The organism is Paenibacillus sp. FSL R5-0517, from assembly GCF_037974355.1.
Taxonomy (GTDB): Bacteria; Bacillota; Bacilli; order Paenibacillales; family Paenibacillaceae; genus Paenibacillus.
Map to the genome: position 1 here is coordinate 6343722 of NZ_CP150235.1, position 57671 is coordinate 6401392.

The 57671-nt window shown below is 49.6% G+C and carries 45 protein-coding genes and 1 riboswitch (2 of these 46 cut by a window edge); of the genes, 6 read left to right on the forward strand and 39 right to left on the reverse strand.

What is annotated here, in order from left to right; genetic code table 11:
- From MKX40_RS28345 to MKX40_RS28375, 7 genes are all read right to left on the reverse strand, one after another.
- Positions 1–1925, reverse strand: the 5' portion of a protein-coding gene (locus MKX40_RS28345; protein ID WP_339238339.1) for a hypothetical protein. It extends 1339 nt beyond the left edge of the window; 1925 of the gene's 3264 nt are visible here — the first part of the coding sequence; it begins with the start codon at positions 1923–1925; its stop codon lies beyond the left edge, outside the window.
- Positions 1922–3181 carry a hypothetical protein gene (locus MKX40_RS28350; protein ID WP_339238341.1) on the reverse strand — a complete coding sequence of 420 codons (1260 nt, stop codon included), beginning with the start codon at positions 3179–3181 and terminating at the stop codon, positions 1922–1924. Before MKX40_RS28350 ends, MKX40_RS28345 begins: the two co-directional genes overlap by 4 nt.
- A gap of 90 nt (positions 3182–3271) precedes the next feature.
- Complete coding sequence (locus MKX40_RS28355) at positions 3272–3919, reverse strand: beta-mannanase (protein ID WP_339238343.1); 648 nt, start codon at positions 3917–3919, stop codon at positions 3272–3274.
- 19 nt (positions 3920–3938) lie between these two features.
- Positions 3939–5222 (reverse strand): vWA domain-containing protein, encoded by a 1284-nt coding sequence (locus tag MKX40_RS28360; RefSeq protein WP_339238345.1) that lies wholly within the window; start codon positions 5220–5222, stop codon positions 3939–3941.
- Between the two features lie 86 nt (positions 5223–5308).
- Complete coding sequence (locus MKX40_RS28365; RefSeq protein ID WP_339238347.1) at positions 5309–7744, reverse strand: transcription initiation factor TFIID; 2436 nt, start codon at positions 7742–7744, stop codon at positions 5309–5311.
- Between the two features lie 14 nt (positions 7745–7758).
- The gene (locus MKX40_RS28370) at positions 7759–11148 is read right to left on the reverse strand and encodes a tubulin-like doman-containing protein (RefSeq protein WP_339238349.1); all 3390 of its coding nucleotides are present in this window, start codon (positions 11146–11148) and stop codon (positions 7759–7761) included.
- Between the two features lie 258 nt (positions 11149–11406).
- On the reverse strand, positions 11407–13200 hold the full coding sequence (locus tag MKX40_RS28375) for a vWA domain-containing protein (protein WP_339238351.1): 1794 nt from the start codon (positions 13198–13200) through the stop codon (positions 11407–11409).
- 262 nt (positions 13201–13462) lie between these two features.
- On the opposite strand from MKX40_RS28375, the gene MKX40_RS28380 reads away from it, so the two are divergent.
- Together MKX40_RS28380 and MKX40_RS28385 are read left to right on the forward strand one after the other, a co-directional pair.
- Positions 13463–13606 (forward strand): hypothetical protein, encoded by a 144-nt coding sequence (locus tag MKX40_RS28380; protein ID WP_165980303.1) that lies wholly within the window; start codon positions 13463–13465, stop codon positions 13604–13606.
- Between the two features lie 2 nt (positions 13607–13608).
- Positions 13609–14541 carry a hypothetical protein gene (locus MKX40_RS28385; protein ID WP_339238355.1) on the forward strand — a complete coding sequence of 311 codons (933 nt, stop codon included), beginning with the start codon at positions 13609–13611 and terminating at the stop codon, positions 14539–14541.
- Positions 14542–15034: 493 nt separating this feature from the next.
- Here the strand turns inward: MKX40_RS28385 and MKX40_RS28390 are convergent, their stop codons facing one another.
- From MKX40_RS28390 to MKX40_RS28530, 29 genes are all read right to left on the reverse strand, one after another.
- Complete coding sequence (locus MKX40_RS28390; RefSeq protein WP_339238357.1) at positions 15035–16621, reverse strand: DEAD/DEAH box helicase; 1587 nt, start codon at positions 16619–16621, stop codon at positions 15035–15037.
- Positions 16622–17071: 450 nt separating this feature from the next.
- Positions 17072–18523: a SulP family inorganic anion transporter gene (locus MKX40_RS28395; RefSeq protein WP_339238358.1), complete on the reverse strand. Its 1452-nt coding sequence runs from the start codon at positions 18521–18523 to the stop codon at positions 17072–17074.
- A gap of 531 nt (positions 18524–19054) precedes the next feature.
- A complete protein-coding gene (locus MKX40_RS28400) occupies positions 19055–20725 on the reverse strand; it encodes an AarF/ABC1/UbiB kinase family protein (RefSeq protein ID WP_339238360.1) in 1671 nt (556 codons plus the stop codon).
- Positions 20726–21106 (reverse strand): phasin family protein, encoded by a 381-nt coding sequence (locus tag MKX40_RS28405; protein WP_253441470.1) that lies wholly within the window; start codon positions 21104–21106, stop codon positions 20726–20728.
- A 72-nt stretch (positions 21107–21178) separates the two neighbouring features.
- Positions 21179–21817: a ThuA domain-containing protein gene (locus MKX40_RS28410; RefSeq protein WP_339238365.1), complete on the reverse strand. Its 639-nt coding sequence runs from the start codon at positions 21815–21817 to the stop codon at positions 21179–21181.
- 44 nt (positions 21818–21861) lie between these two features.
- The gene (locus MKX40_RS28415; protein WP_339238367.1) at positions 21862–22581 is read right to left on the reverse strand and encodes an SDR family oxidoreductase; all 720 of its coding nucleotides are present in this window, start codon (positions 22579–22581) and stop codon (positions 21862–21864) included.
- Between the two features lie 183 nt (positions 22582–22764).
- Positions 22765–24264 carry a cobyrinate a,c-diamide synthase gene (locus tag MKX40_RS28420; protein WP_339238369.1) on the reverse strand — a complete coding sequence of 500 codons (1500 nt, stop codon included), beginning with the start codon at positions 24262–24264 and terminating at the stop codon, positions 22765–22767.
- 356 nt (positions 24265–24620) lie between these two features.
- On the reverse strand, positions 24621–25706 hold the full coding sequence (locus MKX40_RS28425) for a cobalamin biosynthesis protein (protein WP_339238370.1): 1086 nt from the start codon (positions 25704–25706) through the stop codon (positions 24621–24623).
- The gene (gene cobM, locus MKX40_RS28430) at positions 25699–26496 is read right to left on the reverse strand and encodes a precorrin-4 C(11)-methyltransferase (RefSeq protein ID WP_339238371.1); all 798 of its coding nucleotides are present in this window, start codon (positions 26494–26496) and stop codon (positions 25699–25701) included. The genes MKX40_RS28425 and cobM overlap by 8 nt, the downstream gene beginning before the upstream one ends.
- Entirely contained in the window at positions 26493–27308 is an 816-nt protein-coding gene (cobI, locus tag MKX40_RS28435) for a precorrin-2 C(20)-methyltransferase (RefSeq protein ID WP_339238373.1), read from the reverse strand. The genes cobM and cobI overlap by 4 nt, the downstream gene beginning before the upstream one ends.
- 11 nt (positions 27309–27319) lie before the next feature.
- The gene (gene cbiE, locus MKX40_RS28440; RefSeq protein ID WP_339238375.1) at positions 27320–28603 is read right to left on the reverse strand and encodes a precorrin-6y C5,15-methyltransferase (decarboxylating) subunit CbiE; all 1284 of its coding nucleotides are present in this window, start codon (positions 28601–28603) and stop codon (positions 27320–27322) included.
- Complete coding sequence (locus MKX40_RS28445) at positions 28566–29702, reverse strand: cobalt-precorrin-5B (C(1))-methyltransferase (RefSeq protein WP_339238377.1); 1137 nt, start codon at positions 29700–29702, stop codon at positions 28566–28568. Before MKX40_RS28445 ends, cbiE begins: the two co-directional genes overlap by 38 nt.
- Before the next feature lie 1110 nt (positions 29703–30812).
- Entirely contained in the window at positions 30813–31460 is a 648-nt protein-coding gene (locus MKX40_RS28450; RefSeq protein ID WP_339238378.1) for a precorrin-8X methylmutase, read from the reverse strand.
- Between the two features lie 71 nt (positions 31461–31531).
- The gene (cobK, locus tag MKX40_RS28455; RefSeq protein WP_339238380.1) at positions 31532–32302 is read right to left on the reverse strand and encodes a precorrin-6A reductase; all 771 of its coding nucleotides are present in this window, start codon (positions 32300–32302) and stop codon (positions 31532–31534) included.
- Positions 32299–33606: a sirohydrochlorin chelatase gene (locus MKX40_RS28460; RefSeq protein WP_339238382.1), complete on the reverse strand. Its 1308-nt coding sequence runs from the start codon at positions 33604–33606 to the stop codon at positions 32299–32301. The genes cobK and MKX40_RS28460 overlap by 4 nt, the downstream gene beginning before the upstream one ends.
- Positions 33607–33900: 294 nt before the next feature.
- Positions 33901–35826, reverse strand: a complete 1926-nt coding sequence (cobJ, locus tag MKX40_RS28465) for a precorrin-3B C(17)-methyltransferase (RefSeq protein WP_339238383.1) — start codon at positions 35824–35826, stop codon at positions 33901–33903.
- 402 nt (positions 35827–36228) lie between these two features.
- Positions 36229–36419, reverse strand: a riboswitch (cobalamin riboswitch).
- Positions 36420–36618: 199 nt separating this feature from the next.
- On the reverse strand, positions 36619–37455 hold the full coding sequence (locus MKX40_RS28470; protein WP_339238385.1) for a uroporphyrinogen-III synthase: 837 nt from the start codon (positions 37453–37455) through the stop codon (positions 36619–36621).
- Positions 37456–37585: 130 nt separating this feature from the next.
- Positions 37586–38788 (reverse strand): endospore germination permease, encoded by a 1203-nt coding sequence (locus MKX40_RS28475; RefSeq protein WP_339238387.1) that lies wholly within the window; start codon positions 38786–38788, stop codon positions 37586–37588.
- A gap of 54 nt (positions 38789–38842) precedes the next feature.
- Positions 38843–39064, reverse strand: coding sequence for a hypothetical protein (locus MKX40_RS28480; RefSeq protein ID WP_339238389.1), 222 nt, complete (start codon positions 39062–39064; stop codon positions 38843–38845).
- On the reverse strand, positions 39057–40256 hold the full coding sequence (locus MKX40_RS28485; protein ID WP_339238391.1) for a Ger(x)C family spore germination protein: 1200 nt from the start codon (positions 40254–40256) through the stop codon (positions 39057–39059). The genes MKX40_RS28480 and MKX40_RS28485 overlap by 8 nt, the downstream gene beginning before the upstream one ends.
- A 4-nt stretch (positions 40257–40260) precedes the next feature.
- Positions 40261–41856 (reverse strand): spore germination protein, encoded by a 1596-nt coding sequence (locus MKX40_RS28490; RefSeq protein WP_339238393.1) that lies wholly within the window; start codon positions 41854–41856, stop codon positions 40261–40263.
- A 177-nt stretch (positions 41857–42033) separates the two neighbouring features.
- Positions 42034–42369 (reverse strand): hypothetical protein, encoded by a 336-nt coding sequence (locus MKX40_RS28495; RefSeq protein WP_339238395.1) that lies wholly within the window; start codon positions 42367–42369, stop codon positions 42034–42036.
- A gap of 44 nt (positions 42370–42413) precedes the next feature.
- A complete protein-coding gene (locus tag MKX40_RS28500; RefSeq protein ID WP_339238397.1) occupies positions 42414–43115 on the reverse strand; it encodes a pirin family protein in 702 nt (233 codons plus the stop codon).
- Positions 43116–43316: 201 nt separating this feature from the next.
- Positions 43317–43730, reverse strand: coding sequence for a DoxX family protein (locus MKX40_RS28505; protein WP_253441511.1), 414 nt, complete (start codon positions 43728–43730; stop codon positions 43317–43319).
- A 59-nt stretch (positions 43731–43789) separates the two neighbouring features.
- Positions 43790–44650, reverse strand: a complete 861-nt coding sequence (locus tag MKX40_RS28510) for a M56 family metallopeptidase (RefSeq protein ID WP_339238399.1) — start codon at positions 44648–44650, stop codon at positions 43790–43792.
- Position 44651: 1 nt separating this feature from the next.
- Positions 44652–45068 carry a BlaI/MecI/CopY family transcriptional regulator gene (locus MKX40_RS28515; protein ID WP_339238401.1) on the reverse strand — a complete coding sequence of 139 codons (417 nt, stop codon included), beginning with the start codon at positions 45066–45068 and terminating at the stop codon, positions 44652–44654.
- A gap of 210 nt (positions 45069–45278) precedes the next feature.
- Positions 45279–46742: a catalase gene (locus tag MKX40_RS28520; protein WP_339238403.1), complete on the reverse strand. Its 1464-nt coding sequence runs from the start codon at positions 46740–46742 to the stop codon at positions 45279–45281.
- Between the two features lie 249 nt (positions 46743–46991).
- Positions 46992–47798 (reverse strand): winged-helix domain-containing protein, encoded by an 807-nt coding sequence (locus tag MKX40_RS28525; protein WP_253441518.1) that lies wholly within the window; start codon positions 47796–47798, stop codon positions 46992–46994.
- On the reverse strand, positions 47774–48169 hold the full coding sequence (locus tag MKX40_RS28530; protein WP_036612807.1) for a transcriptional repressor: 396 nt from the start codon (positions 48167–48169) through the stop codon (positions 47774–47776). The genes MKX40_RS28525 and MKX40_RS28530 overlap by 25 nt, the downstream gene beginning before the upstream one ends.
- Positions 48170–48442: 273 nt before the next feature.
- Here MKX40_RS28530 and MKX40_RS28535 point away from each other — a divergent pair, with 273 nt between their 5' ends.
- Positions 48443–49561: a diguanylate cyclase gene (locus tag MKX40_RS28535; protein ID WP_339238405.1), complete on the forward strand. Its 1119-nt coding sequence runs from the start codon at positions 48443–48445 to the stop codon at positions 49559–49561.
- 107 nt (positions 49562–49668) lie between these two features.
- On the opposite strand, the gene MKX40_RS28540 is transcribed toward MKX40_RS28535, so the two are convergent.
- Both MKX40_RS28540 and MKX40_RS28545 read right to left on the reverse strand, forming a co-directional pair.
- Complete coding sequence (locus tag MKX40_RS28540) at positions 49669–50607, reverse strand: aldo/keto reductase family protein (protein WP_339238407.1); 939 nt, start codon at positions 50605–50607, stop codon at positions 49669–49671.
- 177 nt (positions 50608–50784) lie between these two features.
- Positions 50785–52422 carry a histidine kinase dimerization/phospho-acceptor domain-containing protein gene (locus tag MKX40_RS28545; RefSeq protein WP_339238409.1) on the reverse strand — a complete coding sequence of 546 codons (1638 nt, stop codon included), beginning with the start codon at positions 52420–52422 and terminating at the stop codon, positions 50785–50787.
- A gap of 482 nt (positions 52423–52904) precedes the next feature.
- Here MKX40_RS28545 and MKX40_RS28550 point away from each other — a divergent pair, with 482 nt between their 5' ends.
- The 3 genes from MKX40_RS28550 to MKX40_RS28560 all read left to right on the forward strand — a co-directional run bounded on the left by MKX40_RS28550 (position 52905) and on the right by MKX40_RS28560 (position 56433).
- On the forward strand, positions 52905–54866 hold the full coding sequence (locus MKX40_RS28550) for an anaerobic ribonucleoside triphosphate reductase (RefSeq protein WP_339238411.1): 1962 nt from the start codon (positions 52905–52907) through the stop codon (positions 54864–54866).
- Positions 54863–55372, forward strand: a complete 510-nt coding sequence (gene nrdG, locus MKX40_RS28555; RefSeq protein ID WP_339238413.1) for an anaerobic ribonucleoside-triphosphate reductase activating protein — start codon at positions 54863–54865, stop codon at positions 55370–55372. The genes MKX40_RS28550 and nrdG overlap by 4 nt, the downstream gene beginning before the upstream one ends.
- A gap of 221 nt (positions 55373–55593) precedes the next feature.
- Complete coding sequence (locus MKX40_RS28560) at positions 55594–56433, forward strand: methyl-accepting chemotaxis protein (protein WP_339238416.1); 840 nt, start codon at positions 55594–55596, stop codon at positions 56431–56433.
- A 63-nt stretch (positions 56434–56496) separates the two neighbouring features.
- On the opposite strand, the gene MKX40_RS28565 is transcribed toward MKX40_RS28560, so the two are convergent.
- Positions 56497–57671, reverse strand: the final stretch of a protein-coding gene (locus tag MKX40_RS28565; protein ID WP_339238418.1) for a glycoside hydrolase family 3 C-terminal domain-containing protein. Its footprint extends 1648 nt past the window's final position; only the last 1175 of its 2823 coding nucleotides appear in the window; the start codon falls outside the window, past its right edge — the gene reads right to left on this strand; it ends in the stop codon at positions 56497–56499.

Below are 57671 nucleotides of genomic sequence, written 5' to 3' on the forward strand. Positions count from 1 at the left end.
GCTGCCCAATCCCGAACCTCATTGCCATGTTGCAATATATCAATGCTGAGTAGCTGCTCACGGTTAACCCGTTCCAGATCCAGATCCTGAATCATAAACAGGTTAATGACATAAGCAAGCTTGTCTGCCAGGCGGGTTAACTCCTCCTGATATGCCGGATCTTGACTGACAGACAGAGGTGCTCCTTTTCGATTAGGGCGGGCTGTAGATTCAGACTGACCAATCCGTGCCGTAATACCTTTATCATACATACCTTCAGCTGGTACCTGATCCAGTATGCTAACGCGCTGGAGTGCTTCATTCGCGGATTGCACCGGACTCGGTGCAGAACATAACCGTTCACGCAGCTCACTGGTTGTCCGCTCCAGCAAGTAGCTGTAATGAATCGCAGATGGATGAGCTGTAACCCATCTTCGGATCACTTCCACGACATTCCCTGCCGATTCGGTACGTTTCAGCTGATTGTCCAGATAAGGATCGAACAATAACTTGGTGAGCGATTCATTGGCCAGCACTTTATCAAAGAAAGCCCGATTCAGCTGGGTATCCCGATCCAACACAGCATACAATTCCTGCACCGCACGCATACGCTTCTGGGCTCGGGCATTATTGACACCGTATATGAAATAGTCCACTATCCAGGATTGCACCACAGGCGCGGCAACACGGAAGTATTCTCCAATGCGAGCAGCAACCGCTTCTTCGGGTACGTTCTCACGCTTCACGCTGTCCAGTTCCCGGCTGAGCAAGGTCAGGAACAGCTCGTTCAGACGGGAACGCTGCCGTGTTCCACCTTCCGGCTTCAGATAGGTCAACAAACCACTCAGAACATGACTTTTGTTATCCAAGTACAGATCTTCCCTGCCTTGTTCAAGACTATAGAACACCGCGAGTTCGCCATAGGCTTCGATGGAAAGCTCCCGTCCAGGTTCCATGCCAGACAACATCTCGTCTGCAAATGTATAGAACGCATCCGCAGCACCCGGTTGCTGCAATAAGGCCCAGGCGAATTCCGCATAAGGTAACTTCGCCACAGATGCATCCGCATGCGTCACTCTGCCGGATACCATATCAAAGGTGAAGTCCTTCTCCGTATTTCGGTCTTTCGGACGTAACGTCCCCCGCTCTACAAATTGGATATGGATGCCCTTCTTGGCCTGCGGCTCCTTGGCAAACGTCATGAATCCCAACTGCCGCCGGAATGCGTATGGTAACGCTGTGTACAGCAAACGCAGCAATCCTTTGGCCCCTGCGGTGACTTCTTCTGCGGGAAGGTCCAGTGCAATGTATACTTTTCTGCGTGTCGCTACAGACTGCATTACCGCGTAAAGCAGTCGCTTGAACAGCACTTCGTTCATCTTCAAGGCGTTCAGCATCTGGTTTGGCGATGAATCTGCACTCAGACTGGCACCAGGCTGAGCCCATCCTTCTTGTCCAGCAGCTGCATCTCTTGCCGCGCCCTGTCCACTTCCAAGTGATGTAGGCAATTCAGCAAGCGTAGGCAGTACTGTACCTTGTTCGATGTCATAGGACGTGGCGAACATGGCATCCAGCCAGCCGCCTTGCTTCATCTGCTCTTCCGAGCGCTCAGGAGACAAGACGTAGTTATGAGCAAAAAAGGCACTGCGCAGCCCCGTGAAATCCGCAGACTGGTACACATTTTGCCCAAGGATCGTCTCTCCACTTTCCAGATGAAGCAGGTGAATGGAAGCCGGAAACTTTGTCTCGTCCTTCTCGCTACGGCCTGTTAGCTCCGCCGGAGCGTCATAGACACAGTAGGGGTGAAGCACTTTTTTGATAAAAGAAGGGTCCAGTCCCGGCGATGCCGCAACCGTATCAAACCCCTCTGTTGTGCGAAACACCCCGCGCCGCTCTCGGGTATACAACTGTTGTTCAATGGGCGGGGTTACGGAAGAACGCATCATCCCACTCTCCCCTCAATGTACTTCAGCTTGTACAACAGCCACAGGAAGGGTTCATCCACGCGGATCGGGCTAACCACACCCTGCAATTTCATATCCACCGGATTGCTGCCCAGCGCAGATACGGCGAAATAGGCTGTATCCTTGAAGTACACATCCATCGTGCCCTTGAACGGACGATCCACCTTCTCGATAAAACGGCGGATCTCTCCGTCGATATTCTCGAACTCAGTTAAGTCGAAATAATCGCGGTGCACCATGTTGCGAAAGACGTTACTGTTCGATTTGATATAATCCCCCTCTTCATCCTTGAGGGAATGCAGCATGTCGCTTTTCGTGAGTACCACGGCTGTTGGAATATTCGTCTTGGCTTTGTCCTGATACGCGATAAAATCTCCAAACATCGTGAGCACCACGTCGCGCGGCTCATCGTATCGCGGTGTCCACTCACCCGGCTCGTTGCCGAGATTAATGCGGATTTTGTCCCGAATCGAACGAATCTGAAGCGGGTCCACCATAAACAGGATACCTGCCGAGTTTTTGATGTGCTGCCCGTGAAGTCCAAGATAATCCTGCTCCACCATACCTTCACCCGCAACGTCAAAGAACACCAGTGTTAGCGGCGCTTTATCTTCGTCCTTGAACACAAACTGGAAGATAAACGGCTCCTGCAGCTTTTCCTTCTGTGTGGAATCCAGCAGATCGCCCCGTTCGAACAACGGTTCTTCATAATCCGCACGGAACCGGCGGCTGATCTCCGCATTCAGAGGCATGCAAGCCGCGTCAAAATGATCCGCTGTATAATGCTGCAATGTATGAATTAATGAAGTCATGTAGACGGATTTGCCCACTTGGGATGCACCGATAATGGAAATGATATTGCTGGGTGCTTTACCTGCCGTAACAGGTAGCTCGTTATGACATTGCGGGCACAAACGGCGACGTGTAACGACCCCGTACCGATCGTTCAGACCCATCACGATATTATCGGAATAAATCCGATGTTCCTCCGGTACATCATGCGGTGCCAATACCGCCTCCATATCAAATACCGTATCGAGTCCGAATCGTTCGCGATACCGATTCAACTTTGCATCTTCCCCGAGTGCGTAGTCCTCATCATCATCGCGGTGATGGGCGGCGCGGAACACCACCTCTTCCGGTGAAAACTTGCTGAAACAATAAGGACAGACAATATCGTAAAACAGCGGGCGTTCCTCCGGCTGTTGTCTCTTCAAAAACCGACTAAAAAAGCTCATAGCCACTCCCCTCCCCTAATCAGTCAGACTAAGATGATTTACAATCGCACTACGATGACAGATTAATCTTCCAATCGCTAGTCCAACGATCTAGTCTGATATAAGCCGATAGGCGGCTCCATATTTCGGTCCGTCCGTGAAGAATAATCGCACATAATCATCCTTGGCGACTTCAACGGGCGGCATCTCATTTCTTCCGGGAGCAAAATCACTCACAAAAGGATACACCGTACCATCTTCCTTATTCAGCGGCACCCCGCCCTGCTTGCGAACATAACAGAGGGCTTCCTTCGGAACAGGCACCTCCGCTGTGACGGTGATCAATACACTTTTTCGTTTCTGAAAAAAACCGCTCTTGTAGCGAATGGAGAAGCGGATGTCCGCCTTCCCAGCGCTTGCAATCACCATATTGTCTTCATCTCGTTGACGGATCAGCACAGGCCCATCTTCCTGCATCTGACACACATACACCGTGTACTTGATGGCACCAAAACCCGTGATCCGATCCGTGTAACCGTTGCTCGCCTTATATTCCTCTCTTGTGTACAGCTTCAGCTTGCCCTGTGCAGACTCTTCCCCGGTACGATCATCGCTCATCATATCCAGCTCCAGCCGTTCCACATACACAGCTTCAACCCGTTCCGGCCAGAGCCAGCGAAGTGTACAACGCCCTTCGTCCACCGCAAGTGTCAGTTTTCGAATCAAGGGTGTCGAAGGGTCAGCATCCGTAAATCGCATTTCCATTGACCTCCCGACGTTAGAATCCTTTGCTGCGTGAATCTCTTGCTCTCTGACCGAATCCTTCAGCTGAAGAAGTTCCGCCCCCAGCTTCACGGCGTCCCCTGCTCTTCCGCGGCGTGTTCTCCTTGATCGGAACAATCCAGGAGAAGAGGGTCAATACGCCAGATAAGATGAGCATCGCACCAAGTCGTACGAAGGTATCCCCCACGTTTGAACCGTCGAGGCCCCATTCCAGCAGAAGCCCTGCCAGTAGACCCGACACCGCACCACCAATACCAAAGCTGAGCGCGAGATGACGGTTATCGAATACGAGTCCAAGGGATACACCCAATGCTACTCCAATCAGTAACACTGCTGCTACACGGAAAATCGCCAGATAAACGCTATGCTCCATCATACCAGTGCGCTCCGTCACCAGCGTCCGTTCATCAATCGTATCGTAGATCTGCTGGAATGCCAGATTCAGACCGCCGGAATCCGGTACATCATAGTACATGCCACCCGTTTGCTGGGCAATATTACGCAGCAGATCCGTACCCGATGGGTCCACCAGGCTTAGGCCGACTGTATTAATAGAAATCTGTTCATTGGTATACTGGGACAAAATATCGGCCGTATCCGCTTCACTGAAGCCATCGGATAACAAGATGACGACCGTACCGCGTTTCGGGTCCTGTTTGCCCTGAATCTGTTCCATACCTTCCCGCAGCACGGCATCAAAATTGGTGCCGCCTGAAGTCGTGACAATGCCATCAATTTTGCCATAAACCTCGTTCTTGGCCGCTTCACTATCCAGCGCAATAAACGGCTGTAACAACTGTGGCTGGTCATCAAACGTAATCACAGCTACCTGTTTGTCACTCTCCATTTGACTGATCAGTGTCTTGGCTGCTTCAAAGCGTCCGTTATCCGGATCTGTCTCGCTCATGCTGCCCGAGTTATCGATCATCAGTACGATGTCCTTCACTTGCTTCACACCGCCCGGATTGATCTGGTACAGCAATTGCAGCGCGAGTCCAACAACAAACAACAGAGCGAGTGTTGCCGGAACAAGCAATTTCCACGACAGTCCCAGATATCGGAGCTTCCATGAAGCACCATTCAGCTTGGGTGAGATCATCTCTGCGATCAAACAGAACAATCCAACACTAAGCGCCAGTACGCCAAAGTACAAGCCCATCAGCAACAGACGTGGCATCTCCCCAAGCCATTGACGCAGCATGATTTCTCCTGCCGCAAAGCCCACTGCTCCGCCAATCAGGCTGAACAGGACCAGGAGAAGATTGATTTTTCGCTGCATGTCCACATGCATCCTTTCCATACCAGCCTTAAGCAGGCTGAGTTAATACAAGATTGTAGCAGGGTGTCATGACACAGCCAGACGCCTTAACGAATGGGTGACAACTTTTCCACCAGACCTGCGGGGTGAAGTTCATAGCCATTCTCCGTGTACGAGTCATAATATACCTTGCCGTTCCGATACACCATGAGATCCTCCAGATGGAAACCGCCCATCAGATTCAGCTTCTCCACACCACTGCTGCGTTCTTCGTACACCACACCCAGCTTGTAGATGCGTGATGTCTCTTCGGCATGTGCCGCGTAGTCCATGAAAGCACTATGATGGTCACCAAAGAAATACTTCTCTTCATACCGATGTTCCTGCGTATAATCAAATACCCGTACCCGAACGACCGCCTGATCCTCCAGCGTGTGGTACAACCTGCGGAACAGGTCATCCCGGGTCAATACGTCTTTATCTCCGTAAGCAATCGTAACGTTGGCCCGCTGCAACAGCTCTTCTTCAAATGGTAACCGCAACGGCTCGGCTGTAAGCAGCAACGAGTGACATACCTCCATCAGACGTTTGAGCAGACGGTCATCGCCTTCTGTCGCAAGCCGGTTCATATCTCCCATGTAACGATCCTCGAACCATACATCCCGTCCGCGCTTGGCTTCCAGGTCGATGATTAGCTCTTCCGTCACTTTGCCGTAGTACTCCATCACGTTCTGACCGATGTATTCATCCGCAGCGGCGATACTTTGGGCAGCTGTCTCTCGCAGTGTACGTTCCAGCGCTTCAAGTGCCGCTGTGACGTGGCGACTGAATTGGTGAAGCTCTTCCATCTCCGTATCGTAGATGCGCAGCAGTTGTAATTCATTTTCCAGTCGCAGCAATTCTACCTTCGGTACGTACACTCGTTCCAGCATACAGTCAATCAGATTGCGTACATTCTGTTTATCACGGAACAACGCTCGTTTGAACGACTGATCTTCCACCCGCTCTTGCTGACGTTGCTCTAACAGTGCACGTGCCGATTCAAGCTGCATCGATTTATCCCGAATCAGTCCGAGCAGCGCTTCACGTACACTGCCAGGCTCATTATCACTCCAGGCTGCCCACTGGAAGTACCCAACCTCTGGATGCTCCGCGCGGGATTGTTCGGCCTGACGGCGAAGAGAGCCGCCAGAACTGCGCTCGCGCACACGCTCTTCAACAAGTCGGACGACGTTATCACGGAAGTACGCTTCAGCGCCTTGTCCGAACAGCGCTCTCTCCGCTTCACGAAGCGAGAGCGGCTTCAGATCGGAGAAACTGACGTTATGCGTCATGATGCCACTCATGCCACTAACCAGATCTTCACCCGGCAACAGACCTTCAACTTTGCGTTCCACCGAGGCCGCGTCCAGTCCGAAGAAAGCAAGCTTGTCCTTGATGCTCCAATCCGGCTCCTGCCGCATGCGTGCGAGCAGGTACCGATACATGTGATATAAAACCGCCAGTGCTATCGGCTTGTTTGGCCGCCTGATCTCGGCAAAACCCGCACTTGCATAACCATGCTGATCAGAGGTGGTGCGAATATTGTTTTTGAAGGATGTATTGTTGTACGTGTTCGCTCCCGTGCTTGAAACGGTACCCGAGTGATTTACATCCTGCTTCCTGTTCTTCAACAGGCAGATCCGGCAGATGATCTCGGCATTTTCAATCCAGCCACCGGGAACGCCGGTTCCACGCTCATTTTTGTCGGACAACAGATATACGAGATCATACAACGGTGATGCGTGATGTGTAACGGGAATGGAGATCCCATCCTCCGTCACCAACAGATTACCGCTGAACGTGTAGTCCAGCGACTGCATATAATCCAGCTCCCGTAGGAAAGCAAGGCCTGCTGCGCTGGCATATCCAAAGGAATCCACCTGTTCCATCTCACTGACCAATACATGCAGGTCCGTTTGCACCGACTTGAAGGCTTGGGACAAAATGATTTCTGTCAGCTTGGTGAGCTCTGGCAACAATACATTCAATGGATCATCGGCTCTGGTTACCACCGTAACGTAAATCCGATCAAATGACGAGTACAGCCGTCCATATTCGGCAATCCGGTTACTGACCCGCCGAAGGGTACGATTCAGGTCAAAGAGCGCCTGATCCGATTCGTGGAAACTCCGATGCACATCCTTACGCCGTGTTTTGGACGGTCGCCCCGTCTGACCAGCGGACAGAGGCAAGCGGTGACGAGTCACCTGACCATCATCAGACGAGCCACTATTCCTCGTTTCACCCGAATCCGCTTCCTGATCTTCTGTCCCGATCTGAATGTAAACCACACCGTCTCCGTTATCCCATTTCAGCCGATTAATCTCCTGCACGGCAGTCACCGCAGGTGCAACCAGATCACCCACAAACAGGAACAGCGCCGGGTAATGGATACTGCTACGTCCATCACCCAGGCTGCCTTGACGCTCCTGCTCTATTGCATACTGCGCTGCATACTTCTCCAGATCACGCTTCAGGGTATTGTTCGAATGGAACTCCATCCCGGCCGCCACCCTTACTTCAGCCTTCTGCGAATGTCGTTCAGCTTGGACGACATCGTTCTGTAGAACTGATAGATGTCTTCACCGTTAGCCAGTTCTACCCGCTCGTATTCGAGACGATCACGCGATTCCATGAACAGTGCAGCCAGATCATCCAGCTTTGTCAGCAGTGGGGTGATATCCTCAGAAGCTGTAAGATCGTTATCGCGGCGGGACGCTTTGCGCAGCAATGTACTGCGATCCTTCTCCGCCAGACCGCGGAAGTTGCCAAACACTTCATACTCGGCAAAGTTACGGCTCTTCATCAGGTTCGCGAACGGCTCCCATGCGTCTTCTTCCGGGTCACGGTCGTAGACGTAGAGTGCACCTTTTTTGACGATGGTGTCAGTATATAACGCTTCGATGAAGCGGTCATACCATTGCTCCTCGTCCTGGTACTGGGCAAGAATGCCTTCGAGTTCGGCGACTTTGGCCGAGATGGCATTCATCTTCGCCAGTTCCTCACGTACGCGCGCGATCAGCTGCGGGGAGCGTACCAGGTTTTCTTTGGCCATATCTTCATTAATACTTCCGAAAATATCCTTAACGCCTACACGCGGCAACCCTTCGGATTGCAGACGTTTCAGCTCAATTACGGCCCGCTTCACTTCGCCGAGGTTCGGCGTGGTGGACGTCAGACGCATGTCGTAGGCTCCCAGTTTGGCAGACAAGTCAAACGCTTCTGTCGTCACAATCGCATACCGGTTGCTTGTATTCTCATCAATGGATTTGGCTGTCACAATGTTGTATCCGAGCGCCTGCTCGAATTCACTGCGCACACGGGCGTTATACTGCTTCACGCGGGCGTTCTCGTACACATCTCCCCATGATTTCTCCGGAATCGGAGACGGCAGATAGGTCCAGTTGTTTTTCTCCGTTTGCACCAAGTGACGACCAATGCCTTCTTTGTCCAAAATGGTACGTTCATAACTTTCCTCATATACCTTGAGCGGTGTATACACAAAGAGTGGTACGCCGTTGCGGGTATTCAGCCAGAAGATCCGGTTGCGCACTTCACTTTCCTTGACGGTAAAATGAGATTTGCCTACAGCATTGTTCTGATAATTGCGAATCCCTTTCAGAATGCCCGGCGCCTGTGCCGGTACGGATACAAATCCCCATGAAGGGAAATGCAGACTGCCTGTACTGTTGCTCAGATTGAACACCGGAACGGCCTCATCATCCAGCTTACCAGCAATGAAACGTTCCACGAATTTCTCAACCGACTCATCCTGACCGTATTTGATCACGAGGAAATCTTCCATGGAACGGGTAATCAGATCACCGAATTTCTCACTCAGGAAGTCGGAGATGGAGCTGACGATATCAATCTCGTTCTCTTTCACCCACTGGCTGGAGTTTTCCAGCAATTCACGAGAGAAGTCGCGGATCAGATCATCTGTATCACGCTTATCCAACAGCCCGTCCACCACACTGACGATATCCGGTACACTTACGACGTTCCAGTAGTATGTCTTGTTGCCTTTGTGATCGGATTGTTCCTCGCCGCGTGTCAGCAGGTCGCCATTCTTCGCGAATATCGAGCTAAGGGCGTTCAACGTCTCGGTAAATACGTTATAAATGCGGCTGTTTTCCTGATTCAGCAACTCATACAGATCTTCATAGAACTCGATCATCTGATCGTTGCGTTCCACGTCGGCGTGAAGCCAGTACTCATGAATTTTTGCTTCAATATAAGCATTCTTTTTCTTCTCTTTGGAGACAAAAGCGCTCTTCGCATCGCCCAGCTTCTCTTCGGACTGCTCCTGAGCTGCTTCAATATCACGCGGAATGCGGAAGGCATTCTCACGCAGGGTTTCGATGTACGACTGAATCATTTTCAGTACACAGAACCCTTTTTCCGTATAAATGAGACGAGATACATAGAACGGACCTTGTTCGGGATGCAAAAACATTCGACGGATCTGTTCGGTAAACTGACCAGCAATCTCACCCGGCAGTTGTTTCTTCGCCTTGATATATTCTTCACGGGCACGTGCCAGGAAGTTCTGTTCCAGTTCGGTGTCCATATTCACAACCTGGGATTTCACCACGTTGCCATAGGATAGGCGTTCGCTGTTCTGATAACCAGGCAGCGGCTCTGGCACACGCGCTTCGAAGGACTTGACCACACTTTCGAGATCAATGCCCAGCTTGCGGGCAAACTTCTCGGTATCCTCCTGGTTCGGCGCTTTGGAGAACATGGTATTCATTTTGTCGAACATGCGATACGCCAGATACGTGGTCATCTCTTCAATCGGCAGTACAGCCGAAGAGGCACCAATGATGTTGTAATCATAGTTGGCCGGGTACACCTTGTTCATCTGTGCAATGTTGGTTCGAATATTGCTGATATAGTCATGGATGGCGAACTCCTCACCCGACTGCTTCTCCTCACTTGCCATGAAGTTGGTAATGTTCTCGGCCGTGACGTTCATGCAGTAATCGTAGGCGTTCTCCAGCAGTTTGCCTTCGGTATTCGTTGCAGAGATCAAATGACACAGGTTAAATGGAGGCAGTGGTGAGTTGACGGTTAAAATATTGCCGTACTTCTGTGTAAACCGCTCACCGCGGCTGTCCACGTTCATCCAATAATCCAGCTCTTTGAGTGCCGCATATCCGTTCTTGCGAATGTATTCGCGTGTGTGTTCGCTCAAGCTTTTGTTGGACAGGTTCACGTCTGGCGTGAACAGGTAGCCCAGCGTATTCACGCGGTCAATCCCCGCAGAGCCGTGATCCCGTTCGATAATGCCGCGCACGATATAGGAAATATCGAGGAAACAGCCGCTGCCTGTACCGCCGGACAGACCTGTCAGCAGGAACACCATCAGTTTTTTGTTGGTGCCTACGGATAAAGTTTTTATCTTTTTGTCGATGGCCTGAACAACCTGATTAATCTTGGTGAACAAGAGTAGACGTCCAGCCTGACGCACACCTGCAGCGCCATTCATGCCGTCCGTGATGCTCAGTTCGGGAGACAGCCAGTCCGTAATATACGGTTCCAGCACGCTGCGGTTCTGTAGCAGTCCGCCAATCTCGGCATTGGATAGCAAGACGAATTCATTGATCGGATCAAGTCCGATTCCTTTATACTTTTTGGCGCGATCCTGTTCGTTTGTCTCAAAAGCCAAAAATTCCACATTGTCCGGCTTGTCCATTTTTTTCTTGGATACCGGGTCCTGCGGCAGCTTGAAACGACGGTTGATCTGATATTTCAGTCGCAGCAGTGCATCAATTCCCGTTCCTCCCAGACCAATAATCAGAATGGGGTTATCAATGGTATCAACTCTGATCTTCTCACTGACAATGCCTCCGCCAAGTGATACATCCAGTTGCTGAATATGTTCTCTAACAATCGGTTTCATTCCATGTCCTCCTTTGATTAACAAAGTTGGAACTACAACTTCATTACACATGCCACTCCGATGACAGAATAACCTTCCGATCGCTGTTATCCCCAGATTTTTTCGATTCACTTTTACAAAGTGAAAATCCGGGGATAAAGGCGAACGCTTCCGCTTCTTCACGTTATTTCTGTCCTCTGCGTTCTCGTGTAAACAGTTGGTCCCAAATTTTATTGGCATTCCTTTTAAACCAACAATCAATTTAAATCAAATAATCCTTCACACCAGATACTCAATTAAAATGGTCTTGTCCGCCTGTTGCAGCGGGATGCTCAGTCGGTCACCGTTCTTCAGTTCAACGCCTGAGCTTGCATCGACTGCACGACCGGATTTCTCCAACGTACCGCCTGCGGTGTTACGAATGATAATTCGATCGCCATTGCTGGGCGTAAATACATATTTTTCGGTTTCCTTCAGCTCAGGGTCCAGTTGCAACAATTGATGCAGATGGAATCGGCCCCGGAAGGATACCAGCTTTTTATATTGTGGATATGACTTGTCGCCCGTGTTCTCATCACGAATCTCAACGATCATCTGACCGACAAAGCCCCGGTTTTTGCGTTTCAGCCAACCCATCAGGAACCAGATACCAACACCAACCACAATCAGGGCTACAATACCCAGAATGACAGGTAACCAAGGGAACGGCTTGTCCTGTTCACCGCCTGGCGTGGTCGGTTGAGCACCGCTTCCGGTTGCTCCGCCTGCGTTAATCGTGATTGGCGCACTTTCACGGTAGAAGCTGTCTTCTTCCGCACGGATGACCAATTCATAGTTATGATTGTCCGGTACTTCAAATGTTCCAGCAAAACCAGATCCTGTGTTTTCCAGCGGTTGTTCTTCACTCTTGCCTGTATCCACATCTTTCACGACCAACGTGGCCTTCATATCTGCATACAGATCATTATCCTGAAGTGGCTGACCGCCATTCTCCAGTTTGGCAGCAAGATCAACCTTGTCCCCTTTGGTATAGGACTTGGTCTTAATCGGGTCCACAACGAGCTGAAGATCATAGTTGAACAGCAGATTGATATCGATGCTGTCTTTCGGAGCCCCTTTTACCCGAAGTTTCCAGTCTCCCTCTTGGGGTTTCAACAGCTTCACGAGCGAATAACTCTTCGATGTCGAGAGCTTGGCTGCATCCGAGTTCAGGTCCACGGCTTGTCCGGAAGGGTCCATCAATTGCACTTCCACCGGCTTCGAGGACATAATCGAGATGTTTGCTTCCAGCACACTGTCATTTGGCACGTTCACGGTAACTTCCTGATAACTGCCGTTTCCTGTCACAGAGGGCAGCTTCACCACATTGAGTTTGGCATGATCGGCGAAGATCTCACTCAGAATCTGTGGCAGATCATCCGGCGTATCGGTAATGAATGACTTGCCTCCGGTCTGCTTCGCGAGGTCTGCGAGTGCATCCTTGTTCAACTTGCCATCCGCGTTCAGTCCTATTGTATACACCGGAATACCTTGATCCTGTGCTTCCTTCACGGATTTCGCCAGATCAGCGTCGGATTGTGCCTGTGTACGGCCTTTGGTTTTGTTAAAGTCATTGTTGCCATCCGCCAGCAGCACGATCATTGGCGAGTGAGATGGGTCTGCACCATGATTCAGTATGTTCATGGCTTCGGCGACACCAACTGAGACATCGGTGTATGGCCCCCGGCCGAGCTGATCAATAAAGTCCTTCAGGCTGCTCTTGTCCGCATCGGACTGAATCGTAAGCATTGCCTTTTCCCGCTCCACCTGATCGGTATAAGCGACAATCCCTACCTTGTCCCCTTGGACGGGCAGCATATCAATAAACATTTTCATGGCTTCATTACTGATCTTGTCACGGTCACTTGTATTCATTGAATTACTTACATCGGCTACAAGTACCGCATCGATTCCGCTCGTCTGTGCCTGAGCCGCTGCAGCGTGTGGCAGCAACGCCTGAGGTAGCAGTAGCGTTAGAATGGCCAGCAGAACCATCGTTCCGCTCAGCCAGCGTATTTTGCGTGTCCGCAGCATTGGGTGTACTCCTTCACGTTTGAGATTAAAATGGGAATAGTTTATTATAGGCGTCAAGCCTTAAGGAAATCTTAACAGTCTACTAATAAATTCTGAAAAGCACCCCTATCTTGAGTTACAGTTTTGTAATGACTGACAAAAATCGACGATTTCATGCCTTGAACTGGCACAAAAGTACCAACTATGGAAATATGATATAGTTATTGCCAGCAAACTGCAATATAACAGCGCTTGTTTACCAAGCCATAGAAGGGAACGGATTATGGTTACATACGGATGCCTCGCCATATTGTTTCTTTTTGTCATTATAAAGGTAATTGCACTCCAGCTTCATCGGCGGAAACCGGTCTCCCGCGAAGACACGGATCGTACCCTCTACACTATTCTGAATGGTGAGCGTGATTGAGCATGAGTACTAAACTAGTCGTATCCATAAGACCATTTCATCGAACGACCTATGCCTATGAAAAGTTGCAAGTCTGCACACGTTGCGGACAGTATACCTGCCTATGGGAAGATGAGTGCACAGCCTGTGGCAGGGGTACCCTGATTTCCGTTCAGGCGAAAGCGACTTCCCGTGTGAAACGTCGAATTGCACGCGACCTGTTCATTACCCTATTGTTCGGTGCAGCGGCCACCTATTTTGGTGAAACCATAGATCAGACCATGGCGGCAGCCAGCGTTTCCCTGTTGCTTCTGGCATTGCTGATCTTCATGCAGAATCGTTCGTTCGAAGTAGAGCAGCAGCGCGAGTTGAAGCGCATGTTGCAACAGGATGAGGAGCTCATCCGTCAGGGCATCAACCGCAACTGGGCTCTGGTCGCCGAAGCCCGCAAGCAGGATGAAGCACTGGCCTATGAGATGCTTCGCGAGATCGGCTCACTCGTCTTCAATGACCGGATTCGACTGCAACAGGTTGCGCTATTACAATCCTTTGTCCTGCGCAGTGATATGGACTTGCAGCTCAAGCCCTTGCTGCTACGCAGCTTCGAGCGGCTGCTGGCTGAATATATCGGTGAGATTGCACGGCTTAAGCCGGAATTGATCCGGGAAGACGCGATTCGTTATATCGCAACCTATGAAGTGAACATTTTACAGCTCCACAATGGAATTCAGATTCTTACAGCCGTAGCTGCTGCTGCCGTGCGCAAGAGTAAATATATTGAGTTATTCCCTAGTCTTATTACCCGCTACGCTCGCTTTATGCCCAAAGATCGATTCATGAGACTTTATCACACGATTGAACGCTATCCGAGCAAAGCACGCGGAGGACTGGCGGAGTCGGTGGGCCGAGTGTATAACGAGAAATATCGGGATCAGTACGCAGATATTCACATGTAGGGATGACATACTGGAACTGAAAAAACGTAGTTTAGTGCAAACTCACTCCGTGTATATAGACGATTGCAATTTCATCCATCCCTGCATGCCCATCAACACCACGAATCAAAGGTTATGCTTCTAATGATATAAGAATTCAGCCAAAAACACCCCATCCTTAGGTCTAGGATGAGGTGTTTTGAATTTTATGGAAGTTTGCCGAGTGTTGTCCGCAGTACACGGTCAAAAGAAAAACTAGATGGCCAATATCTAAATGGCATCTTCCATGGATCAAGCAGGCGTGCCAACAGGCACTCGCAGATGACAAAAAGAATAAGCGGAAAGAATCATCTGTCCTGTTGAAAAAGGGCCGCGACGTGGTTCCGCCCGCGACCCTTGATCTTGAGGGTTCGGCACGCCTGTACCCGAACCCTCTCATATATGCCATGCCAAACGCTGTGGCATGGCATAGTGCCTGCGCAACTGCGGCTATATCGCCGCTTGCGCCAAGGCTTTACCGTCCGCGACGAGAATCGCGACGGTCGCCCTTCGCCGGTCCGCGTCCTGCGGATTCCGGACGGCGAGAGCCTTCGCTGCTGCGCCCGGAGGTGCGCTTGTCAGCACTACGGCCAGCCCAGCCGCTGCTGCGCTCATCGCCACTGCGACCTGCACTGCGTCCGCCTTGGCTCGCACCGCGGCTACTGCTGCGGCCACCTTGGCTTGCTGCGCCTCGACTGCTGTCGCTGCTACGCGCAGAGCCACGGCCTGCACTGCGCTCGTCGCCACTGCGGCCACCGCTACGACCACCACTGCGTCCACCTTCGCCACCGCGGGAACCACGACCCCCACGTCCGCCATCTCTGCGATCGTTACGGCCTGCACCGCGACGTGCGCTGCCTGTTCCGGAAGAGCGTCCGCCTCGTTCGTCATCCCCCTGACTGTTGATGGAACGTCTAGCTGCTCCTGTTGATGCAATTGGACCTTCGCTCGTCCACTGAATACGGGACAGCTTCTGGTCGATCCCTTGTTCAATACGTGCAAGTTCAGGTCTGTCGTGCTCTGTTGCAAACGTTACAGCAAGACCTGTACCGCCTGCACGGCCCGTACGACCAATCCGGTGGATATAACTTTCCGCATCATGCGGCATATCGTAGTTAAAGACATGCGTTACACCTTCAACATCAAGTCCACGTGCAGCTACGTCTGTAGCAACCAGCACTTGCAGTTTGGCATCGCGGAACGCTTTCATGACGTTCTCACGCTTGGATTGGGACAGATCTCCATGAAGTTCATCACTTGCATAACCTGCTTCACGCAGATCTTGGTTCAGCTTGGATGCACGACGCTTGGTCCGGCAGAAAATTATCGCCAAGTATGGGCGATACGTATCAATCATGCCGCGAAGTGCTTCAAGCTTGCCGCGATCCGTACATTCCAGCACCTGCTGGCGAATTTGTTTGATCGGGATTACCGATTGCGAGGATACTTTTACATCTTCCGGATCTTTCATATAGGTCTTCGCAAGGTGGCGAATACCCTTCGGCATCGTTGCGGAGAACAGCATCGTTTGGCGTTTGTGTGGCAGCTCGCTAAGAATCGTCTCCACATCGTCCAGGAAGCCCATGTGCAGCATTTGGTCGGCTTCATCCAGCACCAGTTTTTTGACATTATTCAGCTTCAACGTGCCCCGGCGCAAGTGATCCAGGAGACGACCCGGTGTACCGATAACGATCTGGGTGCCGTTCTGCAATTTACGCAGTTGCTTGTCCACATCCTGCCCGCCGTATACGGCAAGCACGTGCAGTTTATCGTCGTTTGCCGTGAGCTTCTTCGCTTCTTCCGTAATTTGCAGCGCAAGCTCACGCGTAGGCGCGATAATCAACGCTTGCGGCGAACGGTCAGATACATTAATTTTCTGAATAATCGGCAGCAAAAAAGCCAGCGTTTTCCCTGTACCTGTCTGTGCCTCGGCGATAATATCGCGTCCACCCAGCAGTACCGGAATCGAACGCTCCTGTACCGGAGTCGGCACGGCGATGCCCTGATGTTTCAGGATCTCGCACCATTCCGGGCGAATGCCCAGTTGTTCAAAGTTTGCCAATCGTTACACCTCTGTATATTCATTTAGATAAGTCCATTTCATAATGACTTCAGTATCAGTATCTGCCATTAAGACTAGTTTTCCTTCGTTCAATCATGATTATGAAATGAATTTTTTAAAAAGCAATCCACTCGTTGCTCTTCTTCTCCATACCCTGTAGTTTACACGTTAGTCAAGCAAAACAAAAGGGGATACAGCGTTACACCCCCAAGTTGTAGCACAAAACCCCAAGATCAGCTTAACTTGTATCGACCAAGTGAGTTTGAGTCGGTTAATAAGAGACTCTAAGTCTGCCTTCAGGTTGCTGATCTGTGGATATGACCGACCTAGCATGCCTCAGGCTCAAAAAAAACAGCGATGCCCTCTCCCCGATTTCCGGAAAAAGTGCGCCGCTGATTATAAATCATCTTTTTATGTTATCTATTCGCTGTTTACTTCGTTCCAACCAAATTATGAACCATGCCCGCCAGCTGTGGCAAATCCACTCCGTTCAAGAATTCGAGTGCTCTCTTCATTCAAGCCACGCAGGTGCACGGTTTTGCCCAGCTTCGCGTATTTAAACTTCACTTTGCCAATGGCCACAACCGCGGTATTATCCCAGATATGTGACCCTCCGAAATCAATCGTGATCTCCTTCGGATCAGCTTCTGCATCGAATTCATCCACGAAGCGGGACGAAGATCCAAAGAAGAACGGTCCGTGAACCCGGTACACCTTCTGCCCTTGTTCCTGGCTCGCCTGTACGCGAATCTTGGTCTGTTTCCAGCCAAAATGCAGCACACTTAGCACAACGCCGACCATGACCCCAATCGACAGATCGTGGGTATAGACCACAATCGCCACGGTCACGATCATGACAAAGGCTTCCGCCCGTGGCACGCGAGCAATATTTTTGATGGAACTCCAGTCGAATGTTCCGATACACACCATAAACATTACACCGACGAGCGCACCCATCGGTACCTGCTTCACCACACCGCTGAACAGCAGCAACAGGATTGCGAGAAATGCACCCGCAGTAAACGTGGATAATCTCCCACGTCCACCAGACTTCACATTAATGACCGACTGCCCAATCATCGCACAGCCGCCCATGCCGCCGAACAAACCGTTCACAAAGTTCGCAATACCCTGACCACGCACCTCACGGTTCTTGCTGCTCTTGGTCTCGGTCATCTCATCCACGATGGTTGCGGTCAGCAGGGATTCCAGCAGCCCAACCAGTGCCATGGTAAATGAATAAGGCAGCAGAATCATCAGCGTATCCCAAGTCCATGCAATATTCGGCAAGTGGAACATCGGCAGGGTACTTGTGAGATTTCCCATGTCCCCTACTTTACTTACATCCAGATGAAATACCACCGTAATAATCGTCATCACGATGATTGCAATCAATGGAGATGGAGCAGCTTTGAAAAAACGTGGCAAAATATAAATGATCGCCAGCGTGCCCGCCACCATCGCATACATAATCCAGTTCGCTCCCGTGAAGTGAGTTAACTGCGCCATAAAGATCAGGATCGCCAGTGCGTTCACGAATCCGGTCAATACCGAATGAGGGACAAACGTAATAAATCGCCCAACCTTAAATATGCCTAGTAGAAACTGGATAACACCCGTCAGTATCGTAGCTGCAAAAAGATATTCCACACCATAATCCTTGACGAGTCCAACCATCAGTACCGCCATTGCACCCGTTGCAGCCGAGATCATACCGGGTCTTCCACCTGCAATCGAGATCACAATCGCAATGGTAATCGAAGCGTACAGCCCGACCATGGGATCGACTCCTGCAATGATGGAGAAAGCAATGGCTTCCGGAATGAGCGCCAGCGCTACCGTAATGCCTGCCAGCACATCTCCGCGAATGTTGCCAAACCATTGTTGTTTTAAAGTATTCATATATTCTCTACCGTTCCTCCTACATGTCATTACTCAAATTGGAAGATGACCCTGAAGCGTAACGGAAGCATTCATCACTGATCAATACACTCAGCAATTAATAACAGTGTGTGAGACAGCACAAAATAGCGGAATCTTCTCCGCACAATTGCCTATGCATCTAAGTTACATGCTCATTCACCACCCCTATCGTATGGATAGTTGGGTGAATCATCATGTCTGTTTTCCGTTCCAGTGTTTTGCTTCTGTTCCGTTACAACGATCAGTTATCTTCTTTGTGTGACATCCTGGTCTGCTCCAGATGCCCATGGGTTTCCCTCTCTCAGAAAAACCGGGTCCGTTATTCTACTGACCTATTATTATAGTCACTGGGATGAATATGTACTAATACAGTTAAGCCCTAAAAATAAAACCTTATCTCCTATTATCTTAATATTTCTGTGATATACTCATCCATCCTCTATTCACGAAAAATAACCCGCAAAGATCCTTTGAAGAAGGTCTCTTTACGGGTATTCTCGCGATACTATGTTAGAATCTTCCTGATTTGAATATCGAATATAGCAGGAAAGCCACCATCAGAATTGCCACCAGGAAACCAATCTCAATGACCGGAATATCCCATAGCATCGTGGACTGATGACTGATCGACGAACCGATAATCAAGCCGACCATAATGATACAGAAGGCAAGTAACACGATACTAAAGGACAGCCGATTACTAATCTGGTCCATTCTGCGCATGAGTGCATCCAGTTCAGGGACACTGATCTCCAGCCTCAGCTTGCCTTTGCTAATAATGGATGATAACTGTCTTAACTGCCCTGGCAGACCAATGACACTCTCGGCCATATCAGCCGCACTGCGGAACAACCGATTCTTGATTCTTCCGGCGCTAAAACGTTCCTTGATCAGCTTCCGCCCAAAGGGCTCGGCCATATCAACAATGCTCAAGGAAGGATCGAGATGTTCAATCACACCTTCCATCGTCAGCAACGATTTACCAAGCAGGAGAATATCGGCAGGCATCACCACCCGATGCCTCTGGGCTACGCCGAACAGATCATTCAACGCCTGACCCACACTAATCTTGGAAAAGGGAATATCGTAATATTTGGTACGCAACTTGTCCAAATCCACATGAAGCCCACGCAGATCCATATCATCCGGCATCATGCCGAGCTTCTCAATGGCCCGGATCATGCTGTCCGTATCTTTGCGCATTAACCCAATAATAAGGGAAGCAAGCTGCTGTTTCATCTCATCGCTAAGGCTTCCAACCATACCGAAGTCTATAAAGGCAAGACGTCCATCCTTCAATACCATCAGGTTGCCCGGATGTGGGTCAGCGTGGAAGAATCCATGAATAAAGATCTGATTCAATAATGAGTCCACCAACCGCTCAGCAATATTGTTCAGATCATGGCCGCGTCTGACCAATTCATCACGATCATTGAGCTTGATCCCTTCGATATACTCCATAGTCAGCACACGTGAAGACGTCTGATCCCAGTAAATTGTCGGGATTTTCACCTTGTTGTCCTGTTGGTATTGCTGTGCAATCTTTTCCGTATTCCGGCCTTCGACCGTATAATCCAACTCAGCCATCAATGCTTGAGCGTATTCTTCTACCATCTGCGGAATCTGATATTGCTTCACCCAATCCCAGCGCTTCTCGGCCATGGCTGTCAGCTCACGCAAAATATCCAGGTCACGCTGCACAATACGCGATATACCGGGCCGCTGAATCTTGATGGCTACCGATTCACCGCTTCGAAGTTTGCCCAGATGCACCTGTCCAATGCTGGCCGCAGCTACAGGGGTATCCTCGAACCGGGAAAAGATCTCCTCCAGCGGTGTATCCAATTCCTGTTCCAAAATACCCCGTGCCGTCTCGGAAGAGAACGGCGGGACCTGATCCTGCAACTTCACCAGCTCGCGAATGACAGACTCAGGCAATAGATCTGCCCTTGTGCTTGCGAGTTGCCCCAGCTTGACGAAAGCCGGCCCCAGCTCCTGCAGCACAAGCCTGATGCGTTCACTCAGCGTTTTGGTGGTATGTGCTTCACGCGACATCCACCGTCTGGGCAGAGCCAGCAACTGGAACAGCCCCAGCTCCTCGACCATATAACCGAAGCCATGACGCACCAGCGCCATGGCAATTTCACGGTATCTGCCGACATGTTTGATTCGCACGGCCATCTACTCGATCTCGTTTCCTTTGAGAGGAGGAGGAACTTCAAGTGGAGCCGGGGATTCATCAGGTTGAAGCTGTGGTGAGTGGCCCAGTTCGGCAAGTTTTTTCTCCAGAACGGCAACTCGCTGTTCCAGACTGGTTACATCGCTTTCGGATGCCACACCCGCTTCCTGAAGCACGCGCTTGACCTGTTCCTGAATCACTCTCTTGAACTGGCCTTGTTCTTCATCGCCCCGTTCCATCAGGCGTTCAACCAAAGCTTTGGATTCACCGGGCGCAAGTTCCCCGCGCTTGACCAAATCATCCACGGTTTTCTCAATTTTTTCTTTGCTTACGACAGTAAGTCCAAGCCCTAACGAGATCGCCTTTTTGAACAAATCGCTCATTTTTGTCATCCTCCTCTTCGTTGATCTCTATATTATACTCCTTCTACTCCGCATGCAAAAATGTCCATCCGATCAGACGTAACGCGCAGCCCATTTGCCTGCTTGCAGAAGTAATTTACGGTACGTTTCGTGTGCAAAAGACGGTACATGGTGACCTGGCATAAGATAAACAATACGTCCAACACCATATCGATGAGCCCAAACCGCAGGCTTCGGTCCATCTTCGGATTGATATTCCAGCAATATTTTCGTTTCGGCAAAAGAACCAAACTCGAACTGATACGGCTCTTCTTCCATTGTGAAATTCGAGATACCCTCCGTCACGGGATGGCTTTCTCCCGTTACAGTGAATTCAAGTGGTGCATAAGCCGGATGATGCAGGAACTTGGCACCGATCATCTGTTTGAGTTCATAACGATTTTGGAGCGAAATGCCGTTATGTATAATGACCAGTCCACCCCCATTACTCACATAGGACAACAAACCTGCTGTCTGCTGTGGAGAGACTTTCCCCTTCCAATCGTCCATGTAGGAGATGCACACATCAAATCCGGTTATATTTTCTTGCAGCAACATATTTCGATTCTCACTGCATTGTACAGTCATCGTATCATGGAAAATCCGGCTGATCTCCGCATCCACACCCTGAAGCGGGTGCCAGTCCGGATGTGTATAATCGCCTAGTAGCAATGCTTTTTTACGTTGATCCATTCAATCAATCTCCTTTCTTGTTCACCTCACTGTATAAAAACCAACTACCAGGGGAGTTTCTCTCCCTTGTAGTCCACATATGCGGGCTGATCTCCTTTAAATTGTTCATGGCGGTCGATAAGTACAGCGATATGCTGTGCAGATTGCTCGGGCGTGAGATCCGCAGAAGCATCCAGTTCACCCCGCATATAACTCTGTACCCAACCAGGATGTACAAGCATCACTTGTCCGCCTTCATCCTTCAGACCATTGTGCACAAGACGGGCCTGCATGTTCAAAGCAGCTTTGGACATACAATAGGCAAACCATCCATCCCGACTGCATTGCTCTATGCTTCCAGCCTCGGAAGAGATATCAACAATCAGTTTGACCTGTCCTTGAAGAAGGAGGGGTAACAGGGAATGAGTCACGCGCAGTGTACCTAAGGTATTCACATTAAATACTTCAGCCATCTCCGCCATATTCATCGGCCCGCGGATATGATCCGTAATACTTCCTAGTATAGCCGCATTGTTGATCAGCATATCCAAATGATTCGTATCCAGCTTCAATGTCTCCGTGAACAGAGCCACCGACAGGTCGTCCGCAATATCCAATTCGATGGCGCGCAGATGGTCAGGATATCCTTCTGCAAGCATGCGAATTCCCTCGGAATCTTCCACGTCCAGACCGGCCGCATACACGAGATATCCTCTCTTCAGCATCTGTGCCGTCAAAGCGAGCCCCAATCCCCGAGCAGCTCCGGTTACACATACAGTTCTCATCCTGATGTCCCTCCCTCGCATAATGATTCTGTCTTTAACTCATTCCACATATTCATCTGAAAACCTTTAATTCGGAAATGGGATCGCCAACTTCACGACCAAAGACTCATGAGATAAAAATCAGATTAGAGCCATTTTGCTTATTGAATTCAGCCATCGTTTTGAACTGTCTAACCGTTGCTTTCACTCCTGAATATATCGCTCCTTCCGATAAGCCTGACAATGCTCCACCCATCTTCGTGCGGCTGCCGGGTAAGAGCCCAGATGAACGTGCGTATACCCCGCCACGATGTTGCCTGTCGCATATCCTTCTTGCTTCAAGCCACGTAACCCTTTGGTCTCATACGCATAAGGGATCGTCTCTTCGTCACGATAGCTCATCGTGGAATAATGAAATTCATGACCCCGAAGCACCTCACCCTTTTTCAGCAAAAAGGAATCCTGAACGCTGCTCACTTCACGGTATCCAAGCGCAGCTCGCTTCTTCTGCATCTGCACCTGTGCGGGGATAATACCCGCCATGTGGAAGGTGGCACCCTCACGGTTGGTCAACGTTTCCCCAAGCACCATGTAGCCCCCACACTCGGCAAATAAAGGCATGTTGGTCTGTGCCGCCTGTCGAAGTCCATCCAGGAATCCTTGGTTACCAGCAATCTCTGCTGCAAATTCCTCAGGAAATCCACCACCCAAATAGATGCCGTCCACATCCGTTGGAATACCTTCACCAGCGAGTGGACTGAAATATTGTAATCGAACCCCGGCTGCTTCGAGCAATTCCAGATTGTCGGGATAATAGAAATTAAATGCCGCATCGCGCGCAACGGCAATAACAGGCTGTAGTGCATATGATACTTGTCGATTATTAACATTGGTCATTGAATCGGAATGTGAATCGGAATTTGAGATTGATTCAGCATGATCTGAATCCGTGTGGACAGCGGTTGAAGGGCTCATGTCTTCTGCATTGAGCGGTGGAGCACTTGCCGCCAGTTCAAGCAGAAGATCCAGATCAGTGCCTTCCATCAGCACATCGGCAGCACGTTGGAATAACGGTTCCAGTTCACCACGCTCAATGGCTGGCACCAGTCCCAGATGTCTCTCCGGGATGGACATGTCTTCGTCCCGCTTCAGCCAACCAACCACCGGAATGCCGCACATCTGCTCGATGGCTTTTTTCACAATGGTATAATGACCTGCACTTCCACAACGGTTGACGATCACGCCGGCAATATTTAATGCAGGTTCCAACTGTTGAAAACCCAGTACAATCGCGGCCGCACTGCGAGCCATGCTGCGTACGTCCACAACCAGGATCACAGGGGTCTGCGTGACCAGAGCAATCTCTGCAGTTGAACCTGTATTACTGAGCGGATCTTTGCCATCGTAGAGGCCCATAACGCCCTCGATAATGGAAATATCATGTCCGGCTGATGCCTGCTGGAACGTATCTCTCACATACTCAGGTGATGTCATCCATGCATCCAGATTACGTGACGGTCTGCCCGTAACGGCAGTATGATAGGTCGGATCAATATAGTCCGGGCCGCATTTGAACCCTTGTACACTCAAACCACGCCGGGCGAGTGCTCTCATCAGCCCCAAGGTTACTGTCGTTTTTCCTGCACCACTTCCGGTGCCTGCAATGATCAGTCGGGGTCTGGCGTTACGATCTGCAATGGTCATTGTCATTTCCACCTTTTCTTGCGATATCGAATATCGAATCCTTCAGCTCCGCTGAGAACGTATAAATTCTATAATCCAAACAAAACCGCATCACATAGCGATGCGGTCAAGATTATTGCACTCTCTTTATTCATAAAATGAATGTTACACAATAATGGAGAGGACAGAAATAACCTGAAGAAGCGACGTTAGAAGTTTTCTGAAAGAAAGCTGCTTCGTAACATACAACTGACCTTTATCACCAGATTTTATCCTTTAAAAAGGGAATCAAAAATCCATGGATAACAGCGATTGAAATAGTATTCTGTCATCGCAGTGCTATTGTGTAAAGTAGATTCATTTCATGCATATCTCTACTAAAATAAAACGCGTGCAACGGAGATCGTCAGATTGCCGCTCTTTTTCTTCTCCAACAGCCAATGATCCGCTCCGGAGGAAAGCAACGCCGCAGGTTCACTTACGCCATATGCTCCCGTATATTTGAATACCGTCTCGGATGGATTCGCAAGCTTCACTGTATTCAGTTCCTCAGGGGTGTAGGTTACGAGTTCCCAGCCATATTTGGCGCAGAGGGCCAACAGGCCTTCTTCATCTTTTTTCAGATCAATTGTGGCAATGTTGCGCACACTCTTCACGGAAAGGGATAACTCTTCCAAGGTAGCAAGGACTTCCTGCTCCAATTCCTCGACAGATGTGCCGCGATTACAGCCCATGCCGAGCACGAGGCTTTTCGGACGATACAATACACCATTGGTAAGAAAACGTTGCTCTTCTTCTGCCGAAAGCAGACGGTCACTAACGACCAGCGCAGCATTGAACGGGAAGGATTCCGTTTCCTCCAGACTGCTGAAGACACGGATATGATCCGGCACGGGTTTGTTATATCTCCACCAGTTCCGCTCCCCCGTCTCCTGAATGAGAGCCACAGGTTCTTCATTCACAACAGCCGCACTGACAGGGGTTGCCTTGTCGAAGCTGTCTACGATCCAGCCCAACTCCCGCCCAAACATGTCCACCGGAATGGTGCCTTGCACGTCTGAAGCTGTCGTGATAACAGCACGTGCGCCGAGTACCTCCGCAACCTGACGAGTTAACTCATTTGCACCGCCAAGGTGACCAGACAGCACGCTGATGACATTTTCGCCGCGGTCATCAATGACCAGGACGGCAGGATCGACTTTTTTGTCCACCAGAATTGGAGCGATCATACGCACAACTGCCCCCAGGGAGATAAACAGAATGATGCCATTATATCGTTTGAACAAATCAGGCAAAATCAGCTTCACCGAGCCTTCGAACAACTCAAAACCCAACTGTTCCTCATCGCCACGAGCAAACTTGCTCATATAATACACGTCTGTACCCTGGAACTGCCCTGCCAGATTACGCACCATCTCCACACCATGCTTCGTGATGGCAACAGCTGCAAACGGATTACTCACCGGACTTCACTCCCTTACGGTAGCCATGGGTGAAGGATTTATCATACAGCTTGGAACGGTGGGCATCGCGGTTCACGAGATCCGGGTCAAGCGCCCAGCCTGCCAAGATCATCGCATGCATTGTAATGCCGGCGGCACGCAGATCCGCTGCCAGATTGGCAAGCGTGGTCCGTACAATCTTCTGATCAGGCCATGTTGCCCGCTGCACAACTGCCACAGGAGTATCTTCACTCCAGCCTGCGGCGAGGAATTCAACCACGACTTTTTTCGCCAAAGTCGCACTCAGGAAGAGCGCCACCGTACAGTGATGGGATGCCAGATCACGCAGCTTCTCCCGTTCAGGCACAGGGGTACGACCTTCTGCACGTGTCAGAATAACGGTCTGCGTCAGTTCTGGTACGGTCAATTCCGCCCCTAGTGCAGCTGCTGAAGCAAAGACCGAACTCACACCCGGAATGATCTCATATTCCACGCCCTGCTGTTTCAGCAGTACCATTTGTTCCAGAATTGCGCCGTACATCGCCGGATCACCCGTATGCACACGAGCTACACTGCGACCCGCACGAGTGGCTTCACACATCAGCTCAACCTGACGCTCCAGATCCATGCCAGAGCTTTGCAGCACTTCTGCTTCGGGCTTCGCAGTTGCAATCAGTTCATCGTTCACGAGGGAATCCGTATACAGCACCAGATCTGCACTTCTCAAAATGTTAGAACCTTTCACCGTGATCAAATCCGGATCGCCCGGGCCCGCACCTACAATGTAGACTTTCGCTTCCAATGTCTTCATTTGCTCACCACCATCAGGCTTAGATATTCCAGCTCCTGCCCTTTCAATTCACGGGCATCGCGCCAGACCAGTTCATATGGAGAAGTGACCTTGGTGACAACCGACGCTTTGCCGCCGAGTCCCATCTCGTCCAGCAATTCCAGCATCGGGTCAAGCACCTTCGCCACTTTGATAAATACAATCGTATCGTGATGCTCAATTGCCTGCCGCATGGCTTCTTTATCTGCCGTAGCCGGAATAATGCCCACCTGTTCGTCTCCGTCTGCCAGATGTATATCCAGCGCTGCCGCTGCACCCAACACGGATGAGATGCCCGGGATCGAGCTAATCGATACTTCAGGATGCAACTCTCGCATCAGCCGAGCCAGATGAATAAATGTGCTGTAGAGATTCGGGTCACCCTCAGTTACAAAAGCCACATCCTTGCCTTCCTTGAGCGCACCCCAGCATGCTTCAACGGTCTTGCCCCACTCGCGTTCAAGCACAACCGGGTCCTTCGTCATCGGGAAGATCAGACCAAGCATCTCTTTTTCTTCCGGGTTCACATACAGTTCCACAATCTCGTGGGCGTATGATTTACCGCCTTTACGTTTCTTTGGATATGCGACCACCGGGCATTCGCGAATCATCCGGTACGCTTTCACGGTAATCAGTTCCGGGTCTCCCGGCCCAACACCCACGCCATACAGTGTACCGATGGCTTTGTGATCCGTTGATTTATGTTCCAATGGTTCTGCGGAAGTGCTTCCCCACACAGTGTTTCCTGTTGTGCTTGCAGTTGTTGTGCTAATGCTGCTCTCCCCCTTGTTCATTCATTGAAAAATCACTCTGCTCCGTCTGCGGATTCCGTTTCTTCGGTTACTGTGTGTTGTCCTGTAATGACATAGATCGGATTGAGTCCGTCAAAACGGGTCATATTCAGGATCGGCTTGCTGCGCGCCGTCTGCAACAAGGTCACGGAGGCGTCCATGCCTGCTTCGCGCATCGCCTTCATGCTGTCATGCAGCGTCTCGATGGTCGCTGCATTCACTACGAGGCGTCCCTCCGGGCGCAGCCGGGACGCACACAGGGCGATCAGCTGGCCGAGTTCGCCGCCGCTGCCGCCAATGAACACCGCATCCGGATTCGGTAGTTCGTCCATCCCTGCTGGTGCTTTGGCATGAAGGACGGTGAAATCGGTCCGGAATTTGATCCGGTTGGCCTCGATGTTCACGAGGTCACCTTCGTTCTTCTCGATGGCGAAGACCTGGCCCCGCGGCGCCAGCCGCGTGCACTCCACCGCCACCGAGCCTGAACCTGCGCCGATATCCCACACGATGCTGTCCTCGCCCAGTTTCAGCTCGGACAAGCTGAACGCGCGGACTTCACGCTTGGTGATGAGGCCTTTTTCGGGTTTGCGCTGATGGAATTCCTCATCTGCAAACCCGAAGCCTTTGCGCGGCGCGGGTGCATCCTTGCGGCGCAGCAAAATCACGACGTTCAGCGGGCTGCATTCTGCTGCCGCCAGCTCGTCGAGGGTGTAATGGCGGGCACGTTCGTCTGCCCCGCCCAGATTCTCTGCAACGTAGGCATCATACTCGGTCATGCCGAACTGTTGCAGATAAGCCCCGATCGCAGCGGGGCTGTTGTGCTCATCCGTGAGCAGCGCAATTTTGGCTTTGCCATCGATGCGCTGGGCGAGGCCTTTGAGCGGGCGACCGTGCACGCTTTCGAGCACGGCATCGTGCCAGCTCTCGCCAAGCTGGGCAAATGCCAGCTGCAGTGAACTGAGATTAGGCCGGATCTCCAGTTGATCCGGGCCGATTTGGCGCGCTAAATACCCGGCAATGCCGTAGAACAGCGGGTCACCCGAGGCGAGCACAACGACGTTGTGTGTGGCCTTTAACGCTTTTATTTTCACAACGAGATCGCTTAAACCGCTCTTAATCGCTAACCGTTCGCCTGCAAATGCAGGGAAATACTCTAGCTGGCGCTCTCCGCCAACGAGCACATCTGCCTCCTGAATGAGATTCAGGCTATCCGTTGTCAGTCCTGCTGCACCTTCTTCACCCACGCCAATGATGCGGATTTTACGATTCTTTGCTCCAGTTGCTGTCTTCGAGTTCACTGATTTCCGCCCTCCCCAGTTCCATTCCTTTCATTGTTACCAATACTACTTCCACTGTCACGCCGCCTCCGGCATGTTCCAAACAGTGCCGACAGGCGTATGTACATAACTTTTCAAAATAGGGCAAGTACCCGGCTTCGGTCATCATATCTGCCACCTGAGTGGCCGTGTTGGCTTCCTCGATCGCTTGCGCCAGTTCATCCCCGGCTCCAGTCTCGCGGGCCACGGACGCAAGAAATCCAAAATCCACCGGCGCACTCTTGGAGTGCACCATCATGACGCCTTGGGCCACTTTGGCAAATTTGCCTGGCATCCCGACCAGCGTGATGCGTTTCATGCCCAACCGTTTACCGTGTTTGATCGCAAAGCCGACAAAGTCACCCATCTGGATAAAAGCTTCCTCTGGCAGATCGGGCATCATCTTCATGGCGTATTTCTCACTACTGCCGCCCGTCGTCAGTACAATATGATCACATCCGGATGCCTGAGCAACCGAGATGGCCTGCACCACACTGGCTCTGTAAGCAGAGGTGGAGAACGGAACGACCACGCCGCGTGTACCTAAAATGGAGATGCCACCCAAAATGCCCAGACGGGAATTCAGTGTCTTCTTGGCCATCTCTTCGCCGTCCGGCACGCTGATCACAACCCGCACCCCTCTGGCTGTGCCGTGTTCGGCGAGCACCTGGGTGACGGCTTCGGTAATCATGCGGCGCGGAACGGGATTGATTGCCGCTTCGCCCACAGGCACGGGCAGTCCAGGCTTCGTGACTCGGCCTACGCCTACGCCCCCATCTAGCTCCATGCCCGGCTCGTCCCGCCAAGACACATGTGCGATAATCTTCGCCCGATGTGTGGCGTCCGGGTCATCTCCGGCATCTTTGATCGTGGCACAGGTCGCTACGCCATCGGTCAGTTCCTGCTCGATCAGTTCGAACGAGTGGTCAAAGCCCGCGGGCAATGAAACCACGGCCTGCGCCGGAATCATACCTGTTAACAGGAGCTGCGTGGCCCCTTTGGCAACGGCTGTGGCACACGCTCCTGTGGTGAAGCCGGAACGCATGGGTTTGTCGGGATCTGGTGTATTGCCGCCTTTCATGGGTTTTGAACCTCCCGTCCTTTAATTAGCTAGGTGGCATTACGCTCTGTGCTTGCGTGGTGGATTTTGGCGCTTGGTGACCGCTACGGGTACGGATCGTTCTTATGATCGCTGTTGTCTCCAGATTTCCTTGATTCCCTTTTGTAAAGGGAGAAATCCAGAGACAAAGGCGAGTGTATGCTTCCGAAGTAGCTTTCTTGCAGAAAGCTTTGAGCTCCGCTTCTTCAGAATCGATTCCGTCCCCTTCGCTGCTATCTGCTTCTGCATCCACCTGGCACAGTGCATAGTGCCACCTCTTGGGCTAAACAATGCCCTGAGGTTTTTTTGGGTAACTAATCATTCCATGCCCGTAGGACTTGGCATGGAATGTAGTTACTTGGTTTTGAGCTCGTTTAGGCTTCTACTTTGGGTGGACCGCTCCGGGGCCGGATCAATTATATGATTCCGGTGTCCCCTCGCTCCTACCTGCTCCTGCATCCACCTAGCACAGAGCGTAGTGCCACCTCTTGGGCTAAACAATGCCCTGAGGTTTTTTGGGGTAACTAATCATTCCATGCCCGTAAGACTTGGCATGGAATGTAGTTACTTGGTTTATGTTTGAGCGTGTGCTGTTCTTTTTTCTAGTTGCTGATACTTGAGGATTGACCACCCTATGACGGTGAACCATGCTTACCCGTACAATCCGTTTCAGTCATGCGGCATGAATGCATGCCTTTTGATGACATCTACATTTCTAACGAATCGAGAAGACGTTATTTGGGCCAAATTCCTTAAACAAAAATTGTAACGAATCGTAGTGACGTTATTTCATTAAACAGACGTTGTTTTCACCACTTTTTGGCGTGTTTCACCGGAATAGCGTTACTCAGATTCGTTAGAATATGAAACGGATGATAATCCGCAATATAAGGCCTGTGAGGTTCGTTAGAGCTTATTAAGTTTGCTAGAATTCCTTAAAGTCCTTTAAGGTTCGTGGTACGTTAAAGCTCGCTAAGGATCATTAAAGCTCATTACGTTCGCTAGAATTCGTTAAAGTTTGTAACGCTCGTTTGTTTGCGTCGCGATTGCCTCTATTCACCTGTGGTCGTTACTTAAAATTACTTAAAATGACTACGCCTTCACGGCCATCAGGGAGATGGCGTTCAGGGCGGCCACGACGATGGTACTTCCGCCTTTGCGACCGATGTTGGTGATAAATGGGATGTCGATTTTGCGCAGCTCGTCTTTGGATTCTGCTGCGGATACGAATCCAACCGGCATGCCGATGATCAGGCCCGGTTTGGCTTCGCCTTCTTTGACCAGACGGATCAGTTCCAGCAATGCTGTTGGGGCGTTACCAATGGCGTAGATTCCGCCTTCGTATAATTGGTTCGCTTTACGTGTCGAGATGATGGCCCGAGTGGTGTTCAAGCGTTTGGCTTCCTCCATCACATCGGGATCGGAAATATGTACATGCACATCTCCGCCAAAACCGCGAATGCGATCCTTGCTTACGCCAGCCTGAATCATCTGTACGTCAGCGATGACGGATTGGCCGGCACGAAGCGCTGCAATCCCTGCTTGAATGGCATCCGGGTGGAACACCATGCTGCGGCCCAGTTCGAAGTCAGCCGAGGCGTGAATGACACGCTGTACCACTGGATATTGCTCAGCCGTGAAAGGATGCTCACCCAGTTCCTCCGTGATCATCTCAAAGCTTTTCCCCTCAATCTCCTGTGGCTGTACGGTCAACGGTTTAAATTCCGTTTTGAAATCCATGTGCATTCCACTCCTTCTACTCGTTGTGTCATTCAAAAATTCATTATTCAAATTAAAACTATTGGGGTGCTCTACTGCACCAATACACGCTCCAACTCATCCAGTACACCTTCAAAATGATCAAACACCGTTCCGAATTCAGCTTCAGGGCGTGAAATCAACACGACATGAATGCCCAGCTCCAGTGCAGATTGGATTTTCTCATCCACCGCTCCGGTCTTGCCGCTCTCCTTGGTAACCATTACCGTCGTCGCATAGTGCTTGTACAAGGCTTCATTCATTTCACGGGAAAAAGGTCCCTGCATCGCAATAATATTGCGCTGTTCAACGCCAAGCTCACCGCATTTCTCCATATTATCGAGACGTGGAAGCATGCGGGCAACGAGACGAATGTCCGGATCACCGAGCAGGTGCTTGGTGAAAATCTGTAACGTTTTGCTACCTGTCGTCAGCATGACCGAGCCCTTCAATTCTTTGGCCTTGAGTGCCGCTTCATCGTAGGAAGACACGACATGCAGCAACGCATGATCATCGTACGCGAGACCCGTGCGCTCGTAACGAATGTATGGAATGCCCGCTTGTTTGGCTGCTTCCATCGCATTGGCATGTGCTTCTTCGGCAAATGGATGACTTGCATCCACGATGGCACGGCTACCTTTTTCACGCACAAGTTCCACCATCGCTTCCACGGTCAAACGGCCTGTCCGAACAGGTAATCCGGCCTCTGTCAGGCTATGGGCAGCACTGTCGGTTACGACAGAAGTCAGCACGTCTGTACCTTGCTGCTGGATCTGTAGAGCGAGTTCCCTGGCATCACTCGTACCACACAACATGAAGATCATGGACGATTCACCTGCTCCGAAGTTGCTGCAACCTGTGACTGATCGGGAGAAGCCGCTTCTTGTACGATTCCTTCTGCGTCACCCTGGTTGTTCCGATTATCTTCGTGCTCGTGATGCGTATGATGCAACTCTTCATCGTGATCATGATGATAATCGAGTGACGTTTGACGATCGCCGGCAGTATTCGCGTGATCATGACTGTGGTCATGCTTATGTGTATGGTCATCGTGTGCATGTACATGCTGGTGGTCATGCTCATCATGAAGATGAGAGTGATCATGGTCCGAATGATCGTGGTTGTGCGCATGATTGTGCTCATGATGGTGGTCGTGACTGTGCTCATGATGGTGGTCGTGACTGTGCTCATGTCCATGATCGTGATGATGGTCGTGATCATGGTGGTGATCGTGGTCGTGGTCGTGCTCATGCCCATGGTCGTGATCATGATGATGGTGGTGGTGTTTGGCTGCTTCAAGTCTGAATTGACAGTTATCACAGTTGGCTGTTACCCGTCCGTATAACCCCTCATGGGCCCGCTCCAGTACCAGTTCAACCAGCTTCGGGTGGAAGCCAAAATATCCGCCAACCTCAACCTGAATGTCTGGATGCGCCGCTGCAAATTCTGCGGTCATTTCATCAATACGCTTGATCAGTACACCTGTGAACAGGAAATAAGGCATGATGATGATTTTCTTCGCGCCCAGCAAGAGACAGCGTTCCAATCCATCCGGGAAAGAGGGTTGAGTCACACCGATGAAGCTGCTTTCCGTCCACTTGTAGGGCAGTTTCTCCCATAACATCCGAGTCATTTTGAAAAAGTCACTGTTGGCATCCGGGTCACTGCTTCCCCGTCCAAGCACCAGTACGGCAGTCTCTTCATCCGTCACCGGAGCAGGTGGAGCCGCTACCGCTGTGCCGCCTTGGGATGCGACAAGTACAGGTTGTGCTTCTTGCAGACGGGTCTGCATGATTTGGACAACTTTCTCGTGAACACCGATTGGACGACCGTATACGAACTCCACCTGCGGATAACGTGCCTTGGCGCGGTCAATGGCGTTAGGAATATCAATCTTGGCATGACCAGCAGCAAACAGAATGATCGGCACCAACACAACACGTGTCGCACCTCGGTCCACACAAGCGGTAACACCATCAGCAATACTTGGTCTCGTTAATTCCAGAAAACAGGTCTCCACCAACGTATTCTCAGGTGCCTTCGCTGCTACCTCATGTGCAAACTCCTTCAGTTCCCGGTTCCCCTCGGGATCACGGCTCCCGTGTCCCACCAACAATATTGCATCCATCTTTGTTATTCCTCCCCCGTCTGACCCGCAGATCAGACTTTTCATATTCATTCAGCACTCCAGTTCATCCGGCTAAAACTGCGCCAAACCAGTCATTCCATCCATTCACTGCATTACTCGTAAAAATCAATCCATCTATGTCAGCTGAAATCCAGCGAATATTGCAAAATATTAGATAGGTCCTGACAAGCTGTACCCTCATGTCTCCACGAAAGAAGTCGTTCAGGCAGGGACTTAATTAATGATTACTCAAGACTTATTTATAAAAAATTTAGTAAGGAATTAAGTATGGAATTAGTCACCACATATCGGGTTTACTTCCACAATGACCGGTGCATCTACATGGCGGAAGCCTTGAATTACACCGACTCGTTTGAAAAACTTGTGGAATCGCTCATTCGGATGGCCCTTTTCCTTGTAATCCGCCACAATACGTTCCACAATGCCACCGATCTGATCACCCGGAATTCCCTCCGCTACGGGCTGGGCAGGGTGAGCATTGCGGCCGAATTTCTTGCCGCCGAGAAACAGGTCATATGCACCTTTGCGATATACGATGCCGATATCCTCCAGTACTGCCCCGTAACATGCCATACCGCAGCCATTCAGCGCCACACTCGTTTCTTTGGGTGCACCCAGTCCGCCAATCACGGCCTGCAAATGGTTAGCCATCGGGACAGCATCGTCCTTCTCCATATTGCAGAAGTCACAGGCCTTCACCTTGATGACATCACCAATCGGTACAACGATAAAATTCGCTGCACGCAGCTCTTCAACCAGCGAGTCCGGTTCAAATGTCGGCACTCTCAGAATAATCTGGTGCTCCGGCGTGTACTCCAGTTCGCCGTCTTCACTTGCACACTGCGCCAGCAGCGCCATCTGGGCTGCGGTGAATTTTTTGTTGCCCACGCCGGGCGACACGCCGACTTCGAACAGCGGCGCCTTACGCCCAGGCTCGGGCGCGGTGCGTACCGCCGTTGCGGTCGCAGCCTGGGGTGAACTTGCTTCTCGGCTCGGCGCTGCTGCATTCAGCCAGCGGCTCGCCGATTCGCCCGCGAGCGCGCCGCCTGCCGCGAGCCGTGTCAGCGCCTCGGCGGCCAGCGCAGCTGCGCTGACGCGTGGCGCTTCTGCGACTCGGCCCGGAGCGGCCTCTGCCGCAACGGGCGCAGGTCGCTCGCCGGCAAGCACGGCGGTGCCAGCGCCGCTCGCCGAGCTTGCCGCAGGCATAATGGCAGCTGCCCCAGTGGGCGGCTGCCCTTGCGGAGCCGTGCCCGCTCCGGCGCTTGCGCCGCGCAGGGCTGGCTCCGCCTGTGGCTGCGCGGCCGATGCAGCGCTGGCCGCGCTCTCGCCCGCTGCCTCGCCGGAGGCGGCAGCGCGGGCTTCCCTTGCGCCGAGCGACCATGGCTCGGCTTCCGTGCGTAGTCGCTCATGAGGTCTGAGCGACTGTTCCGCGGTGTTCAGCGTATATTTCCGCTGATACCCGCGGGGGGTGACCATGAGTCCTTCGTACATCATGGTCGAGGAGTTGCCGATAATCACGGTCGTCAGCATGCCGATATCATGATTCAGCATATCCTCCAGTGTGGTCATGACAACGTCCTGACGCTCACGGTATGCACTTTTCACTAGACCTACGGGGGTCTGTGGGTCACGATAACGCAGGATCATTTCCTGTGTCTCCACGATCTGGCGTGTGCGCCGTCCACTGCGTGGATTGTACAGGGCAATGACAAAATCAGCAGAAGCTGCGGCTTCAACCCGGCGAATAATGGTCTCCCACGGCGTAAGGTGATCACTAAGGCTGATCGTACATGCATCGTGCATGACAGGGGCACCCAGCAGTGATGCACAGGACTGAATGGCCGATACGCCCGGAATAACCTCGACGGCAACACCCGTATCCGGCTTCCAACCTTGCTCCATCAGCACCTCGTACACCAGTCCAGCCATACCATACACACCTGCGTCACCGCTAGAAATTACGGCAACAATTTTGCCCATCTCCGCCTGTCGAACCGCTTCTTGTGCACGGCTTACTTCCTCGGTCATGCCTGTACGTACAATCGCTTGCCCGTTCAACAGAGGGCGAATAAGATCCACATACGTGTTGTATCCGATAATTACCTCACTCTCCTGAAGTGCTTCGAGTGCCCGCTTGGTGATATGTTCCATTGCTCCCGGGCCGAACCCGATAATCAGCAGCTTGCCTTGATCTTGCATGATTTCTCCTCCTTCATCACACTTGTCGTACTGATCTAAACAGTGAAGAAGGGCGGCTATGCCGACCTTCTCCCCCGCTGTACTGCATGTTCAACTCGTCAGCTCTGTTTACTCAGACTATCGAACAAGGCTCTTACATCAACCGTTATGATCCAACTAATCTATTCCTCTACCTGCAATTTCCCGACACAGGGTAGGTATCGCAAGGATGTGCATTTATCTAAAAAAACAAAAAAATCCCATCCTTGTAACGGATGGGATACGCATGTACGTACACTCAAGAACACAGCCCCAGACTCCCGAAGGGTAGTCCTGTGACTATGTGGCCTGGAGGGGCCAGCCGGGCGAACCGATTGTTCGCCCAATTCCTGATTCTTCGTACACCACTCCTTTCCGCGAAGGGTTTGGTGACACATGCAAGGTAGGTCTCCTGGCTTTGGATCATCAGCTTCCTTTTCTGTCTTCCCCGGCTTTCCGAGTGACTTGGATCAAAAAGGGCTTCACCATTACAGTGGCGGGACCGCTCGGGACTTTCACCCGATTCCCTGTTACCTCTTGCTGCACGCAAGAGCACCTTGCTTGTTTTCATTCAATATTGTTTTCATAATAACACCGTGCAGGAAATAATGTCCATGCTTATGATACTTATCCATTCTTCTATTTTCAGACAAAACAGAAAAAAGTCCTGATCCAAAAATCGGATCAGAACCCGGAATAACCTATGCATATCCCATTCGTTATAACCATCCAACAACCCTTGCATTGAGTTCGTTTCTGTTAACGACTCAACCTTTATTGCTGACCGCCAACCTTGTCTGCACGCCCTGCGGAAAAGTAACGTCCAAGTTCAACGATGAGTGCACCCATCTTCTCTTCCTCCGGAATGACCAGCGCCTCAATGCCTTCTTCACGCATGGAGTTTGCTGTAACTTTACCTACGGATGCAGGAATTACGCCTTGTCTGAAAGCGGCAAGCAACGGCTCAAGCTTGTCCTTGGAGGCCGCATATTGCGTCAGAAATCTGACCTGGGGTCCACTTGTGAACGCAACAGCATCTACCTCGAACTTTAGAATTTCATGCAACAGCTGTTCCAGCTCTGCATCTTCCGGCGGTACATGGCGGTAAGGGAGCACTTGTCTGACGATTGCACCTTGTTCTTCCAACCATGCAACGAGTTTGGGAGCTGTCTCCCCATGAAGCTGTAATATGACCTTTTTCCCTGCGAGATCATGCGGGGCGAATTCTCGAATGAGCCCGTCCGTGCTACCGTCATCATCCCGTACCAGAGGCGTTAATCTGCGCTTTTTGAGCGCATTCACCGTCTTGTATCCCCTCGCTGCAATGGAGGATTCCGATAATACATCCAAAAACTGTCCCGCAATTTCCATATCCTCAGCCATTTCAAACAATGCATCCAATCCCATACCCGTCGTTAACACCGCCCAGTCTGGCGGGTCTGAGATCCAGGATACCAGCCCATCCCTGGTATTCCGATCATCCAGGAATACCGTCCCCTGTGCCGGTCGCACGAGCGGAATTCCCCCCATTTTTTCAACCAGTATGGACATCTCTTTCGATTTTCGTGGTCCTGTCAATGCTACACGCACACCTGCCAAATGTTGAGCCATTCATGTTCCCCCCGTTAGTCCAGCCGAATGTTCATCAGTCTGACTACAGTATACAGGGTACTTCTGTGAAGCGAAACTGTGCTTACGCTATTTTTGCCCGTTCATCTATAAGGATTTTTGATGGAATGTATCAGGAAGGTTGGAGTTCTCCCCCATGACGATCCTGCCTTCTTTTCTCCCCGTTCTTCTCCGAATCAGTGGATTCTTGTCCCTGTTCATGCTTCTCTTTCTTGGACTGCTCTCCCGATTTCTGGTGGGCAGATTCTTTTTTATCCTTTTTGCGAGGACGAAGGAAAAGAAACAGCACAAGCGGGAACAGTACTTCAAAAACAATGGCAATCCATGTCCATTCCCGGGTAAAACGATACAACTGAATGGCGTTTCTGAAAAACCAGAATGCACAAACAAAGCCTAACAGTGCCACTGGACCAGTCATGACCTTTCCGGAAACTTTCGGAATCATTCGCTTCAGTCCCCAACAGACAAAGTACAGATCAAATGCAATTTTGGTGATCATGGTAGGCAGGGTCGCCGCTGCCAGCGCCAGATCAAACCGATCCAGGAAATCACTTATTTGCAACTGCCTTGCCAGCTCATAAGAAGGGTATACCAGCCTGGACGCAATAGGTACACCTATCGACGTGATGGTTTCCACTAGAATCAGCATCATCAGCAATCCCGAGATGATAATGCCCCATAGCACAGGTTTGAAGCGAAAGTCACTGCCTTTGACGACAAAAGGTAAGGCGATCATCTCGCCATAAAAAGAAAATATGTACCAACTCCCTTTGCCTACACCTGCCGTATCGACATGAAAATAGGGCATCAGATTGTCCATATTGATCTGCTGGATAAGCATGAAAGGCACAATGATAGAGTTCAACAGGAACAGGGTAACATAGAGTTCCGACATTCCGATCAACGAACCAAGCCCACCTCGGACGATAAATACCGCCATAATCATAAGTGACAATACAACGATGGAAATCGGTGTCGTCTCTAATAAAGTTATACTTACATAATCGCCAATTAATCGGATATCTCTTGCGAATATGAAGAAAAAAAACAAAACGTACATTACACCTGCGAGCCTTCCCATAAAGGGGAACCTGTCAGCAAGGGCCTCAAATAGATCCTGATTCGGAAACCTTCGCTGGATTCGGCTTACCATCCACATGGATATAACCATCACGAGAACAACTGGCACATACGAGAGATAAGCGTGCTGTTCCGCATAATAAATAGCCTGCGCATGGGGTTGAATCAACGTGCCCGTAATACTGAGAAGCAGCACAAGTAGTACAATCTGTCGAGAAGTTACACTTTGATTCATACCATACCTCCTTTCCATCATTCAATCTGTACTTCGCACCACCCCAGTCCCCATCTACGGTAACGGTAAAAAGCGCTGGATGATATGGCTAATCCATACCGCCACAAAAAAGGTTTTGCTTAAATGGGTTACATAAAGCCAAAGGCCAGTTCCTATTCCAATCAGACCGTAGGATAACCATCGATTAACAGCTGCGGCCTGCTTCAGGTGTCTGAAGTCCATGACAATGACAATAATGACCATCCCCAGATAGGTGAACAATAGTGGTTTAATCATGTACAATATCCTCCTCCATGACACCAATCGGCTTGTTAACTATCCCCACATTTTCAATGATGACATGAGGGATAACGTTTACCTCAACATCAGGATAGATATCATTCCATCGATCCTTCATTTTGTCCCACTCTTTAGGCATGTGTTGATGGATCGACCGACCAATCCCGAGAATATCGGCATGATATTTTTGCTGTATTAACCGAACTCCTTCAACGATATCCTCTTTTATTTTTTGGTGGATCGCATCATTTAATTTCAAAATCTCTTTTTCACGCAGATCACCGTAATTTGATTCGTTATCTACTACCACGCCTTTGGCGTACAATTGAACGGTTACACTAACCTTGCCATCCTTGACACTGGGGTGCAGTGAAGAATTGTTCTCGTTCAGCTTGATGAATATATCTCCTTCTCCGCGCGGAGCCTTGACCATAATTTCAGGCGCATTGGCTTCTCCCATAGCGAGAATCAAGGCATCGGCGGGAGCTTTGTCAATCATGCCTACCAACTTGTCTTTTTTAAAAATGGCCAATCCATCCAGCTTGATATTTGTTTTGGCATCCTTCCAATTCTTCGGAACATTGTCGACTTTTGAAGCAACTGGCAGGAATGGATCTACTCCGTCACTGAGGATCGCATCAGTGAATGTTTTAAGGGAACGTGGGTTTCGCATATTTAGAAAGCACAACTCTCTCACCATCTCAGATGGAAACTTCTCTATGGGTGCATCCGTATCCATGACTTTATATGCCGCGCCTTTCGTCACAACTGGTAATGCAGAGAATCGGTTGAGCGGGTAGCGCGTAAACAAATCAAGCATTGGAGCTACGCCATCCCTTGCAAGATCCTCTCCAATAAGCATGGTACGGCGGTGTGCATAATAAATCGTTCGTGAGAGTGATTTTTGGCCTTCAAGTGTAGTCCCCCTCAGTGTCTTCGCGGTATTGGACAACATGAACCACGATTTATCCCCGCTTGTCCCCCCTCCACCTCCAGAACTCCCGGTAGAACCGGATTGTCCAGGCAGAGCAATCTGGAGACTGGATCTGTAATTGTCCTGCTCCTTATCAACAGCTATGCCAATCACAAAGGCAATATCATTAATTTCCTTACGATCCCAACAGCCTGCTATGAAAATGGTACATAGCAGTAACATCAACACATCGCGGAATTTACGAATAAGAAACATGTGTTCACCATCCTTCCTCAGCTTCAGGCGAACCATTGATCTTCTCTTTCATCCGTTTCTGATCCCGATGAACCGTAGAAGGACGATTGATCATTTTCCACCATGGCACACGAATAAGAATATCTTTGGTATCTGTTTTACTATACGGGCTAAGACCTGACAGATAAGGTACACCAAACGAAGTCATCTGTGTCAGATGTACCGAGATCAGAACTAAGCCAATGACAATGCCATACAATCCGAGCATACCCGCCAGCAACATGATCGGAAATCGCAATAGGCGCACGGTGATCGCGAAGTTAAACCGCGGAATCGTAAAGGAAGCTATACCTGTCATGGATACGATAATAACCATCGGTGCGGACACTATCCCGGCCTGTACTGCGGCCTGTCCGATCACAAGTGCGCCGAGAATACTGACGGCTTGCCCCACTGTTTTGGGTAACCTGACCCCGGCTTCCCGAAGAGCTTCAAATGACAGCTCCATGATGAGGGCTTCAACCAAAGCCGGAAAAGGAATGGCTTCCCGGGCACCTGCGATACTCAGAATCAGCGTGGTTGGCAGCATATCCTGATGAAATGTTGTAATAGAGATATACAAGGCTGGCAGGAACAGAGCGATGGCTACGAACAAGAAGCGAATCCACCGCACCAGATTACTGATGAAGAATCGCTCGTAATAATCCTCACTGGCTTGCAGCATCTGCCACATCGTGACTGGAGCAATCAGCGCGAATGGGGTTCCATCTACCAGAATGGCAAAGCGTCCTTCCAACAGATTGCCTGCAACGGTATCCGGCCGCTCCGAGTAGTGCATCTGCGGGAAAGGCGAATACGGATGATCTTCAATCAATTCCTCGATATAACCCGTTTCCAGGATGCCATCAATATTGATTTTTTCCAGACGTTTCTTGACATCTTGAATCGTTTTTGGATCAGCAATACCTTCCAGATAGGTCAGCACAATATCGGTCTTGGTTTCTGTGCCAAGAGTCATGCTTACCATCTTGAGAGAAGGTGTTTTCAGCTTGAAGCGCAGCAAAGCCGTATTCACGCGCAGTGTTTCGGTAAACCCCTCCCGTGGTCCCCGAATCACGGATTCTGTCTGCGGTTCCTCCACACCACGTCTGACGCCACCTTTGACATTGAACATCCAGGCTTCGCGACTTCCACCGACCACCAGAAGGGCAGAGGATGCCAGCACACCTTCTGCCGCAGCAGCCCAAGTTTCGACCCGTTTCACCTGCGTCAGCTCAACGGTTGTATCATCCAGTGGAACATCGGGCTCATCTGTGCGCTGCTGCACCAGCCCTCGAATAATTGGACGCAGCATATGCTCCTGGATATCAGCCGAGTTAACAATGCCTTCAATATAGACCAGAAGCCCTTTCACTTCCGGTGTAATCATGACATTGCGAAAAACCACATCCGAGCAATCGGAGAAGATCTCCTTTACCGCTTGAATCTGAGTTTCATGTACTGCACTAATCGGCTGCCGTAGAAAAGGCGGGGATGGCAGTCCCAAAGGGATATGTTTTTTCTCTTCTGAAGCTCGTCCCGGTTGTCGGGACTTGTCTTTCCCAGATGTTTTGTCCGCCATATGCCGCCCCTCCGTTCTTGTTTTTTTATACAAGGTAGCTTGTGCCAGACAGTCGTGAATTATGTGGTCTTTTTTGCAAAATTACGAAGAATTTTCTCTATCCGGACAGCAAAAAGGCCTCTGTATTTAACAGAGACCTTCTTATCTATTCCAGATCCTAATCAAGCTATTTTAAAGTTAATCCGCAAAATAATCTTCAGGCACATAACGAATCTCCGACTTCGCATAGATGCTTAGTGTGTGGCTCTCCCTGTCGTACACAACTCGCTCACCTTCTACGTAGTACCAGTGCTTCAAAAGGGGTTGTTCCTTGCGCTGCACGAAACGAAATACGTTCAGTTCCTGTCTAAGCTCCATAATCTGTTCCACAATCTGCTCGTCCAGACCCGTCACGGTAAATAAGAAGCCTGTACCCTCCTGTTGGAATCGATAGGACAGTGAATCTGTTTTGCTATTCGCCAGTCCTCGCCCGGTTACCGCATGTTTGACCATAAACCATTCCTGTTGCGCCATACGTATATATCCTCCTTCATCTTGGAGTTCATTTCATCAGCCATTTACGGCAAATCAATAATCATATAGAACGTATCTTCGTTTCCTTGCAATTCTATTGAATTTCGCTGTTCCACACGAGCTGTATCGCCTTCGTTCAACAGGTACTCTCCATCCAATCCCAGCTTGCCTTCGATGGAGAAAAGGTACATCCGACGGCCCGAATCCTGGTTGAAGGTTAACGTCTCGTCTTTGGCCAATCGGCCAAGATAGATCGTCATATCCTGATGAATAGTCGCGACTCTTGGTCCTCCATCCGGGGATACAATCGGCACGAGTGCTCCTGCCAGTGCCGCTGGATCAAAAGATGTGGTCTCATATGAAGGTTGCAACCCTTTCGTATGCGGCATGAACCAGAGCTGAAGCAGACGTACTTCTTCGGTATCGGATGCATTATGCTCGGTATGAATCATGCCACTGCCTGCTGACATTCGCTGAATACCGCCAAAACCTGTAACGGCGACATTGCCCAGATTATCTTCATGTCGTAGCTTGCCTCTGAGTACAATGGACACAATCTCCATATCACTATGTGGGTGAGCTCCAAAGCCGCGACCAGGTGCAATTACATCATCGTTCGCTACCCGCATCGGTCCAAATGCCATATTTTCCGGGTCTTGGTATTCTCCGAAAGAAAAGCTGTGACTGCCACGGAGCCAGCCTCGATCAAAGCTGGAGCGGGCATCGGATGGAATGACGTTAATCATAAAATGCATCCTCCTTATTTTTTCTTAGTAGCATACTTATTCTCATTGTAACAAACCACAGGCATGTCGTCCAAACTAAAAAAGTTCTCTACCGATCAGCCCGGTTCGCAAATACAATTTCCGAACCGGCCTGGCCAATAAAGAACCTCGTTACAGGACTAATCCTGCACTTCATTATTTATTTAACAATCGTTAGCCGCGTCAAGCACTCACATTCTGACGAGCGTTACCCTGTCTGGAGAAAAGATAATCCACAGCCAGAAAGCGGCTTCCTGTGAAGAGCAGTGTCAGGGAACCCGCCAACAACAGGTAATCGAACTCGGTACCACTCATGAATGGCTGACCCACTTTGGCTGTAAGCAGAACGCCACCCATAACGATAACAAATAGGGCAGCAAACACACGTGTTCCAAGACCCAGAATCATCGCTGCACCACCTACCAACTCAATGATTGCTACAACGGAGGCAAGAAATCCGGGAATACCAATACTTTCGAAAAATCCTACCGTACCGCTAATTCCACCTTCGAATTTACTCCAACCGTGCAATACAAAGATCAACCCGATCATAATCCTGGAGAAAAGCAGTCCAATCTCTACACTTTTATTATTCATGTTCATCTTCCTTCCTCGTTATATTCGAAATATTTGACCTCACATTTAGCCAAATTAATCTATCCGATGGACCAGACAAACAAGACAGACAGCAATAGGAAAACAGTAACCGACATCAGAACAGCATAACGTGGCAATCTCAGCGTCACGTCCTGTTCCGGGTCCAGCAGACGTGAAATTCGGACATTCACCGACGTATCCGCAAATGAGGATTGTACGGTCAGTTCTTTGGCCCCCCAAGGTTCAGGACAAGCACGTAGTAGCTTGAGCAAAGCACTTCCAATACCTGCCACATTGCCTGTACGTTCAATGGCCTCATTGTCTGCCAGAATTTCTCTAACGATATGGTATTGCTTTGAAGTGTGCTTTAAAACAGGAATATACGGCATCATGATTGCAAATACCGACAGTAACGTCGTCTTCAGAGGATCACGGTGCCACAGATGGTGTACTTCATGATAGACAACCGCTACTTCCTCTTCTGCATCAAGCATGTCCAGTAGCCCAGTGGAAAGTACAATATAGGGTCTCCATAAACCAATGGTAAATGCGACGGGTGAACGCTTGTCCACCACAATGAAACTTGGCTGTCCTAGATCATGATATGTGGACTCCAACTCACGGGATAGCGCCCGAATCTCCATAGAGCGAAGCTTGTGGATTGCTGCCCGTGTTTTCATCATACGTACCGTTAGCAACCAGCCTGTTCCTGCAAAGGTCAGCAAGACCAGTGCCAGCAGGAAATGTCCAACGGATAACCAACCCAATCGACTCATCCAATGATTGCAGAGCCAGAGCAGATTAAACGGGATATCCCAGCCAAAGATTTTGTACATCGCATACATGAACATCTGCATGAACACGAGTAGCGGAATGCCAAACCCGACGGTAAACAAAAGTTTCGAGCGGGTCTTCCACATCTTAATCGCTATCCTTTTTCCATTGCTTGATCTTCTGTTCCAGGCGTTCAATCAGACCTTCATCTGCTTCGTCCAGTGCATCCAGCATATGATTCAATGCCAATGCTCCGAATTCATCCACCAACTCATGCGACAGTTCCTTGGATTGGTCGTTCATAAACTCCTCCTTGCTCTGTACCGGTTGGTACAAAGATGTTCTGCCCTTTTGTGACTTTCCGAGAAGTCCCTTGTCCACGAGCCGGTTCATCACTGTCATGACTGTATTAAAATTGACGTCTTTGTCTTGTTCAAGTGCGGTCTGCACTTCACGGATGCTGCTGCCTGGACGAGCCCATAAAATGTCCATGATCTTGGCCTCCAGCGGACCGAAAAATCGGTTGAGCCCACGCTCACCCACTTTAAAATTGTGTATTCTCATGTTCTGACACCCCTCACACTACCCATTGTAGTGCCATCAAATGAGAAGTCAACCTCTATGTCAGCTATTTTATGTAAATGATTTGTAAATTTGTTTTCCATTTCAGTAAAAAAGGCCAAAGACCGGGAAATTCCGCACGTTTCGCGGTTTTCCCGGCCTTCACCGAATATCAGTCCATATGATGTTGTGAGAATATGATTTTACTGCGCTTTATTTTCCATCCTGTGAAGGCATATGTGCAGATATATCCACACCAAGTCCATGAGCCAGACGTCCGCCTAGCTGTCCATCCGCACGGAAGAAGTGGCATAAAGCACGCATTTGAATATCGACTGACACTCCCTTAAGATCATTGATCAGATTATCCAACAAGTGCTGCTGCTCTACTGGAGTAAATGAACGGAAAAGCTCTCCTGCTTGCGTGTAATCATCCGTTTTCTCAATTTTCTCGCGTGTAACATGCCCTTGTAATGGAACCTGACTGTCCCGGTATGCCGGATCTTCCTGCGGGCTGTTTCCGGAACTGTTCGGTTCATAGTTCACCGGAGATGGGTCCTGATTCACATTCATGAGTCCATCACGCTGATGATTACGAACGGGTGCGTACGGGCAATTCACCGGAATTTGCAAATAGTTCGTTCCAAGCCGGTGCCGCTGTGTATCCGGATAGGAGAATAGGCGCCCTTGCAGCAATTTATCTTCGGAAGGTTCAATTCCAGGGACAAGCGAACTAGGAGAAAAGGCCGCCTGTTCCACTTCAGCGAAGAAGTTTTGCGGATTCCGATTCAGTGTCATGGTCCCTACCGTATGAAATGGCAGTACATCTTCAGGCCATGTTTTGGTTGGGTCGAGTGGATCAAAAGCAAAATCATCCATTTGCTCCGGCTTTAAGAGCTGAACCTGTAGCTTCCACTGCGGGTATTGCCCGTTCTTGATATGTTCATGCAGGTCACGGGTAGCATGATTAAAGTCCTGTCCTTGTACCTCGGCAGCTTCCTGACGAGAGAATCCCCGAACCCCTTGTGCAGACTCCCATTTGTATTTCACATAATGGACCTGCCCCTGTGCATTAATCCATTTGAAAGCATGTACGCCGAAACCATCCATCTCCCGATAACTGGCCGGTGTGCCTAGATCTGAGAACAACCAGGTCATCATATGCGTTGATTCAGGTGAGAGGGTCATAAAGTCCCAATATCGGGCGGGGTCCTGAATGTTCGTATCCGGAGCCGGCTTCAGAGAGTGAACCATATCGGGAAACTTCATCGCATCACGAATGAAGAACACAGGCAGATGGTTACCGACGATATCATAGTTGCCTTCCCGGGTGTAGAATTTAACGGCAAATCCACGTGGATCTCGTGCAGTCTCTGGTGATCCTGTACCGTGAATAACGGTCGAAAAACGAACCAGCACATCCGTCTCCGTACCCGGATCTTGCAGGAAATCCGCTGTTGTATAAGCCTTCATACTCTGCTCCAGCGTGAATACACCATGAGCCCCGGCACCTCTTGCATGTACGACTCTTTCAGGAATACGTTCACGGTCAAAGTGGGCAATTTTCTCAATGAGATGATAGTCTTCAAGCAATGTCGGCCCTCTTCTGCCTGCTGTGCGGGAATTCTGGTTATCACCTACAGGTGCTCCCTGATTCGTTGTCATACGTTCTGTCATCCTGTCGTCCTCCTCTAATGGATCTCACGGCTGCTATATATCTACTACTAAAATCATATTCGGCTTCGATATAAATATACATTTAGACTTGATCTAACTGTTAAATTGATTCTAACATGTCCTACGTTGCTCTTGCATGAGGTTCACATGAGATTAAGATGAGGTTCCTCAACACTTCATGAATGAACCATGAACATGTTTTCAAAAAGCATGATCTAAACGATAATCATGGCAATAAAAAAAAGCGGACTAATCCGCCAGGCGGTAGCCCACTCCTCTTACCGTTACGATATATTGCGGCGAAGACGCGTTATCGCCCAATTTTTTGCGCAAGCTTTTGATATGAACATCAACCACATTACTTCCACCTGTAAAGTCTGTTTCCCAGATATCGCTGAGCATCTCCTCACGGGAAATGACTGCACCTTTGGCATCAATCAGCTTGAGTAACAGATCATATTCGGTCTTGGTTAGATGGATCCGGTTATTATCACGCTGCACACTCATCCGTTCACGATCAAGCCACAGATCTTTGAAGCCGACACGCTGCCCTTCCTCAGGCAAAAAGCCGCGTTTGGGCAGAGCGGGACTGTTGCCAATCATACGCTGCACCCGGTAGAGAGCTTCCTGCGGGCGTGCAGGCCACACCAGCAATTCCTCCTGAAGCATCGGTCCACTCGCGCTGCCGATCATCTTCTCACCGACCAGATAGAGACAAGGGGTTGTATGCTCAGCCTCACGATTCAATCGACTGCTAATGCCGGCAAATGCATCGATCGTTCCGGCAACAGATAGATCATAGATCAACAGATCGAAGACAAGACGCTCATGCAGATCCGGTTCCCATCGATGAAAGACCAGTACATCGAAACAGCTATCCGTTAAGGCCTTTACCAGTTCATGAACTTGCCCTGGCATCGGGCTTATCAGAATAACCCGTCGTGTAACAGGACAATTATCCACAAGAGGTGCTGCATCGGACAAGGCAGGTTTAACCCTAAGTGGTAAGCGGCGGCCAGGAACTTTTATTTTTACTTGATCCGTTTGTTTCTGCATTCCCCGCAGACACCTCCAAAGACCACATGAGCATGATCGATTGCATATCCGGTTTCTTCAGCTACCTGTTTCATCCATTGTGGAGGAACCTCTGTCATCACCTCGTCCACTTTGCCGCACACTTCACACATAATGTGCTGATGATCGTCCATCCGGGCATCGTAACGGCTTGCTGTCTCTCCGAGTTTAAGCTCTCGTATCAATTCTTTGTCCGTCAGATAACGTAGAGAATTATACACCGTACCATAGGCCAGATTATAACCTTGTTCCACTAGTCGATTCATAACATCAGCAGCTGTCGGGTGATCCTCCGAATGGCGCACCACATCATATACCGCTTGCCGTTGTATCGTCAGATTTAAAGTTCTCACAACCATTTCTCCTTTATATTGATGCATTTTATATGAAATCAGACACTGATCTTCTACTTAGGATGGTTTTCCCAAAAAACTAAGATTACATTTTGATTTAGATTAAGTATAAATCTTATTGTATATCGAAGTCAATATGCACGCCAACATCCTGGCAATGCAAATAAAACACCTTTCCCAGCAATCCCCTCATATATTTGGGATAATATGGTTCGCTACGACACCGCTTTTCAGATAAAATGTAGGGATGTGCGTAAAAAGGGGGAATGTCGGTTGTTTAGCACTTTTTTCATTAATATCTGTGTCATGATTACGTTTATGTATGTATCCGGGATCATTGCAAAGTTCTATAGTATCCGATTGCCTTTTCCCTCGTTACGTGTTCAGTTGATCGGCGGCTTATTATTCGGCATATATGGCACAGTACTCATGAACTATTCCTTCCCTCTGAACGAGAGTACGATTGTAGATCTACGGCATCTGGCGATCGTTACCGCAGCGGTATATCTGGGAGGACTGGCTTCGGTCGTTACGGGACTTGTGCTCTCGATCCTTCGTATTCTGATGTTTGGCTTGTCATCCTCTGCCATAGATGCAGGATTTGTTATGACTCTAATCGGGTTGTCTGGTGTATACTTCGCCTATGCTTCCTGGTCCAGACTGACCAAAATTATTACGATGAATCTACTCGGCATAACGTTAATCTTTATCATCCTTATGTTGAATACAGACAGCATGAATTCATTAATGAAGGTATATCCGTTACAAATGACCATTTCCTTCATCGGTGGAATATTCATCTATTTCATCGCAGAATTCATCAATAAATCCAATGAAATGTTATTTCTATTGGAGAGAAGAGCATCTACCGATCATCTTACCAACCTTAGCAATCGACGACAGTTCGAAAAGTCACTTCTATCGGAACTTCAACATGCGCGGGATTACCAACAAAAGCTGTCCTTGCTTGCCATGGATATTGACCGATTCAAAAAGGTAAACGATACCTTTGGCCATTCTGCTGGCGATGCCGTTCTGAAGCAACTCGGACAACTTCTTGTTGAACACGCACGTTCTGCGGATATCGTGTCAAGAAACGGTGGTGAAGAATTCGCTATACTCTTGCTCGACTGCGGACAACGGCAGGCCATGGCTATCGCCGAATCTATCCGGCAGGCAGTAGAGAAATATCATTTTGCCCTGCCTGACGGACACACCACACGTCTAACCATTTCCATTGGCGTAGCCGTGTATCCGGATCATTGTGTGGAGCAAGACGATGACGACTTCTTCGAACAGGCAGACCGTGCACTATACGAAGCCAAGAATACAGGACGTAACCGTGTATGTGTCTTACCTTTAAGGTCCTTGCCTCTTACACTGGAAAGCTGACGGCTCCAATTGAAAAAGGGATGTCCCGCACGCCAATCACAGGCGTACAGGACATCCCTTGCTTTATATCTCACTCCATATCATCCCAGCCCAATATCTGACTGGAATCAGGAAAGTATCCCTTCAATTTCCTCAATAATGGTAGCATCCAGCTTCACGCCAGATGCAGCCGCATTTTCTTTTACCTGCTCGGGACGACTCGCCCCTACAAGTGCACTGGATACATTGTTCTGGCGCAGAATCCAGGCCAAGGCCAGTTGCCCAACCTTCAGGTCCAGCTTGTCCGCCACTTCAATCAATTGGCGAACTTTTCCGATGCGATCCGCGTTGATCTTGCCTTCGTCCCATCCAAGCTTAGCCGCACGACTGTTCTCGGGGATATCTGATACGGAAGTATATTTCCCGGTCAATAGACCTTGAGCAAGCGGGGAGTATACGACTTGTCCGATACCCTTACGCTCACCTAGCGGAATAATTTCATTTTCAATATAACGATCAAACATATTGTACACGGGCTGGTTCACCACGATATGATCCAAGAGCAAGCGATCTGCGGTACCCAAGGCAGCTTCCATCTGAGCCGCAGTCCACTGACTGACACCAACATACAGCACCTTGCCCTGACGTACCAGATCATCAAGTGCGCGGAGTGTTTCTTCAATTGGTGTCTCGGTATGATAGCGATGGCAGTAATAGATATCCACATATTCAACGCCTAGGCGCTTCAAGCTGGCTTCACATTGTTCCTTAATATGTTTACGAGACAGCCCCTGGTCATTCGGACCATCCCCCATTTTGCCAAATACTTTTGTTGCAAGCACGTAGGAGTCACGAGAATACGCTTTGAGCGTCTGTCCCAGCAGTTCTTCTGCTGCACCCCGTTCGTATACATTGGCTGTATCAAAAAAGTTAATGCCTTCATCGAATGCAGTTTCAATTGATTTCACCGCATTTTCACGTTCCACATACCCTCCGTACGTCAGCCAGCTTCCAAGGCTAATCTCGCTTACTTTCAGTCCGCTTCCACCCAATCTGCGATAATCCATTGATTGCATATCCTCCTCTATTGGTTATAAAGATGAAGTACATATTCTATTGTAACGTAACCAGCTCGGATGAAAAGGGCTTTGGCCTCAGAAATTGGAAAAATGCAAAGGCAAAAACAAAGAAGCGCACCTGTAGCAGGTGCGCCAACGGAGATAACTTTCCATTCGGCTGCCCGTTTAGGGCAGCGTAATACTCAATGCATTCAACAAATCAGCTTGTCTGACCGGTTTCGTCAGAACAGCATCAAAGGTTTCCGCTTCGTGCGGGTCAATGTGCATACCATATGGAACCAGAACAATGACGGGCAAGTTCTCCAGCCGCTGTTTCATTTCATGTACGAAATCAACTGCGCCGCCCTCTTGAAGTCCCATATCCACAACGGCTACATCCGGCTTGAAGCCCTCCTTGATCCACTCATGTGCTACACTCGAACCCGAGGTCATATGCACATCCATCTCCCATCTGCGCATCAGGGAAGAAACGCCTTGCAATATATCCGGGTCCTTGGCGAGCAACACCTTTTTCCCTTTTAACCGCTGCTGAATACTTGCAAGTTGAGGTAACTCCCAGTATCTGCGTAAGGGAAGGGCAATATGGAATTCCGTCTCATTCTCTCCCGCACTACTCACCTGAATACGGCCATGCATGAGAATGGCAAGATTTTGGCTTACTGCCAAACCCAGATTGCTTCCGATCAGTTTTTGGATATCCAAATTTTCATCTTGGCCGTTCAAAGTACGCAACTTCTTATCGGATACCATCTGACCCGTGTACTTCACCTTGAGCGCAAGTGTACCCATATCCTCTGTCTCTTCGCCGTTCACCATGGCCGTGATTAGAACTGAGCCTTCACGCGTTGAATCCAGAGCATATTGAATGACATGTGCAAGCAACTGTCCGATCTTGATCTCATCACCAACAAATACTTGCGACACATTCAAATCAAGATTCAATCCCAGATCAATATTCTTGCCCGATGCCATTCCGGCATAGAGATAAACGGTATTTTCAATGGTGCCGACCAGATCAAACGGATCATCATGGATAACCGTTTTGCCTGCCTCATTAATATTGAAGTTCATCATATTATTCAGGAGCGAGAGTAGTATGTTGCCACTCGTCTCGATCATATTTACATACTCCGATTGCTCTTCAGGCATGTCCGGTGTACGCATCAGATCCGTCAATCCCAGAATGCCGTTCAACGGATTGCGAATCTCGTGACTCATCAGCTTTAACATCTGTGATTTGGTCATCGCCTCGGATTCGGCTCGCTCTTTCTCTGCCTGGAGCTGCTCTTTCATTTGTTCCGAGTCACTCAATTTTCGTTCCTGCACATGCAGGGTGCTCTCCAGATCCACAACATATCCCAGAAAGACAGCCATCGCGTTCAGCGTCTTCATATCCGTTTCACTGATCACATAACCAGCATTGTCCATTAGACATATCGTTCCAAATGCTTCGCCAGATCTTCGTATGATAGGTACACCCACGAAGAAACGACTCCCAAGTCCACTCGTGACGTCCATGGAGCTTGTCATTGGGTTTTCACATGTATTCTGAATGGTAAGAACGCTACCTTTGTCTCTTAACACCAGACTGCAATATGATTCGTTAAATGAAAGCTCACTGCCTTTAACAATCAACTCTTCCGTACGGTTAAAGGCCTCCAAAATGAAATTCGTCACCCCATCATTCGTGGCAACGAAGATGGTATTGACCTTCAATATCCCGCTTAATACGTCCACGATATGGGCCGCAGCTTCCTTTATGTCTTCATAGAAGCCTCTCGTAATGCCTTCTGCCGTCCCCATGATTCACCCCTCTTGTCTCAGCTGCACTTTCAAATCTGTATATCAGAATGTTTAATCACGTACAAGGGTTCATCAAGAATCCGAATATCTGTCACAATCTATACTTATATGATTAACACCGTAGAAGTAAAAGAGAATCATACTCCCTGCCAATCGCCCCTTTTTTGGACAAAAGCAGGTCTTGAACTAATGACGTAACAAGCGTAAATATACTGCAAATTGCCTTTTCAAATGGCTCAAAGTTCATCTTGTCCAACTTCGGATATTTTACATGCAGAATAACTAGAAATTATACGCTTCTACTCAGACTTTGGGAACCTTTATCCGCAGTAATTAAAGGAAAGTCCATTTTGTCCATTAAGTTGTGTGACCATTATCACACCCAAAAAACCACATATAGTTTATAAATGGATAATACAAATCTACATATAGTATTTAACGCAATTTAAATGATCAATACATCATTTTAGGAGGAACCTTACATGAACTTGCTTGAGTATGCCACTCCACCGGCATCCGATCTATTATCCGACCTGGGAAGACGAATTATTGGCGCTGAAGATGCCGATACGCTGAGGGAAAATGCGAATCTGAACGGGGACTCCTTCAGCGGCAAGATGAGCAGGCTCGGTTCGGAGACCGCCAAGTGGCATGCTCTGCGTCATGTGTTGCCGGAAGAGCTTGCTCAAGCTGTGGAGAACGGGGATCTGTATGTACACGACCTGGATCAGTATGCACTTGGCACGACCAACTGCATCTTTATCCCGTTTGACCGTCTTCTTGCTGCGGGTTTCAATACAGGCAACGGATCGGTTCGCACACCTCAGACGATCATGTCTGCAATGGCTCTGGTTGCAATCATCTTCCAATCCCAGCAGAACAGTCAGTATGGTGGCGTATCGGCCAATAAGATTGATTGGGATCTAGCGCCCTATGTGCAGCGATCGTTTCGCAAACATTATCGCAAAGGACAACGACTTTTTGGTGAGAATGCTCTGATTGAAGATGAACAACTTCATCTGGACAGTATGGAAGCGAAGAATCAGTGCCCACGCGCATATGACTTCGCCTATGAAGAGACTGAACTGGAGACGGGACAAGCTGCCGAATCGCTGATCCATAACCTTAATACGATGAGCAGTCGGGCTGGTGGACAGATTCCATTCACATCACTGAATTATGGACTATGTACTTCTGCGGAAGGACGGTTGGTATCACGTTCATTGCTCGAAGCAACGATTCGCGGCCTGGGCAACGGGGAAACTCCCGTGTTCCCTCAACATATTTTCCAATGTAAACAAGGGATCAATCAGGCTCATGGCGAGCCAAACTATGATCTGTTCCGCCTTGCGGTCACCTGTTCATCCCGGCGGATGTATCCTAACTTTGTCAATGTGGATGCCTCGTTCAATCTGCCTTTCTATCATCCGGAAGATCCGGATACGATCATTGCAACCATGGGATGCCGCACACGTACTCTGGCTGACCGGTTTGGTCGTAATCGTCAAAGTGGTAAAGGTAATCTGTCGTTTAATACCATCAACCTGGTCAAGCTCGGCATCCGGTTTGGCATCTGCCAGGGCAACAGAGCGGTTGCCGATCGGGCGGGATTCTACACTGCACTGGAATCCGTGATGCAAAATGCTGCGCATGGTCTGTTGCATCGGTACCGTATCCAGACTGTTCAACCTGCTAAGGCGTCAGATTTCATGATGCGGGAGGGTGTATGGGAAGGCGGGGAGCAACTTGCTCCGAATGAACCCGTTGGGGATCTGCTCAAACATGGTACGTTATCCCTGGGTTTTATCGGTCTGGCAGAATGTATGACAGCTCTCTATGGACGCCATCATGGACAGGACCCTCATGTGCATCGTGAAGCGCTGAATATTATTCGCACCATGAGAGAGTTCTGTGATCAGATGAGCGAGCAACATAACTTGAATATCACCCTGTTTGCTACACCTGCTGAAGGGTTATCCGGCAAATTCACGAAGATCGATAGAGCGCGATATGGGCTTATTCCTGGAGTTAATGATCGGGAGTATTATACGAATTCATTCCATATCCCCGTATACCACACTCTTCCAGCTTATCGGAAGATTGAACTGGAGGCCCCGTTCCATACTTTGTGTAATGCGGGGGCAATCTCCTATGTGGAGCTGGACGGGAACGTTCGAGCCAACACCGCAGCTTTCCTGCGAATCGTGCAATATGCACTGGCGCAGGATATCGGGTATTTTTCCATTAATCATCCGATTGATCGCTGCCCTGCATGCGGTTATGAAGGTGTTATCGGGGATGTATGCCCAGGCTGCGAAGCTCATGAGAACCATGTACACTTCCAGCGGTTACGCCGTGTAACCGGCTATCTGACCGGAAATTACAAAGTGCGATTTAATGCTGCGAAGCAGGCTGAAGTACGGGATCGGGTGAAACACCGATGAATCTATATGGATACATCCCGGAATCGGTGAATGAGGGGACCGGCCTGCGTGCGGTGTTGTTCATCAGCGGTTGCCGCCACGCCTGTCCGGGCTGCTTCAGTCCGGATTCGTGGAGTTTTCGGGCGGGTGAGCCTTTTACAGAGGAGCGGCAGCAGCAGATTCTGCATGAAGTGACGAACCATCCGTTGCTCGATGGCGTGACGTTGTGTGGTGGTGATCCCTTTTTCTCGGCAGCAGAATGTGCGAACTGGATTCAGCAGCTCCGCACTGCACGTCCTGATATGACAGTATGGGCCTATACCGGATTCGCATATGAAGAGCTTGTTACTGACCCTGCGAGAGCGCAGCTTGCCCGACTATGCGACGTTATTATCGATGGGCGATATATTCAAGCTGAGCGTGACGTCTCTCTACCCTTTCGCGGCAGTCGGAATCAACGCTTGATTGATGTTAGTGCAACACTAGCCACTCAGACTATCGTTACGATGCAGCTCAGTATGCCATAAACATTGATTGTACTCCCCCTCCCCAATTATCAAGACATGAGTCCCCCAGTGCGGACTCGTGTCTTTTTGGCGTATAGAGATCTGCCTTAAAGAAATAGGATTTATCCATTCTCTCTATTTTCTTCTCTATTGCATGACGATATATTATATAGGTAGTTATTAATTTAGCATTTAAAATTTAACCGTTTACATAAGGTAATCAGGGAGGAATCATCTTTTATATGGATATTGTTCAAGCTTTAATTACATGTATGCCTTTCTTTCGAGATACGATTCGTCAGGATGTAACCCTCTCCGTTATTGATCATGAAAAATTCTTATATTTCTCAGCAGGAGAATCATTAAAGCAACTGAATTATCAACCCGGCGACCCTCTATTAGATGTAAATCGAAATTTTGCTGATCTCAACGGCGGTACAGTCAAACGATTCGATCACTATCCTAAAGATTTGTTTGGTGTTCCTTTTGATGTAGCTTTTATTCCCATTAAAAATGAACAAGGTGAAGTCATCGCCCTGTTTAATCTGCTCTACAGTATGGATGACCAGGACCAGCTGCAACAACTCATGGATGTTACCGAAAATCTGACCAACCAATTAATTGACAGTGTTCAGCATGTAGCTGCACACTCCGAGGAACTCAGTGCCACAACCGAAGAGATCCGGAACAACTCCAAACAAGCCGTGCAGAAATCAGGAAATGTAACTCAGGTTGCCAGTTTCATTCGTGAAATCTCCGAACAGACGAATCTGCTCGGCTTAAATGCGGCCATTGAAGCGGCTCGTGTAGGTGAAGCAGGTGCAGGTTTTGGCGTTGTTGCCAAAGAAATTCGCAAACTGTCTGTGGACACCAAGGAAGCGACGGCCCGTATTGAAGATTCTCTTCTATCCGTTCGACAATCCATTCAGGGCATGGAGAATGAACTGGGTGAGATCACGGCAAGCTCTCAAGAGCAGGCTGAACTCGTAAACAATTTCATGAGCACAATTGAGCAGCTGAACGAAACCAACAAACAATTGAAGCAATTTGTGCAAAAAATGATTACGTTTGACGGAAAATAAAAAGGCGTACAGACGAACAAAAGCCTCCGAATGCATTCGGAGGCTTTTCCATGAGCTATTGACTTAACGAATCTCGAAATGGCTGATACGTACACCTGCCGACAGCACAATGTATACATCCTGCGCGCCTGATGCACCTGTGAGTTCTGCCTTCACGGTAGACCACTGTTGGGCTGCGCCTTGCACCAGTTCCACACGTCCTGCAAGTGTACCATCCGGTGAGCCGAGTCGCACTTCCAACACAGCGCCAGCTTGTTCTGCGGAGACACGTGCTTCCATTGCTGCTGCCCCACTACCCAGATCGGCATCTTTGAAGGCAATCCATCCTTGCTCTCCAACTACACGGACAGCACTGCCACCCTCTTTGCTCTCATCCAGATCAACACCCAGGTAAGCATCATAATTCTCGGCGCGGGTAGCCACGCCTAGATTACGAGCTGGGATCGTCTCTCCTTCTACCGCGAGGTCTGCAACCAGTTGAACATCGGAAGATGACTTGGCCACCATAATGGAGTAAGTTCCACTTTCCACGACATAGCGATCACGAGTCACATCCCAGATAGCCAGTTCCTGAACAGGCAAGGTAAAGCTGACTTTCACTGTAGCTCCCGCTTCGATAGGAAGACGACGGAATCCTTTTAACGTTTTGAGTGGACGTTTCACCCGGGATTTGCCTGCACGAACGTACAACTGTACAACCTCGTCACTGGCGATTGAACTGGTATTGGTCACATCTACGGTTACCGTTACGTTGCCCGCTGTATCAACTTGAGCTGGGTTAAGTTCCAAATTGCTGTATTTAAACGTTGCATACGTCAGACCATGTCCAAACGGATATAGTACATTGCCTTCAAAATATTGATACGTCCGACCGGATTGAATGATATCGTAATCCTTGATGTCGGTCAGTTGATCTGCGGATTGTACCCATGTCATGTTCAGACGGCCTGCTGGCGCATAGTCGCCATACAATACGTCAGCCACTGCGTTACCCAGCTCCTGTCCTGCGTGTGAAGTGTACAATACCGCCGGGATGTTCTCCTGAACCCAATTGGACGTGAACGGATAACTACCAACAATGACGACAACCGTGTTCGGGTTCGCGGCATAGACCGCCTCAACCAGACGTTGCTGCGATTCGGCGAGATCCAGACTTGGACGGTCAATCTCTTCTTTCCCGTTTACAAGCGGATTATTACCAACAAAGACAATCGCCGTTTCCGCAGCCTTGGCAGCTG

Bases quoted from the DNA above. Each gene is read 5' to 3' on its own strand.
- MKX40_RS28350 (WP_339238341.1), bottom strand. From the start codon at position 3,181: ATGAGCTTTTTTAGTCGGTTTTTGAAGAGACAACAGCCGGAGGAACGC.
- MKX40_RS28355 (WP_339238343.1), bottom strand. From the start codon at position 3,919: ATGCGATTTACGGATGCTGACCCTTCGACACCCTTGATTCGAAAACTG.
- MKX40_RS28360 (WP_339238345.1), bottom strand. From the start codon at position 5,222: ATGCAGCGAAAAATCAATCTTCTCCTGGTCCTGTTCAGCCTGATTGGC.
- MKX40_RS28365 (WP_339238347.1), bottom strand. From the start codon at position 7,744: ATGGAGTTCCATTCGAACAATACCCTGAAGCGTGATCTGGAGAAGTAT.
- MKX40_RS28370 (WP_339238349.1), bottom strand. From the start codon at position 11,148: ATGAAACCGATTGTTAGAGAACATATTCAGCAACTGGATGTATCACTT.
- MKX40_RS28375 (WP_339238351.1), bottom strand. From the start codon at position 13,200: ATGCTGCGGACACGCAAAATACGCTGGCTGAGCGGAACGATGGTTCTG.
- MKX40_RS28380 (WP_165980303.1), top strand. From the start codon at position 13,463: ATGGTTACATACGGATGCCTCGCCATATTGTTTCTTTTTGTCATTATA.
- MKX40_RS28385 (WP_339238355.1), top strand. From the start codon at position 13,609: ATGAGTACTAAACTAGTCGTATCCATAAGACCATTTCATCGAACGACC.
- MKX40_RS28395 (WP_339238358.1), bottom strand. From the start codon at position 18,523: ATGAATACTTTAAAACAACAATGGTTTGGCAACATTCGCGGAGATGTG.
- MKX40_RS28400 (WP_339238360.1), bottom strand. From the start codon at position 20,725: ATGGCCGTGCGAATCAAACATGTCGGCAGATACCGTGAAATTGCCATG.
- MKX40_RS28405 (WP_253441470.1), bottom strand. From the start codon at position 21,106: ATGAGCGATTTGTTCAAAAAGGCGATCTCGTTAGGGCTTGGACTTACT.
- MKX40_RS28410 (WP_339238365.1), bottom strand. From the start codon at position 21,817: ATGGATCAACGTAAAAAAGCATTGCTACTAGGCGATTATACACATCCG.
- MKX40_RS28415 (WP_339238367.1), bottom strand. From the start codon at position 22,581: ATGAGAACTGTATGTGTAACCGGAGCTGCTCGGGGATTGGGGCTCGCT.
- MKX40_RS28420 (WP_339238369.1), bottom strand. From the start codon at position 24,264: ATGACCATTGCAGATCGTAACGCCAGACCCCGACTGATCATTGCAGGC.
- cobM (WP_339238371.1), bottom strand. From the start codon at position 26,496: ATGAAGACATTGGAAGCGAAAGTCTACATTGTAGGTGCGGGCCCGGGC.
- cobI (WP_339238373.1), bottom strand. From the start codon at position 27,308: ATGAACAAGGGGGAGAGCAGCATTAGCACAACAACTGCAAGCACAACA.
- MKX40_RS28445 (WP_339238377.1), bottom strand. From the start codon at position 29,702: ATGAAAGGCGGCAATACACCAGATCCCGACAAACCCATGCGTTCCGGC.
- MKX40_RS28450 (WP_339238378.1), bottom strand. From the start codon at position 31,460: ATGGATTTCAAAACGGAATTTAAACCGTTGACCGTACAGCCACAGGAG.
- cobK (WP_339238380.1), bottom strand. From the start codon at position 32,302: ATGATCTTCATGTTGTGTGGTACGAGTGATGCCAGGGAACTCGCTCTA.
- MKX40_RS28460 (WP_339238382.1), bottom strand. From the start codon at position 33,606: ATGGATGCAATATTGTTGGTGGGACACGGGAGCCGTGATCCCGAGGGG.
- cobJ (WP_339238383.1), bottom strand. From the start codon at position 35,826: ATGCAAGATCAAGGCAAGCTGCTGATTATCGGGTTCGGCCCGGGAGCA.
- MKX40_RS28470 (WP_339238385.1), bottom strand. From the start codon at position 37,455: ATGGCTCAACATTTGGCAGGTGTGCGTGTAGCATTGACAGGACCACGA.
- MKX40_RS28475 (WP_339238387.1), bottom strand. From the start codon at position 38,788: ATGAATCAAAGTGTAACTTCTCGACAGATTGTACTACTTGTGCTGCTT.
- MKX40_RS28480 (WP_339238389.1), bottom strand. From the start codon at position 39,064: ATGATTAAACCACTATTGTTCACCTATCTGGGGATGGTCATTATTGTC.
- MKX40_RS28485 (WP_339238391.1), bottom strand. From the start codon at position 40,256: ATGTTTCTTATTCGTAAATTCCGCGATGTGTTGATGTTACTGCTATGT.
- MKX40_RS28490 (WP_339238393.1), bottom strand. From the start codon at position 41,856: ATGGCGGACAAAACATCTGGGAAAGACAAGTCCCGACAACCGGGACGA.
- MKX40_RS28495 (WP_339238395.1), bottom strand. From the start codon at position 42,369: ATGGCGCAACAGGAATGGTTTATGGTCAAACATGCGGTAACCGGGCGA.
- MKX40_RS28500 (WP_339238397.1), bottom strand. From the start codon at position 43,115: ATGATTAACGTCATTCCATCCGATGCCCGCTCCAGCTTTGATCGAGGC.
- MKX40_RS28505 (WP_253441511.1), bottom strand. From the start codon at position 43,730: ATGAATAATAAAAGTGTAGAGATTGGACTGCTTTTCTCCAGGATTATG.
- MKX40_RS28510 (WP_339238399.1), bottom strand. From the start codon at position 44,650: ATGTGGAAGACCCGCTCGAAACTTTTGTTTACCGTCGGGTTTGGCATT.
- MKX40_RS28515 (WP_339238401.1), bottom strand. From the start codon at position 45,068: ATGAGAATACACAATTTTAAAGTGGGTGAGCGTGGGCTCAACCGATTT.
- MKX40_RS28520 (WP_339238403.1), bottom strand. From the start codon at position 46,742: ATGACAGAACGTATGACAACGAATCAGGGAGCACCTGTAGGTGATAAC.
- MKX40_RS28525 (WP_253441518.1), bottom strand. From the start codon at position 47,798: ATGCAGAAACAAACGGATCAAGTAAAAATAAAAGTTCCTGGCCGCCGC.
- MKX40_RS28540 (WP_339238407.1), bottom strand. From the start codon at position 50,607: ATGGATTATCGCAGATTGGGTGGAAGCGGACTGAAAGTAAGCGAGATT.
- MKX40_RS28545 (WP_339238409.1), bottom strand. From the start codon at position 52,422: ATGGGGACGGCAGAAGGCATTACGAGAGGCTTCTATGAAGACATAAAG.
- MKX40_RS28550 (WP_339238411.1), top strand. From the start codon at position 52,905: ATGAACTTGCTTGAGTATGCCACTCCACCGGCATCCGATCTATTATCC.
- nrdG (WP_339238413.1), top strand. From the start codon at position 54,863: ATGAATCTATATGGATACATCCCGGAATCGGTGAATGAGGGGACCGGC.
- MKX40_RS28560 (WP_339238416.1), top strand. From the start codon at position 55,594: ATGGATATTGTTCAAGCTTTAATTACATGTATGCCTTTCTTTCGAGAT.